This is a genomic window from Leucobacter edaphi, assembly GCF_016522535.1.
In the GTDB taxonomy this organism is placed as follows: Bacteria; Actinomycetota; Actinomycetes; order Actinomycetales; family Microbacteriaceae; genus Leucobacter; species Leucobacter edaphi.
Genome location: NZ_JAEHOI010000006.1, coordinates 170,034 through 226,288, shown reverse-complemented (window position 1 = coordinate 226,288; position 56,255 = coordinate 170,034). Strand labels below are relative to the sequence as shown.

Below are 56,255 nucleotides of genomic sequence, written 5' to 3'. Positions count from 1 at the left end.
CGTCGGCCGCGATCGGGAGGATCCGGTCGGCGTGCTCGCCGGCGGCGTCGACGGTCGCCTGGAGGCGGTCGAGCGAGCGGCCGATGATCGCGACGCCTGTCGCGCCCTCCTCGAGGAAGCGCAGCGCGACGGCCTGGCCGATCCCGGATCCGCCGCCCGTGATGAGTGCGACGTCGCCCTCGAGCCAGCCCGCCATCACTCCGACCCGTCCGTGAGGAAGTCCGCGACGAGCCGCTCGAACTCGGCCTTCCGCTCGACCTGCACCCAGTGCCCGCAGTTCCCGAACACGTGCAACTGCACGCGGCGGATCTGCTTCAGCATGAGGCCGGCGCCGTCGAGCGTGATCGTGCGGTCGTCGCGACCCCAGAGCAGGAGGGTGTCTGCGCGGATCCTGCCGAGGTCGCGCCACAGCGGGTCCATGCCGCCGCGCTTCGCGAACGCCGCGTTGTACCGGTGGTAGAACTCGATGTGGCTCTCGTCGAGCGAGGCCTCGTAGCGCGCTTCGACCTCGGCCTCGTCGAACAGCTTCGGGTTCGCGACCATGACGCGGATGAAGTTGCGCATCTTCTTCACGGTCGGGCCCTCGCCGTTGTAGTAGCGGAACATCTCCTTCTGCCCCTCGGTGGGGAGCGGCGTCGTGATCGGCGCCCAGCCGCCGCCAGGGGCCATGAGCACGAGCTTCTTCACGCGCTCCGGCTGCGCGATCGCCATCCCGAGCGCGGCGGCGCCCCCGAGCGAGTTGCCGAGGAGGAAGTAGTCGCCGACGCCGAGGGCGTGAAGGGTCTGGATCATCGCGTCGACCGTGATCTCCGTGATCGAGCGCGCCTCGAGCTCGGCCTCGCTCGGCCGGTAGCTGCCGCCGAAACCGGGCTGATCCGGAAGAATCACCCGGAAGCCCGCGAACGCCTCGAGGTTGGCACGGTAGTTGGCGAGCGCGCTCGCACCCGGGCCGCCACCGTGCATGAGCACGAGCGGGGTGCCCTCCCCCACCTCGGTGACGTGGATCGCGCCGAGCGTCGTCTCGACGACGCGCTCGCGCAGTTCGCTGCTGGTCATGCGTTTCGCTCCTGACGCTCGGTTTAGAAGAAGGTGCTGATGTTCTTCATCAGCAGGACGTTTTGTTCGAACAGCAGGGTCCGTTTCACGACCTCGAAGCCGTGGGGGCCGCCGCGCCTGATGACGTCGTTGCGCCCGCCCGCGTAGATGTCCACCTCGGTCTGCAACCGGTTGCGGTAGACGATGAAGGCGCTGCGCACCTGCAGCAGCCCGTCGGGGCGTTCGCGCGCGGAGATGTTCGACACGAGATGCCGCGTGCGGCTCGGGGGATCCTCAGCCCAGGCCATGCCGGAGTCGAAGCGGCGGATCCGCCAGGCGAGCGATTCCTTGGTCTCGTCGTAGAACGCGGCCTCGCCCGGCGCCGCGATCGAGAGCGCCTGCTGGCGCCGCACGCGGTTCGAGCGCGTCGGCGCCCAGTAGTGGAGGTCGTCGGCGAGCATCTCGAGCCAGTCCGCGAAACGGCCGTCATCGAGGAATTCCGCCTCGAGGAAGTAGAACTGGTTGAGCTCGAAGTGGGTCTGCGGGTCGGCGAGCTTCATTCCGTCGACCTCGTCCTCGAGAATCGAGGTCGAGACCGAGGTTGCGCCGTTCAGGGTGTACGGGTTCAGCGTGTCTTCCGTCATGATCTCATTCCTGTCTCTTGTCCAAATGGCCGATCAGCGCTTCGCTTTCAGCAGTGACCGGAGTTGCACGTTCGAGTCGGCGAGTTCGGCGGCGGCGACCGGGATCCGCTGATCGATGATGCGCCGCGCCGCCCGCACGAGCTGGGTGTCATCGATCGCGGCCGCGCCGCGGAGCAGCCCGTCTTCGATCAGGAAGACGGCGGGATGCTCGCCACCGTGGCGCACGACGATCTCGCCGGTCCCGCTCAGCCGTCCGGTCGCCTCGAGGTGGATCCCGTGGCGATCGGACCAGAACCACGAGGCACCGCGCTCCGGCAGTTCCTCGCCGAGTATCGCGGCCGCGACGCGTTTCCCGCTCACCTGCGCGGCGTCCCAGTGCTCCTCGCGTCGCTCGAGTTCGCCGTCGGCGCTTCGCGTCCGCGCGACGTCTCCTGCGGCGTAGACGCGCGCGGCGCTCGTGCGGTAGCGCTCGTCGACGATGATCCCGTTGTCGACCTCGAGGCCGGCGGCCTCGGCGAGGCCGGTGTTCGGGATGATCCCGACCCCGACGACGATGACGTCGGCCGGGATCGGCGCGATCGGTGCTCCCTCTGCGCCGTCTACCTCGACGGCGAGCGCACCGTTCGCTTCCACGAAAGCCCTAGTCATGCCGGTAACGACGCGAATTCCCCTGGGCGCGTGCATCTCGTGCAGGCGGGCGGCCAGGAGCTCACCGATCGCGGGCACCAGCGGCACAGGGACAGGGTCGACGAGGGTGACCTCGGCTCCGGCGTCGCGGAGCGAGGACGCGAGCTCCGCGCCGATCAGTCCCGCCCCGACAACCGCGACCCGCGATCCGGGCTGGACGGCGCTGCGAAGCCCGACGGCATCGTCCCAGGTGCGCAGGACGTGCACGCCGGGGAGATCGGCTCCCGGAATCGGGAGCCGTCGCGCGCGCCCGCCGGTCGCGAGGAGGATGGTGTCGGCCCGCAGCATGGTGCCGTCGTCGAGACCCACCTCGCCGGTGGCCGGGTCGAGCGTCATCGCCGCCGCGCCGAAGCGGGGAACGATGCGCTTCTCCGCCAGCTCCTCCGCCGTCGCGAAGGCGAGGCGGTCGAGGGAGAAGTCCTCGGTGAAGAGCTTCTTGCTCAGGGGCGGGCGATCGTAGCTGCCCGCCTCCGAGTCGACGATCATGATCGGCGCTTCGTGGCCGAGGGCCCTGAGCTGCGTCGCCGCGCTGAAGCCGGCGAGCCCTGCCCCGATGATGAGAACGGATCCTGCGTCGCGTGCCATGATCAGCTCGCCAGCCGTTCCGGGTTCGGGATGACGCGGATCTCGTCGCCCTCGACGACCACGCGGTGCGGGGCAACGTCGACGGTCGCCGGCATCGACTCGACCTTCCCGGTGCCGAGGCAGAACTTCGCCGCGTGCAGCGGGCACTCGATGCAGCCGTCCTCGACCCAGCCGTCGGCGAGCGACGCCGTCTCGTGGGTGCACGTGTCGTCGAGCGCGAAATACTCGCCGTCGTCGTTGAACACGGCGACGCTGTCGACGGTGCCGAGCACGGAGGCGTCGATCTGGATGCCCTCGCCCTCGGGGATGTCGCCGATTCTGGCGACGGCGATTCCCTCGCTCATTGCTCTGCTTCCTTCTCGTGCCAGGCTGGCGTGTTCATGAGCTCGGCCCAGCGGGCGTAGAACTTGCGGCCGGCCGCGTCGCTGTAGAGTTCGCTCGTCTCGCCCGGGTACACCCCGTCTTCGCGCTCGGATCCGAGCCCCATCTGGTAGTTCAGCGGCACCGTGTTGGTGCGCCAGCCGTGGGAGATGGCCTGGACCTCGCTCCAGTTCTCGCCGTCGTCCTGCTCGAAGATGCCCGAGGGCCCGAAGGTGCGGAGGTTGTAGAGGCGCTGCGCCTCGCGGACCTCCTCCGGCATGCCCTTGTCGAGCACGGTCCAGGACCAGATCTCCATCTCCTCGGTCCCCTTGGGGTGCCAGACGCGGATCGAACCGTTGACGGGCAGGTAGGAGAAGTTCGGGAACACGGTCGCGTGACCGGTGGTCATGGGCCCCTCGACCGCGGCCTGCCCGAGGCGCTCGCGCAGTTCGTCGTAGTCGTAGTACTCGTGGACGGGCTGGGCGTCGAAGCGGCTCTTCGGGTGCGTGGGGAAGCCGGTCCCGTTGCCGCGCTCGTCGGAGTACTGGCGGCCGGGGGTGTTCGCGATCTCGGCTTTCGGTCCCTTGCCCGTGGGCGAGAGCACCATGAGCGCCGAGGCGTGCGACATGTTGACGTGGTACCAGTCGGTGCCGAACTGCTCGGCAGCGAGCTTCCAGTTGCCCTTCAGCACCCACTTCGTGATGCCGCCCACCACGGTCGTGCCCTCGGGGTCGCGGCCCAGGAAGGCCCGCATGTAGTACTTCATGTCGCCGAGCTGCTCGTCGAGCGGCGGCGCCTCCGGGTTCCAGGTCGCGAAGATGAGGCCGTAGACCGTGTCGAGCTGGGCGACCTCGACGAGGCCCCATTTGTCCCGATCCCAGTCGATCTTCGCGTAGCCCTCCTCGTTCGGCACGCTGATGAGCTTGCCCTCGAGGTCGTAGGACCAGCCGTGGTAGGTGCAGGTGAACGCGCGCGTCGCGCCGTAGTCCGCCCGCAGCACGCGGGCGCCGCGGTGCCTGCAGGAGTTGAGGTAGGCGCGGATCCGGCCCGACTTGTCCTTCGTGACGATCACCGGGTCCTCGCCCATGAAGGTCGTGAAGAAGTCGCCGGGCTTCTTGAGCTGTTCGATGTGGCCGAGGAACAGCCAGCTCGTTGCGAAGACCCGGGCGAGCTCCTGCTCGTAGAGCTTCCGGTCGGTGAAGATGGCGCGGTCGACGAGGCCGTTCTTGCGGTCGACGAGGCCCGAAACGTCGACGCTGCGCGCGAGGTCCTGCGGACGGCAGAGATCGCCGCATTCGACGTCGTCGGGACGTTCTCCCTCGTGCGTACTCGGCAACTGGGTGATGGTCATGAGTGTGTTCCGCCCTTCTTTTCCCGTTCGGTTGAGGAGGTTGAGGTCAGGCTGATCCCCGGGAGGCCGTCGGCCTCGGCCGTCCAGCGCGCACCGGGCACGAAGTCCGTTGCGGCGGCGACGGCTCCCGCGAGCACGCGGTCGCCCGCCAAGAAGCGGTCGCCCTGCGCGCCGAGCGCTTCGCCGAGCCAGTGCAGGGACGTCAGCGGGTGCCCGAGAACCGCCGATCCCGGACCGGACGAGACGATCTCACCGTCGCGCAGGAGCGTGGCGACCGCAGCGGGAAGCGCGTCGAGCAGCTCGGGCGTCGCCGGGACGAATTCGCCCCACACGACCCGCGCCATCGAGGCGTTGTCCGCGACGGTGTCGAGCAGCGTGATGCGCCAGTCGGCGACGCGCGAGTCGATGATCTCGATGCCGAGAGCCACGCCGCTCACCGCGGCGACCAGCTCGTCGTACGTCGGTGACGATGGCAGGTCCGCGCCGAGCTCGAAGGCGAACTCGACCTCGAGGCGAGGCTTCAGGAGCCGCCCGGGATCGAACTCGCCGCCGTTCGCGACCTCCATCGCGTCGGTGATAGCCCCGAAGTCGGGCTGGTCGACGCCGAGCTGGCGCTGCATCGCGAGCGAGGTCAGGCCGATCTTCCGCCCGGTGAGGCGTTCGCCCTGGGCGAGGCGGCGATCAATGTTCGCGCGCTGAATCGCGTACGCCTCTGCAAGAGTGAGCCCGGGGAAGCGCTCGGTGAGCGGCCTGACGCCGACGAGCGCTGCTTCCGCCCGCCTGAGCTCCTGCGCCGCGGCATCGATGTCGAGCGCCTCCGAGATCACTTCGTTGTTCATGCTGGCTATCGTGCGCCGAATCCGCGCGGCCCGCAGGCCGCTGTGCCGAACCTCGGAACGCGCGCATCTGTCAAGTCACTTCGGCCGCGACAATGGGCGGCACTTCGATCCCGCACCCGAGTAGTCAGGAGCACCATGCGCGCCGCCGTCGCCGTCACGCAGAATTTCGACGATCCCCTCTCCGGCCTGGAACTCACGGACCGGCCGGTGCCGGAGCCTCGCGAGGGCTGGACTCGAGTCCGCCTGCGGGCCGCCTCGCTCAACCCGCACGACTGGTGGACCCTCAAGGGTGTCGGGCATCCCGCCGAGCGGATCCCGATCGTCCTCGGCTGCGACGGCGCCGGCGTCACCGACGACGGGCGCGAGGTCGTGCTGCACCCCGTGATCGGTGACGCGAACCGCGGCGGGGGCGACCTTACCCTGGACCCGCAGCGTGCGCTCATGTCGGAAACCATCGACGGAACGCTGGCCGAGTACGTGCTCGTCCCCGACCGCCTGCTCGTCGACAAACCTCCTGCGCTGAGCTTCGCCGAGGCCGCCTGCCTCGGCGTGGCCTGGGGAACCGCCTTCCGCATGCTGTTCACGCGCGCCAGGGTGCGGGCGGGGACCCGCGTGCTCGTCCAGGGCGGCAACGGCGGGGTCGCGAGCGCCGCCATCGAGCTCGCCCGCGCGGCCGGCGCCAGGGTGTACGCGACCGCCCGGACCGCGGAGAAACGGGCCTTCGCGGCGGAGCGCGGGGCGGCGGCCGTGTTCGACGCCGGCGAGCGCCTCCCCGAGCGGGTCGACGTCGTGGTCGAGACGATCGGCGAGGCGAGCTGGGCGCACTCGCTCAGGTCCCTGCGCCCCGGCGGCACGATCGTGATCGCGGGAGCCACGAGCGGATCGATGCCGCCGGCCGATCTCACCCGGGTTTTCTATCAGCAGCTGAGCATCGTCGGTTCGACCGGCTGCACGCTCGCCGAGTTCGAGGCCCTGCTCCGCACGCTCGTCGAGACCGGCGTGCGTCCCGCGCTCGAAACGATCCGCTTCGACGAGATTCCCGAGGGCTTCGCCCGAATGCTGAGCGGAGATGTCAGCGGAAAGCTCGTGGTCGAGTTCTAGCGCGCTAGAAGGAACTCGCCGCGCTGCGGGTGGAGGCCTGCGGCGTGGTCGTCACCACGAAGACGAGCGCCTGGGGCGTGATCGCGCGGAAGAGGTGCGCGCCCTCACCGGGGAAACGCACGAAGTCCCGTTCACCGGCCTCGATCGTGCGCCCCTCCGGGCCGAGCTCGACTCTGCCCTCGAGCACGTAGCAGTGCCTGAGCACTCCGCGGGCCCCGGAGCGGGGGCGCGCGGCCCCGCGAGCCGCCTCGAGTCTGAGCACCGCGTTGTAGACGTAACCGGAGCCGTAGACCTGGTCGAGGCTGCGGACCGCGGCGTACCCCAGCTCCTGCCAGTGCACGAGTTCCCCGGACTGGAACATCACCTCGTTCCCCATCTCGGAAACGAGGGCGCGCACGCTCACTCCCAGCCCCTCGGAAAGCGTCTCGAGCGTTTCGATGGTCGGGTTCGCGCGACCGGCCTCGATGTCGACGATGGTCTGCTTCGATAGACCGCTGCGCTCGGCCAACGCGGCCTGTGACAGCCCTCGATCCTGACGAAACTTCCGAGAATTCCTGGTCAGAATAGATGAGATCGACATCGCCCCGTCCTTTCCTTCAGCGGTTTGACTCTCACCATAATGGACTCTTTCCCGTTGTTGCCGGGTGTCCTCGTGACGAAACTTGAGTCACCGCCGTCGATTCGCGGCGGCCCAGCCTCTCACGTCTCAAAGACGAGATCACCCCCGGAGGGCACCATGGAGTTCACCGAGCTCAGACTCGAATCCCAGCCGCGACGCCTCTCGAGCGACGCCGCTGGCAAGGACCGACGGACGTCGGTGGACAAGGCCGTCTGCGTGCTCAAAGCGTTCGGCGACGACGCCAACGTCGGCGTTGGCGTGAGCGAGCTCAGCCGCAGGGCCGATCTCAGCAAGTCGACCACCTTCCGGCTGCTCGCCATGCTCGAGAAGAGCGAGATGGTGGAGCGCATCGGCACCGCCTATCGCTTCGGTCCCGCGATCCAGAGCCTCGGCGGCCAGGACGAGTCCTCCCGCCGCCACGACCAGGCCAGGGATCTCCTCACCCCGTTCCTCGCCGACCTGTTCGTCGCCACCCGGCTGACCGTGCAGCTCGCGGTCCTCGAGGGGCAGCACGTCATCTACCTCAACAAGCTCGAGGGGCACCAGCGCCTGCGGACGCCGAGCCGCATCGGCGGCCACATGCCCGCGTACTGCACGGGGGTCGGCAAGGTGTTCATGGCCTTCGATCCGGCGGCGGAGGCTGACGGGCTCCGCGCGGAGCGCCACCGCTGGACCCCGAACACGATCGTCGACGAGCAGGCACTGCGCGTTGAGCTGGCCAGGGTTCGCGTGGAGGGCATCGCTCACGATCGGGGCGAGTCGCTCGAGACGCTGAACTGCATCGCGGCCCCCGTGATGAGCCGACGGGGTGTCCCGCTCGCGGCCCTGTCGGTGTCCGGGCGCGCCGACGCCTTCCGCCCGCAGGAGCACGAGCACACGCTGCGCCAGGTCGCCCTCGCGGCCTCGCGCGCGGTGGCGCGCTTCGAGGCTCGGCTCGCAGCGGCATAGCGCGGCCTCGGACGGCCCCCTCGCGCACGCGGGCCGGTTTCTGTCAGCATGGTTTTCGGGAGTTCGGCTCCGAACCGGCGACCCCGAGGCGCACGCGTCGTTTCCTTGCGGCGTTTCACCTGATCGTGCCATGCAATACGGCCCGGTGTGCCAAGCCTCGGAACGCCCGGCTGCAAACCGGGCGAATTCCCTGCAAGCTCATGAAGCGGACGAAGACGTCTCCGGAAAGGAGCCATGCAACATGAATGTGGATATCAGCCCGATCAAGCAGCTCGCCCGCCATGCGTCCGAGCACGGCGACATGGTCGTGGCCGTCTACGAGGACCGCAGGGTCAGCTACGCCGAGTTTCACCGCGAGGTCGGACTCCTCGCCGCCGCGCTCAAGGACGACGGCATCGGACGCGGTGACCGTGTCGCCTACGCCGGCCACAACAGCCTGAATTTCGTCATCACCTATTTCGCGGCGGCGTGGGTGGGGGCGGTGTTTCTCCCGCTCAACTTCAGGCTCGCCGGACCGGAGATCCGGACGGTGCTCGAAGACGCCCGCCCCGATGTGCTCATCGCCGAGCCGGAGCAGGCGTCCAAGATCGGCGCCTTCCTCGAGCTCCTCTCCGTGCGCCAGCCACTGCTCATCGACGACGATCCGAACATTCTCGATCCGGCGCCTGAATTCGGCGATTGGGCCTCTTATCGGGAGTTCCGCACCGCTCATACGGCGCTGGAGCCCCACGTTCCCCAGCACGAGGAGGATCTCGCCGCGCTGCTCTACACCTCCGGCACGACCGGCAGGTCCAAGGGCGTCATGCTCACGCACGGCAATCTGTGGTGGGGACAGGCGAACGTCGATTCCGTGCTCGACACCCGCTTCGGCGACGTGTCGCTCGCGGTCGCGCCGCTCTTCCACATCGGCGGTTTCAACGCCTTCACCCTCCGGACCGTGACGCGCGGCGGCACCCTCGTGATCCGGCGCCAGTTCGATCCGGCGCAGGCGCTCGCCGACCTCGAGGAGTTCCGCGTCAACAGCATGTTCCTCGTCCCGGCGATGCTCTCCGCGATCTCCAGGCAGGAGGGCTTCGAGGACGCCGACCTGAGCGAGCTCCGCGCGGCCACCGTGGCGGGCGCACCGGTTCCGCCCGCGCTGATCGAGCAGTACGCGCAGAAGAACGTGCTGCTCCTGCAGGCCTGGGGCCTCACGGAGACGGCGCCCTTCTCGACGCAGCTCGAGGCCGCGATGACCGCGGAGAAACTCGGATCGTGCGGGGTTCCCATGCCCTACAGCGAGGTGAAGATCGTCGACCCGGAGTCGCTCGCCGACGTCGCAGAGCCCTGCGTGACGGGTGAGATGTGGGTGCGCGGGCCGAACGTGTCGGCCGGCTACTGGAACAACCCGGAGGCCACAGCGGCCGCGTTCACCCCGGACGGCTGGTTCCGGACGGGCGACCTCGGGTACTTCGACGAGGACGGTTACTTCTTCATCGTCGACCGGCTCAAGGACATGATCATCTCCGGCGGCGAGAACATCTACCCCGCCGAGATCGAAATCGCACTCAACGCGCACCCCGCGGTCACCGACGTCGCCGTCATCGGCACGCCGCACGAGAAATGGGGCGAGACCGTCTGCGCCGTGGTCGCCTTCGCCCCCGGTGAGGAACTCGATCTCGAAGCGCTCCGCGACTTCCTGACGAAGCGCATCGCCCGCTACAAGCTGCCGTCTCGCCTCGTCACGGTCGACGCCGTCCCGCGCAACGGCGCGGGAAAGCTCGACAAGGTGCTGATCCGCGAACAGGTCGCGGCGTCCGACAACGCCCAGACGGCCCCCGCGGTGCCGCCGTACACGGAGGCCGTCCGCATCCCGCGTTAGCGCGTGCACCGCGGCCCCGCACGATCCCTCGGACGCGAAGATCCCCCGCTTCGCCTCCGCCCGCCTCACGAAAGGACACACCCCCAATGGCACGTCTCCTCGACAACTACGATCCCGGCCCCTCCGTCGCGCAGTGCGGCGCGATCAACGTCGGCACGAAGGACCTGGAGAAGTCGCTCCACTTCTTCCGCGACCTGCTCGGCATGGAAGAGGTCGCCCGCGTCGGCGACACCTCCTATCTCCGCGGCTACATGGAGCTCACCCACCACTCGCTCGTCCTCACCCAGCAGGACGAGAACATCGTCAACTCCTACAGCTTCCGCATGCGCCGTCCCGAGGACGTCGAGATCATGTACGGCGAGCTGGAGAAGCAGGAGATCGAGGCCATCGAGGTCCCAGCGGGGACCGAGCTCGGCCGCGGCACCGCGGTGCGCTTCCTGGTTCCCGGCAGCGAGCACCCGTTCGAGCTCTACTACGACATCGACAAGCCGCTCGCGCCCGAAGAGCTGCGGTCCCGCCTCCCGAGCAACAGCTCGAAGCGTCGCGGACTCGGCGTCAGGCGCGTCGACCACTTCAACGTCCAGACCTCGCGCGAGACGATCAACCAGGCCGAGCAGTGGGTGCGCGACAACCTCGGCTTCAACCGCCGCGAGTACCAGCTCCACCGCGATGACGAGACCGTGCTCGCCTCCTGGATGTCGGTCACCCCGCAGGTGCACGATCTCGCCATGGTCGCGAACTCGGAGGGGAAGCGGGCGCAGCTCCACCACATGGCCTTCAACCTGGAGAACATGTCGGACGTCCTGACCGCCGCCGATATTCTCTCCGACTTCGATGTCCACTTCGATCTCGGTCCGGGCAAGCACGGCATCGGCCAGGCCATGTATCTCTACGTGATGGATCCGGGATCCGGCCACCGCGTCGAGATCTACGCCGGCGGCTACCTCATCTTCGATCCCGACTGGGTGCCGATCAAGTGGGAGCGCGAGCAGTTCAAGGACGGGCTCACCTGGTACGGAGACCCGTTCGTGATCGAGGGAGCCATGCGCAGCCTCGCGACCACGCCGTCGGCGGGTCTCGAGCTCGCTCGCTGACGACGCCCGCGCGGCGAGCTGGAGGCAAACGCATCGCGTTTGCCGCTCGCCGCGGCGGCACCACCGCGCCGCTGAACCCCGGGGTTCAAGTCCCCGAAACGCAGGAAGCTCCGACCTCAAAGATCGGAGCTTCCGCGATTCCTACGTGCGCGAGGGGGGACTTGAACCCCCACGCCCTTGCGGGCACTGGCACCTGAAGCCAGCGCGTCTGCCAATTCCGCCACTCGCGCGTGTTCGTTGTGTTCGGGCACAGGCCCGGACAACTCCACAAGCTTAGCAGGCCCGGGGGCTTCTCACCAAAGCGGGCTACACTGATCAACGCGTGTGGCCGCGTGGCGGCGTGCGTCGGTCCCACGAGCGTGGCACCGTTAACTTGATCGGTTGTACCTCCGCTGTCGCGCGGAGGTACCGGATAGAACAGTAAGCGAGGTGGTCACGTGGGGATTCTGGATAGCGTCGAGCGCGGCCTCGAGCGTGCTGTGAATGGGGCGTTCGCGAAGACGTTCCGCTCCGGTGTGCAGCCGGTTGAGATCGCTTCGGCGTTGAAGCGCGAGCTCGATATTGGCGCGGTCGTCGTCGATCGTGATCGGGTGCTCGCACCGAATCGCTTCGTGGTGCGCGTGTCCGAGAAGGATGCGGACCGCCTGCGGGCGCTGGGGGCGACGCTCGAGAACGAGCTGCGCGCCGTCGTCGTCAAGCACGCGAAGCGTCAGAGCTACCAGTTGATGGGCGAGCCGGATGTCGAGGTGCGCGCGGATTCGTCGGTCACGACGGGCGTCCTCGAGGTCGATTCCTCGCGGGTCGAGGGCTCGGTCGAGTGGGTTGCCGCGATCGATGTCGATGGCGTGCGTCACGAACTGAAGCGCGGCACCACCACCGTTGGCCGCGGCAGCGACTGCGGGATCCGGATCTCTGACAGCGCGGCGTCGCGCCGTCATCTTGACCTGATCTGGGACGGCAGCGCCGGCATTGCCCGCGATCTCGGGTCGACGAACGGTTCGAAGATCAACGGCGAACGGTTCCGCGAGGCGGCGCTCGTCGCGGGCACGGTCATTACGATCGGGCAGACGTCGCTCGTCTTCCAGCTGGTCCCGGGACGTCAGGCGCGCGCGTCAGCGCCGCAGCAGCCGCGCCGGCAGCCGGCGGCGCCTCAGGCACCGGCTCCTCAGGCTCAGGCGGCCCCCGCCGCCCCCGCGAACTCCCGGATTGCGCGCGCCACGCGCCCGCCGTCCGAGCCCCAACCTCCTGCCGCGCCCCGCGGCAACTCCGAGCCGGGTGGGGCACCCGGCATCGACCAGGACTTCTGGAGGGGGCTGTGAGCGAACTCACCCTGCTCATCCTGCGCATCGGGTTCCTCCTGCTGCTGTGGTTCTTCATCTTCACGATCGTGTACGCGCTGCGGAGCGACCTGTTCGGCGCCCCGGTGCGCCGGCTGAAGTCCGAGAACGGGCGATCGTCGGGATCCGGATCGGCGTCGCCCGTCGTCGCCGCGGCCGCCCCGGTCTCCGCTCCCCCGGTCGCCGCGGCCGCACCGGCCCCGAGCGCCCCGAGCGCCCCCACCGAGGCCGTGCAGTCGGCGGGCGGACGCCCCGCCGACTCGGGTCCGGCGATCACCCCGTCGGCAGGCCTACTGCCTTCTGCCGGACCGGAGCCCACCGCCTCCGGGGCCGCCCCCGCGGCTGGAACCCCCGGTCACGGCGCTGCAGGCACGCTCGTCATCACCTCGGGCGTCGCCACGGGCACCGCGATCCCCCTCGATGAGGACTTCGTGTCGATCGGCCGCAGCGGCGATTCGACGCTCGTCATCGTCGACGAGTACACCTCGACCTACCACGCGCGCCTGGCCCGCCAGGGCGATCAGTGGATCCTCACGGACCTCGACTCCACGAACGGCACTCGCCTCAACGGGGAGCGCGTCAAACGCCCCGTCGTTGTTCCGCTCAACACCCCGGTCACGATCGGCACGACGACGTTCGAGCTGAGGCCCTAACCGTGACGGTCGGGTATCAGAGCGCCGTCGGTTCCCATGTGGGGATGGTGCGGGCGAACAACCAGGACTCCGGCTACGCCGGCGACTATCTGTTCCTCGTCGCGGACGGCATGGGCGGCCACGCGGGCGGCGACGTCGCCTCGGCGATTGCCACGAAGGCCATGGCCGAGCTGGACGAGAAGCCCGAGTGCTCCGCCGAGGCCACCACGAACACCCTCCGCTCTGCGGTGCTCGAGGCCAACTCGAAGCTGCGCTCGACCGTGCGCGAGCGCCCGGAGCTCGCGGGCATGGGGACCACGTTCACGGGTTTCATGACCGTCGGCGACCAGCTCGCCCTCGCCCACATCGGCGACTCCCGCCTCTACCTGCTCCGCGACAACGAGCTGCGCCAGATCACGAAGGATCACACCTTCGTGCAGCGCCTCGTCGACAGCGGCAAGATCACCGAGGAGGAGGCGAAGACGCACCCTCGCCGTTCGGTGCTCATGCGCGTGCTCGGCGACGTCGACTCGTCGCCGCAGGTCGACACCGAAGTCATCTCGACGCGGCCGGGCGACGTCTGGCTCCTCTGCTCGGACGGCCTGTGCGGCTACGTCGACGACCCCGATATCGAGAAGATCCTGCGCCGCCGCTCGAGCCTGCAGGGCGCGGTCGACTCGCTCATCGACAAGAGCCTCGCTCACGGAGCCCCCGACAACGTCACCGTGGTGCTCGTCGAAACCACTGATGAGCCCCAGGAAATCACGGAGCCGAATCCGCGTTTCGTCGGTTCGGCCGCGACCTCCCCTGCTCCCCGCGACGGATCGGTGTCGACCGCTCGCACTCGGATCCTGCGCCGTCGCCCGGTGCGCCGCCCGCCGCAGATCGAGGAGAGCCACTTCGAGGCCCGCGTCGACGAGTACCTCGCCGAGCTCATCGCCGAGACCCGCCGACGCAATCGTCGCCGCCGCATCCTGTGGGCGTTCGGCGTGGTCGCGATCCTCGCGTCGATCGCCGGTGCCCTGTTCCTCGGGTACGAGTGGACGCAGTCCCGCTACTACGTGGGAACTGACGGCGACACGGTCATCATCTACCGCGGCGTGCAGCAGTCGATCGGCTCGTTCTCGCTGAGCTCCGTTGCCGAGGACACCGAGATCCCGCTCTCCGAGCTCGACGGCCTCGAGCAGCGCCAGCTGAAGCGCACGCTCGCCGCGGGGTCCCTCGAGGAGGCCAGAGACATCGTGCTGCGATTGGGGGTGCCCGGTGAGTGACACCGCCGCCAAGGAGCCCCGCAGCTTCGAGAAGACCCGCACGAGCGAGACGGTGCTGCAGCGCATCACCGCGCTCCGCGCTCCGCGCAAGCTCATGGGACTCGAGCTGTCGCTCCTCATCTTCGCGCTCGCGATCGGCATCGCCGCGGTCGTGATCATCGACCTCACGGTGCAGGGCCGGGTCACGACGACGCTCGTGCCCGGCGGCGTGCTGTTCGCGATCTGCCTGTTCGCGCTGCACTTCGCGATTCGCAGGATCGCGCCGGACGCCGATCCCCTGATCCTGCCGATCGCCGCGTTCCTGAACAGCGTCGGCATCGCGATGATCTACCGCATCGACCTCGGACTCGGGCTCTCCGGCTGGGCGTCGACCTCGATCCGGCAGCTCGTCTGGTCTTCGGTCGCGCTCATCGTTGCGATCGTCGTACTCGCGGTCGTCCGCAACCACATGGTGCTGTTCCGCTACACCTACCTGTCGGGGCTCGCGGCAGTGATTCTCCTGCTGCTCCCGATGCTGCCCGTCATCGGCCAGGAGATCAATGGCGCCCGGGTGTGGATCCACATCGGCTCGTTCTCGTTCCAGCCGGGCGAGATCGCGAAGATCCTGCTCGCGATCTTCTTCGCCGGCTACCTCGTGCAGGCGCGCGACTCACTCGCGATGACGGGGAAGAAGATCCTCGGCATCCGCTTCCCGCGCGCCCGCGATCTCGGCCCCCTGTTCGTGTTCTGGCTCGCCGCGATGTCGGTGCTCGTGTTCCAGCGCGACCTCGGCACCTCGCTCCTCTACTTCGGCCTGTTCCTGTCGATGCTGTACATCGCGACGGCGCGGATCGGCTGGGTCATCCTCGGCGTCGGCCTGTTCCTCGTCGGCGGCATCGTCGCGAGCCAGACCCTGTCGTACGTGCACACCCGGTTCGCGAACTGGCTCGACCCGTTCCGCGATGCGCAGGGCGGCAGCTACCAGATGGTGCAGGGGCTGTTCGGAATGGCGAACGGCGGCATGACGGGCACGGGCCTCGGGCAGGGCTACCCGGAGATCACCCCGCTCGCGCAGAGCGACTACATCATCCCGAGCCTCGGTGAGGAAGTGGGCCTGATCGGCCTGTTCGTCGTGCTCGCCGCGTATCTGCTGCTCGTCGGCCGCGGCCTCCGCATCGGCTTCGCCGGCCAGGACGACTTCGGCAAGCTGCTCGCCTCTGGCCTCGCGTTCGCGATCGCGCTTCAGGTGTTCATCGTCGTTGGCGGTGTCACCCGGGTGATCCCGCTCACGGGGCTCACCGCCCCGTTCCTCGCTGCGGGCGGATCCTCGCTCGTCTCGAACTGGATCATCATCGCGCTCCTCGTGCTGCTGTCGAACTCCGTCCGCAACCGTCCGAAGCTGGTGATCCGCGCATGAACAAGCAGCTGAAGTTCATCACCCGGACCGTGTTCGGCATGTTCATCCTTCTGTTCTTCGCGGTCACGATGATCCAGTTCGTGAACGCCGACGAGCTGCAGGCGAACAGCCTGAACACGCGCACGATCAAGAACAGCTACAAGATCGAGCGCGGGTCGATCCTCGTCGACGGCGACCCGATCGCGTACTCCACCCCCACGGGCGACGAGTACCGCTTCGTCCGCCAGTACAAGGACGGCTCGATCTACGCCCCGATCACGGGCTACTTCTCGCACTCCCAGGGCAAGACGGGCCTCGAGTCGGCGATGAATCAGGAGCTCTCGGGCAGCGGCAACGCCCAGTTCTTCACCCGCCTCGAACGCACCCTCAACGGCACCTCGCCGCAGGGCAGCTCCGTGCAGACGACGATCGACCCGAAGGCGCAGAAGGCCGCCGTCGAGGCACTCACCTCGCAGAACTTCGAGGGCGCGGTCGTCGCGCTCGAACCGAAGACGGGCAAGATCCTCGCACTGGCCTCGACGCCCAGCTACGATCCGGCAGTGCTCGCCTCGAACGACGACGCCGAGATCATCAAGAACTATCGCAAGCTCGACGCCGATCCCGGCAAGCCGATGACGAACCGCGCGATCGCGGGCGACCTGTACCACCCTGGGTCGGTCTACAAGCTCGTCGTCGCAGCGGCCGCGATCGAGGACGGCAAGGCGAAGCCGTCGAGCTCCTTCGCGAACCCGGCCCAGCTCAAGCTTCCCCAGTCCTCGTCGGTCATGCAGAACGCGTCGCGCACCACCTGCGGCTCCGGCTCGAAGGCCACGCTCGAGCAGGCGATCGTGATGTCGTGCAACATTCCCATCGCCGAGCTCGCGATGAGCATGGACAAGAACAAGGTTCCCGAGATGGCCCGCGCCTTCGGCTACGGCCAGGACCTGAGCATCCCGATTCCGGTCACGCCGAGCGTTTCCCCGGAGCCGGAGGATCAGGCGCAGACGGCGCTCGCGTCGATCGGCCAGCTCGACGTGCGCGCCACGCCGCTGCAGGTCGCCATGGTTTCCGCCGGCATCGCGAACGAGGGTACGGTGATGAAGCCGCATCTCGTAGACAGCGTCATCACCCCGGATCTCCGCGTCGAGAGCCAGTACAAGCCCGAGGAGTTCAGCAAGCCGATCTCCAAGGAGACGGCGTCAGCGGTTGCCGGGATGATGGAGCACGGCGTGAACACCCAGGAGGGCCTCGCCCAGAAAGCGGGGATCCCGGGGGTTCGCGTCGCGGGCAAGACCGGCACCGCGGAGAATGGAACCAGTGCGGACGGCGCCGAGCTGCCCTACACGATCTGGTTCACCGGTTTCGCGCCGGTGGACGACCCCAAGGTTGCGGTCGCGGTCGTGATTGCGAACGGCGGCGGCGAAGCGTATGGATATGAAGGGGGATCTTTCGATCTCCCCACGGCTGTTGGAAAACAAGTTATGGAAGCGGTGTTGAGCGAATGAGGCCAGCTGCAGGTATCACGTTCGGTGGACGCTACGAGCTGAGCTCGCGAATTGCCGTCGGCGGCATGGGCGAGGTCTGGCAGGCGACCGACAGCATCATCGGCCGTACCGTTGCGATCAAGATCCTGAAGGACGAGTACATGGGGGACCCCGGGTTCCTCGAGCGGTTCCGCGCAGAGGCGCGCCACGCAGCACTCGTCAACCACGAGGGCATCGCGAACGTCTTCGATTACGGCGAGGAGCAGGGCTCGGCGTACATCGTGATGGAGCTCGTCCCCGGCGAGCCGCTCTCCACGATCATCGACCGCGAGGGCCGGCTCCCGGCGAACCGCGTACTCGGCATCGTCGCGCAGACGGCCACCTCGCTGCAGGCGGCTCACGACGCTGGCCTCGTCCACCGCGATATCAAGCCCGGAAACCTCTTGATCACGCCCGAGGGCCGCGTCAAGATCACCGATTTCGGGATCGCGCGCATCGCCGACCAGGTGCCGCTCACCGCGACCGGGCAGGTCATGGGCACCGTGCAGTATCTGGCGCCCGAGCAGGCGAGCGGCCACACCGCGACGCCCGCGACCGACATCTACTCGCTCGGTGTCGTCGCCTACGAGTGCCTCGCAGGCAAGCGTCCCTTCACGGGCGAATCGCAGGTCGCGATCGCGATGGCACAGATCAACGACACCCCGCCGGATCTGCCGGACGACGTTCCCGAGCCCGTTCGCAACCTCGTCTTCGCCTGCCTCGCGAAGGACGCGGCGGGCCGGCCCGAGACCGCGGCGAAGCTCGCGCAGGCCGCAACGGCGCTGCATCGGGGCGACGTCCGCCTCGCCGCTACGTACGTGCCGCAGGTGCTCGGGGACGAGCAGCCGGCCACGACCGTGATGCCGCAGCAGACCGACTCGATGGACGCCGCGACGACGGCGCTGCCCAAGACGACGGCGCTCGCTGGCGCCGCCGGGGCGGGTGGCGCAGCGGCCCTCGGCCTTGAGGACGGCGCGGAGGCCACGGAGCTCGATGGCGAAGCCGACGCCGAGAAGAAGAAAAAGAAGAAGAGCCCGTGGACGTGGCCCCTGATCACGCTCCTCGCGCTGCTCCTCATCGTGGGCATCGGTACCGCCTTCGCGCTCATGAACAACGGCGACGAGAAGAAGCCGACCACCACGTCGAAGACGACCACGTCCAAGACCACCTCGTCGACCCCTCCTCCCACGTCTGAGGCCCCGACGACCGGCGTCGTCGACGAGAACTCCCTGATCGGCATGAAGTACAAGGAAGCCGAGGCGGCTCTGCAGGCTGCCGGGTTCACGAACATCGCGCTCAAGCCCGGAAGCCAGGCCGCAGACGATCAGGTCGATCTCGTGACGGCCGTGACCCCGTCCGGCGGCCAGGTGCCGTTCGACGAGCGCATCACGCTCACCTACAACGTTCCGTTCGGCCAGGTGACTGCGCCCGGGACCCCCACCGCGAGCCCGAGCACGGTCGACGCGGGCGGCACCGTGAACGTGAGCTGGCCCGTTGCGAGCTGCCCCACGGGCCTCACGCTGCAGGCATACAACGTTTCGATCTCGGGCGACGGATCGGGTCCCGGCTCGACCCAGACCCCCGGCGTCGCCGTGAAGGCGAACGCGCTCGAGCCGGGTACGAGCGACGGCAAGATCACCGTCACCTACACCTACACCTGCGGCAACGGTTCGTCCGTGACGCGCAATTCCGACCCGTCGGGCGCGGCGACGATCACGGTGAAGGCGCCCGCGAAGCCTGAGCCCAACCCCAATCCCGGCACCGGGAATGGCAACGGGAACAGCAATCAATAACGATTGAAAGTCCAGATGAGGACAGTTTCGAGTGTCCTCGGGGCATTCGGAACCTGTCCGCAGTAAACTGGGATCTGTTCGATGACCATGGAAGAGGTGGAGATGCCGGAGACCGCCGACGTTGGCGAGCAGCGAATTCTGGCCGGCCGCTACGCCATTGGTGATTTCATCGGGCAGGGTGGGATGGCAACGGTGTATCGCGGCACCGATACCAAACTGGGTCGTCAGGTCGCGATCAAGGTCATGAAAGCCGACCTCGCGGGTGACGAGCAGTTCCGCGAGCGCTTCCGGCAGGAGGCCCACTCGGCCTCGCGCATGGCGCACCCGACCGTGGTGCGCGTGTTCGACGCCGGAGACGACCTGATCCAGACCGCTGACGGGGCCAAGCGTCTCCCGTTCATCGTGATGGAGTACGTCGAGGGCACGAACCTCCGGCAGCTCGTCACGCAGGGCGCGCTGTCCCAGTCCGAGGCGTGCCGCGTCGTCGATTCGGTGCTCACCGCGCTCGAGTATTCGCACCGCGCCGGTATCGTGCACCGCGACATCAAGCCCGCGAACATCATGATCACCTCGACCGGCCAGGTCAAGGTCATGGATTTCGGCATCGCGCGCGCGGTGTCGGAGACCTCGTCAACGCTGCAGCAGACCACGGCGATCCTCGGCACCGCCGCCTACTTCTCGCCGGAACAGGCGAAGGGCGAGTCGATCGACGCGCGCACCGACCTCTACTCCACGGGCGTGCTCCTGTACGAACTCCTGACGGGCGACGTCCCGTTCCGCGGCGACACCGCCGTCGCTGTGGCCTATCAGCACGTGAGCGAGCGGCCGAAGCCGCCGAGCGAGCGGCAGCCCGAGGTCACGCCCGAGCTCGACCGTGTCGTGCTCTACAGCCTCGCGAAGGATCGCGCGAAGCGCTTCCAGTCCGCGGCTGAGTTCCGCGAGGCGCTCCGCGAGGCTGCGGAGGGCCGGATGCCGAAGCTCGAGGTGCAGCAGCAGGACGCGGTCCTGTTCTCGGGCGGCGAAGAGGTTTCCGAGTCCGATCTCGCACTGCGCCAGCTGTCCGAGGGCGGCGGCGGCACCCGGACCCAGAGCCGGCCCCCGGTCATGTGGACCTGGGCGGCGATTCTGACGGTCGGCGCGGTGATCATCGCGGTCGTCTTCTGGCTCGTCACGCTCGCGCCGCAGCAGTTCCAGCCGTCGACATCGCGCGAGGTTCCCGATCTCGTGAACGTTGCGACGAGCGATGCGATCAAGCAGTTGCGCGATGCCGATCTCGTGGCCGTGCAGGTCGAGCAGACGAACGACAAGGTCGCCGCTGGCCACATTATCTCCACGGATCCCGAGGCCGGCAGCATGCTGAGCGTCGGCGACGAGGTGAAGATTTTCATCTCCACGGGCCCCGAGTCCGCTCAGGTCCCCGACTTCGCCCGGATGTCGATCAAGGACTACACCAAGCGGGTCGAGGATCTCGGTCTCTCGGTCAGCCTGGTGAAGTCCGTCGACGATCCGCTCGAGACGGAGGGCCGCGTGCTCGACGTCACGCCGAAGCCCGGAACGAAGCTCGAATCGGGCGGCGGTGTCGAGGTGAAGGTGTCGAGCGGCAAGATGCAGGTGCCCAACGTGACGGGTCAGCCGCTTGAGGTGTCGCGCTCCATGGTCGACAATCTCGGCCTGCAGGTGCAGTACACGGCGGATACGAGCTGCAAGTCCAAGGCCGGTTTCCCGGTCGAGTGGCAGTCCATCGTCGGCGATCAGCCGCAGGGCAGCAAGCTCGAAGTGAAGTACTGCTCGGGCTAGTCCGCGTCCACGCCGCGTCGCGCCCAGCACACCAGCGTCAGGGTCGCCGATCGCCGCCGCGCGCCGGTAGGATCTCTGCCGGCACCGCGTGCGCCGCGCGGCGGTCCGAGGGCGCCGGCCGACTCGGCAGCCCGCGGCCACTCGGCAGCCCGCCGCGATTCAGCGGCTGAGCAGGGGCGAGAGAGCGCGGGCGATCTCGGGCGCGTTCTGGAGGCCGGCGACCGCGAGCCAGTTGCCGAGCTGCTGGTAGCCGCCCTCCGTGAGTACGGACTCCGGGTGGTACTGCACGCCGTAGATGGGCAGCTCGCGATGGCGCAGCGCCATGACGATCCCGCTCGCCGTTTCCGCGGTGATCTCGAGCACCTCGGGGACCGTGGAGCGGACGACCGCGAGCGAGTGATAGCGGGTCGCGTCGAACTCGCCAGCGACGCCGGCGAAGAAGGGGTCCTCGGCGTGACGCACGCGCGACACCTTGCCGTGCATGAGCTCCTCGGCGTGGGTGACCGTTGCGCCGAGCGCTTCCGCGATGGCCTGGTGGCCGAGGCAGACCCCCAGGAGCGGCACGCCGGTGCGGAGCGCGATCCCGACCATCGCGATCGAGACGCCCGCGTCCGTCGGGGTGCCAGGGCCGGGAGAGATGAGCACGCCGTCGAACTCGGTGACGAGCTGCTCGAGCTCGCCCGTGGACACCTCGTCGTTGCGGATCACGCGCGTCGTCGCGCCGAGCTGCTGGAGGTACCCGTTGAGGGTGTAGACGAAGCTGTCGTAGTTGTCGATGACCAGGATGTTTGTCACGAGTTCACCGTCACTTCCTGTTCGGGGATCTGCAGGGCCACCCACGGGTAGACGTAGGTGATGAGCGCGTAGACGATCGCGGCCGCGACGAGCAGCAGGACGATCACGCGGAGCCAGGCCGGCCCGGGGAAGAATCGCCAGATCATTGAGAACATCAGCTCTTGGCTCCCTTCAGCGACGGGTTCAGTTTGAGGAGTTCGTCGGGGATTCCCTCGCTGCGCGGCTGGAAGCCCTCGAACACGGAGTAGGCGATCGCGCGCTCGTCGCTGCCAGCGAGCTTCGGGTGGCAGGTGGTGAAGGTCATGATGCGATCCTTGCCGGGCTCGCCCTCGAGGCGCGGGAACGGGTTGAGCACGTCGGTCTCGTTCGGGAGGACGTACTCGATGTCGCGGAAGCGGTAGATGTACCAGCCGTCCTTCGTCTCGATGAAGAGCGGGTCGCCGACCCGCAGGTTCATGACCTCGCGGAACGAGTTGATGAGGGGCCCGGAACGGTGGCCGGCGAGGGCGAAGTTGCCGAACTCGCCGGGCAGCTGGGTCTGCTCGTAGTGACCGATGCCCTTCTCGTCCAGGTTGAGGACGGTCCACCAGTCGGTCGTCTCGCCGATGGCGTTCGCGTAGGTGGTGCCGAAGGCGGGCGAGTAGAGCGTTGCGAAGGTTTCTGCGGCCGCCGGCTTCTTGGGGACGGGAACGCCGTCGACCATGAGCGGCTTCGGATCCGCGCCCTCCTGGGCCCAGCGCGCGGAATTCGCCGCGGAGAGTTCGGTCTGCTTCGCGGTCACGCCGACACCCGTGTGCCAGGGCTGCCACACGATGTACCCGAGCACACCGAGGCCGCCCAGCAGCAGCAGCTCGCCGATCACGGTGAGCGGGCTGAGGCGGGCTCTGCGCTTCTTCTCGCGCCGTGCGCGATGCTCGCCTGCATGAGTCACCCCACCATTCTAGGTCGCCTCACCGGTGAGGCGCCCGTGTACCAGGTAGACTCTGAGCCATGGCAGCAGCGGGTAAGAACGTAAGCAAGCGCACCTCCACCGAGCTCGATCGCGAGCGGCAGGAGGCGGCATCCGTCCGGAAGCAAGCACCGAATCCGGTGTGGTTCAAGCCGGTCATGTTCGGCTTCATGCTGCTCGGTCTTGCCTGGATCGTGCTCTATTACGTCACGAGCTCCAATCTGCAGCTCCCGATCCCCACGCTGGGCCAGGCCAACATCTTCATCGGCTTCGGTCTCGTCCTGGTCGGGTTCCTCATGACTCCCTGGTGGAAGTAGCGGCCTGAGCTGCTGAATCACACCGGTGTAATTCTCCCCAGATGGGGAGAAACCTGTGGATAACTCGAAGGCCCCCGGCGCAGTGCCGGGGGCCTTCGAGTGTTCAGGGAGTCGTCGCCAGCGCCGATCAGCCCATCAGCTGAGCGAGATCCGGGAGCGCGACGAAGAACGCGCCGGAGAGCGCGATGAGCACCAGCGAGAACGCGCCCAGCGCGATGATCCGTCGGACGCGGAATCGCGGCCCGCGGGTGATCAGGAGAAGCCACATCGCGATCGCGCCGGCGATCATGCCGCCGAGATGCGCCTGCCACGCGATCGAGGTGCCCGGGATGAACCCGATCCCCAGGTTGATCGCGAGCAGCACCGCGAGCGAGGTCACGTTCACCCGCGCCGCGCGATAGGCGACGAGGGTGGCGGCGAGGACGCCGAAGATCGCACCGGAAGCACCCACCGTGGGCACGAGCACCGCGTGCGGATCGACGTACGACCACAGCATCACGCCGAGCGAACCGCCGAACCCGGCGATGAGGTAGAGGCTCAGGTAGGCCCAGCGCCCGATCATCTGCTCGAGATTGCGACCGAACAGCCACAGCGCATACAGGTTGAACAGGATGTGCAGCAGGAACGACGGCGAGTGCGTGAACATCGCCGTCACCATCCGCCACGGCTCGAAGCTCTCGGGCAGCGAGTAGAGCGGCGCGTACCAGAGGGCGCGCGTCACCCCGTCACCGCCGAAGTAGTACCCGAGCAGCTGCAGCACGAACACGACCGCGCACGCGGCCATGATCGCGTAGGTGATCGGAGCGTCGGAGCCCATCCAGCGACGGGTGGCCACCCGCGCCCCTCGCGATGCCCTCTGGCTCGCCGGCCGGGCCGTCTGCTTCACGCACTCCGGGCAGAGCACGCCGACGGGCGACACGTTCTGGCATTTCGCGCAGATCGTGCGCCCGCAGCGCTGGCACAGCGTGAAGCTGTGCTCGTTCGGGTGGCGGTAGCAGACGTCCTCGGGACCGTATTCCGCGCGCTCGCCGAACTGAGGGCCCGAGCCGGACGTGCTCACGTGTTAGGCCGCGGCGACGTCGACGCCGGTGATCACGACGTCCTCGACCGGACGATCCATCGCGCCGGTCTGCACGGCGGAGATGGCGTCGACGACGGCCTTCGACTCGTCGTTCGCGACCTCGCCGAAGATCGAGTGCTTGCCGTTCAGCCAGTCGGGAGCGATCGTCGTGATGAAGAACTGCGAGCCATTCGTTCCCGCGAGACGGCCCGTCATATCGGGGCGCTTGCCCGCGTTCGCCATGGCGAGCTGGTAGGGGCGATCGAAGCTGAGCTCCGGGTGGATCTCGTCGTCGAAGACGTAGCCGGGGCCGCCGGTGCCGGTGCCGGTGGGGTCGCCGCCCTGGATCATGAAGTTCGGGATGATGCGGTGGAAGATGACTCCGTCGTAGAAGCCCTTCTCCGCCAGGTCGACGAAGTTCTTGACCGTCTTGGGGGCCTGATCGCCGAAGAGATTGACGACGATGTCGCCGTGGTTCGTGTGGATGGTCGCTACTGCGCTGTGAATGGTCATGCACTCAGTCTAGGCGGGCCTTTCCCGCGGATCGTGGGAATGCGCAGCGCGTTGCAATGCCCCGATCAAGTCGGCGATTCCCACCATGCGGTTTCGCTACGAGCGTGCAGACGCGGTGAATCTCCGACAAGATCTGGGAAGCTCCCACGTTGGGCCGCCCGTTCGGTGTAGCGTTGAAGTTACGAGCGAACCAGCGCAGGCATCGCCCGCGCATAGCTAGGAGGACCGGATGAAACTCTCACGCAAGCGCCGCCGCGAGATCCGCCGTCTGCGCAACGAGGCCCAGGACCTGCTGAATCAGCAGCGCGTCGTCCTCGGTCACGCAGGCGACGTGATTCAGGCCGCGGGCCGTCAGGCCAAGCACCTCAGCGATGAGCACCTCGCTCCGCGCGTGGACGAGCAGCTGGAGGCGATCCGGCCGGTGGTCGACCGCGGCGTCGCATCGGCTCGCCGCGCCGCCGACAACGTGCGCCGCTTCACGACGCCGTTCGTCGCGAGCGCCCTGGCGCGCACCGTGCAGACGCTCGATCAGCTCGAGAACCCGAAGGCCGCCAAGCAGGTGCGTCGCTTCGGTGAGCGCTCGGGGTACCTTAAGCCGAAGAAGGCCAAGGTCGGAGGGATCATTGCTCTGACGCTCGGTGTCGCGGCCGCAGCAGGCGTGGGCTACGCCCTGTGGCAGGCCTTCCGCACCGACGACGAGCTCTGGGTCGCGCCCGAGAGCAACTAGTCGCAGCTTCGCCGAACGGCGTCGATCCCTCGGGGTCGGCGCCGTTCGCGTTTCACGTGGAACATGTGCGGCGGAGGGTCCGGATTCCGGCCTTCCCGCTCCCCCGTGCTACTTCTTGGGCTTGGCGTTCGCTCGGCCGCCGCCGTTCCGGCCGCTGCCCCCGCTACGACCGCCGCCACCGTTCTGGTTTCGGCGCGTGCTGATCCCGGCCATTCGCAGACCGGTCTGCACGAGCGAGAGCGTCCGCAGGCCGCGCACCTCCCGCAGTGGCACCCAGCGGGCCTCATCGGAGGAGCCGCCGATCTCATGCACGAGCGGGCCATCCTTCACCGTTGCCCGGTAGACGATCCGGATCGTGTGCAGTTCCGGGTTGTCGCCCTCAGGAACCTCCTCGCGCACCATCACGCGCGAATCGACGCCGATGAGCTTGCCCACCCTGGCCTCGAGCCCCGTCTCCTCCATGACCTCGCGGACGACGGCGTCACGCGGATCCTCGCCGGCGTCGATCCCGCCCCCCGGAAGCGTCCACCCGTGCAGGTGGCCGCGGCGCCAGTGCGTCAGCAGGATCTTGCCGCGCCGCTCGACGACGGCGTACGCGGCGACTCTGAGATCCATGCTCTGAGCCTAGTGCTTTCCGTTCCCCGGCAGCGCTGGACGCACAGGCGGGGCGAAACCGGCCCCGTCAGCGGCCGCGAGAAGCCGCTGACGCGTGGGCCGCATCCACGGCGCGCCAGCCGACAAGCCACTCTTCGAGGCGCCGATACGCCTCCGCCCTCGGCTCGTCAGCGGAGAGGAACACGTCGTGCAGCGCACCGTCGATCCGCCCGATCGACACCACGGCACCCAGCTTCAGTGACGCCCGCGCAACGGCGTCGACGTCGAGGACCGTGTCGACCCGGGTGAGGCTCTCCGACCAGCGCGTGCGGAAGGAGTAGCGCTTCGACAGCAGCATCCCCACGGGCGCCTGGATGTCGAGCCCGCTCGCCACCCTCGCGTGCCCCACGAGAATCGCGCGCATCCAGCCCGAGAGCACGGGGTGGGTGCGATCCGGGCGCCACTCCGTGTTGACGCCGTCGAGATCCGCGCGCGGCCCGACCTCGGCCTGGGCCCGAGAGTAGAAGCCGAAGTCGAGCTGCGGACCCGCCTCGCGCGGGTTGAGCCGGACCGAAAGGTTGACGATCGGTGCGATCCACTGCCGGCCCGCCTCCGCGATCTGGAGCTCCAGCCACGGGCTGTTGAGCAGCACGCCGGCGGCCACGCCCGGGTGCCGATCCGCCCACAGGCTCAGGATCAATCCCCCCGTCGAGTGGCCGAACAGGAGCGTCCTGCGGGGCGACTCCCCCGGTGCAGCGCTGCCGCGCATCTCGTCAAGTGCGAGCCCGATCTCCTCGTCGTACTCCTCGAGATCATCGATGTAGCCGAACGTCTGCCCCGGCCGGAGGCTGCGCCCGTACTTTCGCAGATCGAGCGCGAAGAAACGAGCGCCCCGATCCGTGAAGAATCGCGCGAGGGTGCGCTGGAAAAAGTAGTCGGACCAGCCGTGCACATACAGGATGTCGATGTCCTCGAGCAGGCGTGCTTTCCCGAAGTGCCGCTCCCAGAAGCCGCGAGGAGCGGGGAGAGAACGCACGAGCGTCGCCACGAGCGGCCCCTCGGCGTCCTCCCCGAGGTCGAGATCCATGCACTCGAACCCCGGCCCGAGAATGTCCTCTTTCCAGCCGGTCATGAGTCGATTCTATGGCGGAGAGGAGGCGCCCCGTGGGCCTCAGTGCGCGTGCAGCACGGCCCAGGCGATGAGGCTATCAATGCGTCGAACGTCGGCCCCGCGGCCGAGCTTCACCTTGATGTGGCCGGCCCTCGTCCACAGTTCGATCTCGCTGTCGCGATCGAGGATTCCGCCGGCGTTCTCAGAAGACCACATGTTGATCGCGCTGTAGGGCAGGGAGTACACCTCGACCTTCCGGCCCGTGATGCCCTGCGCATCCCGCACGATCAGCCGCTTCGTGGTGAAGGTCGCGGAATCACGGAACGTCTGGAACGCCGCGACCGCCTGCTCCCCCTCGACGAGGAGCGGCAAAATGTCGTTCGGGATCGCAATCTCGTTGCGCAGCGTCCAGGCCAGGATCGGGGCGGTTTCCATGTGAGCTCCTCTGAGGCAAACGCGTGCCGAACGGCACGACGAGGTTCAGCGTAGCGGTGACCACGGACACTCATGGAGCGGCCAGCTCAACTCGCTCGGGCCGATCCCTCTGTGGCTGAGGCCAGGCGCCGGATCGCGGCCGGCGCGACGATCGAGACGCCCGCGATGGTGATCAGCGCGCCGAGCAGCAACGCCGATCCCTCCCCCGGCGCGAACAGCGCAGCCTGGGTCCCGAGGGCGACCGCGCCAACGGGAACGCCGAGCTGCGCCGCCGTCAGCGCGGCGAAGGACAGCGGCTGCTTCGTGACGGCTCCGACGAGCACGTGCACCGCGAGCGCGGCGACCCCGAGCGCCACGCCAAGGACGATCGCGCTCGGGTGCTCCACCAGATGCCGCAGATTGAGCGAGGCGCCGAGCCACACGAAGAACAGGGGCGCGAAGAAACCCTCGCTCAGGGCGAAGATCTGGTTCTGGACGCGGCGATGCTCACCGACCGCGGAGACCACGAGTCCGGCGACGAATCCCGCGAGCATCACGGAGACCTTTGATACGGAGGCGACCATCGCGAGCGAGAACAACAGCAGCAGGGTGATCCGCAGTTCCATGGCGAGCGCCCGGCGTTCGCTGTACTGGTGGAGCCGCTCGGCTCTCCCCCGCCGTGCCAGGACGGTGAGTACGAGGAACAGGAGCGCGCCCGCCGCGAGCACCGCGAGCGCGCCGAGGGCGGCAGTTCCCGCGTGCGCCGGATCGATCGCGAGCGGGAGCAGCACGATGCAGGCGGCGTCAGCGATCGCGAGCTGGGCGAGAAGTTGCAACGCCGGAACGCTCGTCAGGGGGACGCCCTCGAGCGCCGGCAGCACGAGCGAGGCCGAACTCGATGCGAGCAGGACCGCGTACAGCGGCCCGTGCCCCGTGTCGAACAGGGCCGCGATCCCGAAGCCGGCGGGTACGGACATCACTCCGACGAGCGCCGCGCGTCCCGCGGCGCGACCCAGCCCCTGGCGGAGCGCGGCGTTGCGGATCGGCACGTGACTGCCCGCGATGAACATCACGAGCGCGAAGCCGATCTGCCCCATGAACGCGAACGTGGGATTCGTCGCGTCGATCCAGCGCAGGCCGGTCGCGCCGAGCAGGATCCCGACGCCCAGCTCGCCGATCACGACCGGGAGCCGCACCCGGCGGGTCGAGGCCAGCAGCGGACCCACCAGTGCCACCGCGCACACGAGCGCCAGCAGCGCGAAACTCATGGCAGGTCGACCAGCACCGCCGGGATGTCGGTGTTCCCGTCGATGTGGTAGCTCGCGCACACCCGGTGATACCCGTCGGCGATCTGCAGCGGGTGTCCCTTCGCCGCGTCGCCGCGCACGAGCAGCACCGGAGAGAGTTTCTCGCCCCGGGCAACCTTGGCGAGGTCACCCGCCACGTGCGGGTCCGTCGCCCCGAGCAGCTGCAGCCCGGACGCCCGCAGCAGATCCTTAGCTTTGTGCCGGGTCAGGGGGCCTCGTTCGAGCGCTGCAACGACCCGCGCGACCGTCTCCTCCGCGAGCACCAGAGACAGGTAGGCCGCCGCCGCGGGGTAATCATGCGGCTCGGGCGAATCCTGCCACAGCACCGCGGCGACCCTCTCGTGATTCTGCTTGCTCATCAGGCCCTCCGACCCCTCGTAAGCAGCAACGTAGTGCACGGTGGAACGGAATACCAGGGGGACCCCGGTCCTACAGGCCGGCCGCCCAGAGCGAGAACGAAACAACCCCGATCCGTGAGGACCGGGGTTGTAGTGGTGGACGCCATCGACCACTATGGGAACAGGCGACAGCGGGTCGAGTGGCTGATCTCCGAGTGGAATCAAGGGCCTGGCGTTCCTGCTGAACCCGTTGGCGAACCTGATGATCCACTGATCAAGGCGTCGGCAGAGCCAAGGAGACGCACTCGAACACGGCTCACGACGGAGGAAGTGGACGCTATGCGAACAGCCCGCGCCAACGGCGTCAGCGTGAATGCGCTCGCAGAGCAGTTTGGCGTGCATCGCGGCACAGTGTGGGCGAAGACTGGTCTGGCGTGAAACCTACCGGTAGTCGGCGGCGGGTCGCAAAGCCGTCGGGACCATGGCGGTCTGACGAAAGTAGGCGGCCCCGTTCAGGCGTCCCCAGACTGTGCCGTCAGATCAAAGTGTGTGCCGTTCACGACCGATATCGTTGACCTCATGAACGGTGTTGACCAAACGCTTAGCCACAAGACCCGTGCGAACCACTTCAAGAACGGTATCGCGTTGGGTGGGCACCTCTGGCTTCAGGAAGGACCCCAGCCGGAGCTGGTCTTCCGTGCGCACGGACTCTTCCAGCGTAGATACGAGTTGCGCCTCTCGCTCTCGGAAGTCGTTTCCTTCGTTGGCGGCTCGGGAGGTGCGGTGGCCGGTTCGCGCTGGACTCTGACACTGGTTGATGGGACTGTCGAGGAGTTCATTGTGGCGGGGCGAACCGGGCTCCGAGAGGCACTACTGTCTGTCCACACCAACGCTAGGAACAACGCGATTCCTGCTGGAGACCCGTCGGACTCTCCTCACGCCCGCCCTGACCAATCCGCCAGGCCTCCGGCGGGGACTGCCAACAGTCGGGTCCAGCCGGTTGAGACTGCGCCGGTGCCATCTCAAGAGGATTCCGAACTGCGCTTGAGAACTACGATCACCGCAACCCCACAGCTCCCGGGCTTCAAGCATCTGGGCGTAATCGGGTTCTCCACGGCACTCAAGAGGTTTGCCCAGGCTGTGCCTCGTAGTGAATGGGGTTACGGACTCGACGTCGAAGGCAATGTGATCAGTTGGGAGTCGCGCACGGCTCTTGTCAGCAAGTCGCAGGGAGAGGTGTACGAACCCGTGCGCCTGCCCGCGCGTCGCCTGGTGATTCCGGCCAAGGTCGTTCAGATCGCTGGCTCGCAGAACGAGATACTCGCACTCACCGAGCACGGCGATGTTTGGGCCTGGGGAGAGAACTACTTCGATGAGATCGGTCAGGAGGGGCGAGACAAAGAGTCGCCGCTGCAAGTCACCAGTCTTGTCGGAATCAACGCGTTGGCTTCAACCGGCAGTACCCACTTCGCAATCGGCGCGAGTGGAGATGTCTGGTCCTGGGGATCGCAACATGGTGGGCGCCTAGGCGACGGTTCGGAAGCAAGACGCAGCGCGCCCGCTTTGCTCCCGCACTTGAAGGGCGTCAGCGAAATCCGGTGCTCGGAGCAGCAAGATGGCGTTGTGGCACTGACGAACACGGGTGCGGTCCTGGTTTGGGGTTACGGGTGGTCGTTTGACGGAGACAAGGTCGCGCGTAGCGTTCCAACTCAATTGGTCGGCCTTCCACCCATTCGAGCCTTGGGCGAGGGCCAGACGGCGATCGATGACGATGGGCGGGTTTGGAGTTGGGGCGAAGACCTCGCGGTAAAGCAAGTCCCTGATCTGACAGGCATCGTCGCCGTCGTCCACCGACGGGACTGGATCAACAATGAGAGTACCTGGCACGCTCTCAAGAGCGACGGGCGCGCCTACGGTTGGGGGTGCAACAATTTCGGCCAGATCGGAGACGGAACGACGATCGACCGTGATCACCCCGTCCCGGTAACCGGGCTCGATGACATTGTTGCGCTTGTCGTTCACGGTGCCGAGGTCTATGCGCTCACGTCAACCGGAACCGTGTATGGCTGGGGCGGTTTCCCGAGCGAACGCGTCGTTGAGAATCACGGGAACATGGAAGCCACCCACGGTCCGATTCCGCGGAGACTCCCCCTGCCGCATTTCACCGAGCCGAGAATGCAGCGCTGGGCCACCCTGGACCTCGTGAGTCTTGGAACGAACGAGCTGCGTCAGTCCTTCTTCGACCTCCGAGACGGACGCACCCCCCTCATGCAGTGTGCTGCAGCAGGCCTAGACGACGAAGTAGCTATCATGCTCACGCAGAGCGGAAGCGTCGACGCGGTGGACTCAGATGGGGACTCAGCGCTCTTCTACGCCGCGAGCAGAGGCCGGATGCGCAATGTCCAACTGCTTCTCCAGGCGGGTGCCAATCCGAACATTCATCGACGCACTGGCGGAAACTCCGCGCTAGCCCAAGCCGCAGAGATGAGTGTGCCGTCCGGCGGCAGCAGCGACCACTGGCAGGTGGCCCTCCTCCTCCTTAGGAGTGGGGCCGATCCATCAGACATGTACTCTCGTGGCATCGTGCCTGCAAGGCATACAGACCGAGGCATGCTGATGATCCGCCAGGAGCATCTCCGTAGCTACCTGGCGTACGACGACATCTTTCCGATTCGAGATCTTCGTGGAGGCCTGGTGTAGGCCCGCACCACATGGGTTTCGATCGCTACGCGTCACGGCGATCAGTTGGCTGCACGTCTGAGAACGGCCAGGGGCATCTCAAGCGTTGTCCGAGGACGAAACCCCATCCGGAGTGAACTGTCGTCGGTTCCACAAGCACGATCGAGCCGAGATCGTGGCTGGGATTCTCAACGAGTACCAGAATGTGGATGAGACCGCTGATGGCCTCGCAGACATCCTCAGGAAGTTCCTCGCCGTCGCGGATAGCCATAAGCACCAAACGAATTGACTCAGCTTCTTCAGTTATCGGAATCTCGCGAAGCCAGATGCAGGCCGCCAGGTAGGCGTACTTGAGAATCGCTATTCCGGAGGGGAACGGGTCGAACAGGCGGTAGCGAACAGCGAGCGGCTCGCCGGAGGAAATAGCGGCAAGAAGTTCGTTATCACCACTTGTCACGTGCATTTCCGGTATCGCTGAGGGAGCCTGACGTAGCGCTACAGTTGCCTTGCGGAATCCTCGAAAACCATCAGCGCCCTGTCTTGCTGCTTCAACAATGACCTCGCCTGCGACAACTGAACGCAAAGCAGCCTCGGACACCGAACCCAGCCTGTTGTTGCAGTCGCTGCACGTCCGTGTCATGACCTTCCCACCGAGCGATTTCATGGGTACATGCTCGTCGGTGAGATCGTCTGGCCTGAGGCAGATCGGGCACCTCTCAAAGTCAAACCTTGGGACTGTGTACGCGCCAGCGGTGAATCGCCCGTCACGTACGAAGCCTGGGTGACGGGCTTCCGCAGCTTCGCGGCGCCCCACCTGAGGTGGAACGCCAAGCGGCGGCGCGGGCACCTTGCGCCCCTTGCGCGGCACGTCTGTGGGCAGAACGAAGCTGACGTCCTCAAGCTGGTGGCATCTACTGCCGTTCTTCTTCACTCTACCCACAGAACCATTGTCCACTTGGAGTCAGCACCAGTCCACGACCCGCGACGGCCCGCTTGATTCGCCTCAGAACACGTTGACACTCACTCAGGGCTATCACGCGTCTTGCAGGTCAAGGTCCATACGACTCTGTATGGAATTGATCCGTGCGGCCATAGGCCACTCGGCGGCGAGGAGCGTGGTGAGGATGGTGGAGAAGTGGCGGGGTCCGGGGCGTCCGGCGTATGACTCGAAGCAGAAGCTGGTGGCTGCGACATGCAAGTTGCTGTCGGAGCGTGGTTTCGAGGCGACGAGCCCGGTGATGATCCAGAAACGGTCCGGTGTCGGGCAGGGCAGTATGTACCACCATTTCCCCGGCAAGGGGAAGGAGGGGCTGGCGCTGGATGCGATCAGCCACATGCGGGCGAGCACGCTCGCGTTCCTCGACGGCACCCCCACACCTCAAGGTGCCGAGGTTGAGGCGGTGCGTGCGCATATCGTCGCCGCGCTCGATCGCCTGTTCGACCGTCGCGAAGGTCAGGCGCTGATCCGGCTTATGGCTGACGGTGTGGCCGGTGCGATCAAGCCGCTTGCTCAGGCGACCCAGGATTGGTGTGACGACATCCGCGGCGCGGTCGTGGTGATGCTTCGCGCCGACGACCCCGACGAAGACCCTGAGGTGGCTGATGCGGCGGCCAGCTTCCTCGCTCCCGAGCTCAAGCATCTCGCCGAGGAGCTGTTCACGGCGGCGCTCGGGCGCGGGCTGGTCAGGCTGCCGAAGATCGCGTTCTACCTGTTCCCAGATCGTGAAGAGGCGTAGTCTGATCGCATCACAATTCCATACGGAGTAGTACGGTCCTTGATCTGCAAGAGGCGTGTCCCTCCGGAAGTGGGTCGTACGGCGGGCGGTAATTCGTCTGGGTGCTCTCGGTTTGGGAAGTGCTGCGCACCTACCTGGCATGAACTCTGATGCGAGGAACCTACAGCTGCGGGTGACGCGGCGTGACGAGCCCGACATGAGAAGGCTCGTCGCGTGGGTGCTCGGCATCGCCGCGGCACGGCACCGCGCCTGGATCAACGGCGAGCCAGACCCCTACGGGCTGGCACTTCCTGACGGCGTCGGGCTTGAAGTATCGGGACGCCTGGACGGTTCCGGAAATTTTCCGGGACCGTCAGCCCACGAATGCCGCTCCATACGGCATCACGGTGGTGGACATTTTCCACCACGGTCACCAAGTAGCTCTTCAACCCGTTGACGACCCTTCGAGGCGAAGTAGGCCACCATGAGCAGCACAGTCACCACCGACACCGCCGTCGAGGTGGGCGCCGCGGTGCTGCTCGCGGTGTCTTACCTGCGTGTCTCCACGCGCGAGCAGGCGGAGCGTGGCGGCGCCGAGGAAGGCTTCTCGATCCCTGCGCAGCGCGAGGCCAACGCGCGGAAGGCCGCAGAGTTGGGTGCGCGGGTCGTGCGGGAGTTCGTCGATGCTGGGGAGTCGGCCAGGTCGGCGGATCGTGACGGGTTGCAGGACATGCTCGCGTTCATCGCCGCATCCCGGGTGACCTTCTGTATCGTGGACAAGCTCGACTGGCTCGCCCGCAACCGTGCCGACGACGTGAAGATTCACGAAGCCCTCCTCGCCGCGGGCGTGACGCTCGTGTCGGCGACCGAGTCGATCGATCAAACGCCGTCGGGGGTGCTCGTCCACGGCATCATTTCGAGCATTGCGGAGTTCTACTCCCGCAACCTCGCCACCGAGGTCACGAAGGGCTTGACGCAGAAGCTTGCGCAGGGCGGCACACCCATGCGCGCACCGGTCGGGTATCTCAACGTCCGCCGCACCGACGAGGCTGGCCGCGAAGTCAGGACGGTCGAGGTCGATCCCGAGCGAGCACCGCTCGTTCGGTGGGCACTCGAGACCTACGCCAAGGGCGAGACCTCCGTCACCGGTTTGTTGCGTGACCTCACCGCTCGCGGCCTGACGACCGTGCCGTCGCCGAAGCGTCCGTCGAAGCCGCTGGGGAAGAACACGCTCTACAAGCTGCTCACGAACCCGTACTACGCCGGTGTGATCCGCTACAAGGGCGCCCTGCATCCCGGCGCGCACGAACCGCTCATCGAGCCCGCACTCTTTGATCAGGTGCAATCGCTGCTGAAGGCGCGCAACGCGAGGATGACGCGGCACGTGCAACATGCTCACCACCTGAAAGGACTGCTTCACTGCGGCTCGTGCGGGTCGCGGATGCTGCTCGACTTCGCCACCAACCCGAGAGGCACCACCTACGCCTACTTCATCTGCTCGGGCCGCGCCGCGAAGAAGACGACCTGCACCCGGCGGGCCGTGCCCGTCCAGGTCGCCGAACGGTTGGTCGAGGACTCCTACAGGGACATCACGATCAGCGAGGCCGACTACTGGCACCTCGCCGCCGAAGTCGACGCCGCGTTCGATGAGCAGAGCGCCGGGCGAGATCAGGAGTTCGCCGACCTCACCGCCAACCGGGCGAGGCTCGAGGCTGAGAGCGACAAACTTCTCGCGGCGCACTTCGCCGACGCCATCGACCTGACCACGTTGAAGCGGCACCAAGACCGCATCCGCGCGGGGCTCGCCGACATCGAGCAACGCCTCGCCCAGCACGACGAACACCACACCGGGGCGCGGGCGTTCCTCCACGACTCCCTGCGGCTCCTCACCGACGCGCACCGCGCCTACGCGCACTCCGACGACGGCAACCGCCGACTCGCGAACCAGGCGTTCTACACACGGCTGGAGATCACCGACGACGAACAACTCCGCCCACGCCTCGCCGAACCGTTCAAGACGATCATCAACGAGGCCGCCGGAGGCAAGAACGCGAAACGGGAACACCCAACATCTTCCGATGTCGCGTGTTCCCGTAGGACACTTTTGGTGGATCCTGGGAGAATCGAACTCCCGACATCCTGCTTGCAAAGCAGGCACTCTACCAACTGAGTTAAGGACCCGTAGAGAACAACATACATTGAACTCGGTGGGGCTACCAGGACTTGAACCTGGGACCTCTTCATTATCAGTGAAGCGCTCTAACCGCCTGAGCTATAGCCCCTTGACCAAGCAATGACTCTACCGGATTCGTCGGCAAATCTGAAATCGAAATCGCGGATCGGGCGATTCATCGTTTCGAACAGGAGTTTTCTGCTTTCCCCTCGGTGCGGTGCACGGCGCGGTGCGCGCCACGTTGGCCGTGGCACCGGTCCCCTCTACGGTCCGGCATTTCCCGATGGTGCGGCCCTCCCCCCGTTCACGAACTCCCAGGCCGGGCTCAGCGCGCATTTTTTCCCACCGAACGACCTCGGGTCGCCGTGCGGCCCGTTTCTGCCGCGAGATCGGATCCTCCGTGCACGTACCCGCACCGGGCAGGTCGCTCCCGAGTGCGATCCGATCTGATCCGCGAACCGTTCGAGCCCGCCACCTCCGATCGGCCCCCGCGCCTGCCGCCCCGATCAGCGCTCGATCCAGCTGCGACCCAGCTGCGATCCGTCCGCGCGGCATCCGCACCTCGTCGCACGCCGGGACTCGATGCCGGGCGCACCCCCACACGCAGCGAGGGCGCGGCCCGCCGAAGCGATGCCGCGCCCTCGTGAGCAGCGTGTGCGAAAACTAGTTGCTGGTGAATCCGAGCTGGAAGCCGCCGAGCACGCGCACGAGCAGGTTGTAGACGAGCGCGCCCACGGCGCCGAGCGCGGTGCCGACGATCGTGTTGAGGATCCCGACCACGACGGAGAAACCGAGGACCTGCGGGAAGCCGATGAACTTCATCAGGCTGTTCTCCTCGCCGACGATGTCCATGAACAGCGAGTCCACCTGGCCGAAGACGCCGGTCTGCATGAGGACCGTGTAGATCAGAATCGTCGCCACGATGCCGACAACCGCCATGCAGATGGAGACCAGGAAGGAGAACTTCACGGCCGACCAGAAGTCGACGTAGACGAGCTTCAGGCGGACCTGCTTGGACGGCGCCTTCTTGCGGGTTTTCTTGGCCAGCTTGTCGGCAACAGTGTTAGTCATTCAGGTCTTCCCCGTTCTCAGGCTGCTCGGTCTCCGGAACCTCGGTCTCATCCTCGTCGAGTCCGCGTTCCGAGTTTCGCGCGATGCCAATAATACGGTCACCCTCTGGGAACCGCGCAAACACGACCCCCATCGTATTACGTCCCTTCGCGGGAACCTCCGCGACGTCTGAACGCACGACCTTGCCGCTCGCGAGCACGGCGAGCACCTCATCGGCCTCCTCCACGATCAGCGCGCCGACCAGGTTGCCGCGGTTCTCGTCCAGCTTCGCCACCTTGATGCCGTAGCCCCCGCGCTGCTGCACGCGGTACTCGCTCACCGCGGTCCGCTTCGCGTAGCCACCCTCCGTCACCACGAAGACGAAGCCACCGGTCTCGTCGATGCGGGAGGCGGAGAGGAGTGAGTCGCCCTCGCGGAAGTTCATTCCGCGAACGCCGCTCGTCGACCGGCCCATCGGACGAAGTGCCTGATCAGATGCGGTAAATCGGACAGACATTCCGTGGCGAGAGACGAGCAGCACATCGTTCTCGGCCTCGGCGACGAGTGCGGAGACGAGCTCGTCGCCCTCGCGGAGCTTGATCGCGATGATGCCGCCAGTGCGGTTCGTGTCGTACTCGGACAGCGCCGTCTTCTTGACGAGTCCGTCGCGGGTCGCGAGCACGAGGTAGCCGGCCGCCTCGAAGTCCCTGATGTCCAGGATCTGGGTGACCGCCTCGTCGGGTGCGAGCGCGAGCAGGTTTGCGAGATGCTGGCCCTTCGAGTCGCGACCGCCCTCGGGGATCTCGTAGGTCTTCGCGCGGTACACGCGGCCCGTGTTCGTGAAGAACAGGAGCCAGTGGTGCGTCGTCGTGACGAAGAAGTGCTCGACGATGTCGTCCGCGCGGAGCTGTGCGCCTTTGACGCCCTTGCCACCGCGGTGCTGCGAACGGTAGTTGTCGATGCGCGTGCGCTTCACGTACCCGCCGCGCGTGACGGTGACGACCATCTCCTCTTCGGGGATCAGGTCTTCCATCGACATGTCGCCGTCGAATCCGTGCAGGATGTTCGTCCGGCGATCATCGCCGAACTTGTGCACGAGCTCGGTGAGCTCGGTCACGACGATCCCGCGCTGCTCCGTGGGCGAAGCAAGAACGCCCTCGTACTCCTTGATCTGGGCTTCCAGCTTCGCGGCGAGCTCGAGGATCTTCTGTCGTTCGAGCGCTGCGAGGCGTCGAAGCTGCAGGCCCAGGATCGCGTCGGCCTGGATCTGATCGACGTCGAGCAGCGACATGAGGCCCGTGCGGGCCTCCTCCACGGTGGGCGAGCGACGGATCAGGGCGATGACCTCATCAAGCGCGTCAAGCGCCTTGAGGTAGCCCCGCTGGATGTGCGCCTCGGCCTCGGCCTTCCGGAGGCGGAACTCCGTGCGGCGGACGATGACCTCGATCTGGTGCTTCGTCCACGCGGTGATGAAACCGTCGAGCGCGAGCGTGCGCGGCACGCCGTCGACGATCGCGAGCATGTTCGCGCCGAAGTTCTCCTGCAGCTGCGTGTGCTTGTACAGGTTGTTGAGCACGACCTTCGCGATCGCGTCGCGCTTGAGCACGATGACGAGGCGCTGGCCGGTGCGGCCGCTTGTCTCGTCGCGGATGTCCGCGATCCCCTGGACCTTGTTCTCCTTGACGAGGTCGGCGATCTTCACGGCGAGGTTGTCCGGATTGACCTGGTACGGGAGCTCCGTCACGACGAGGCAGGTGCGGCCCTGGATCTCCTCGATGTTGACAACGGCGCGCATCGTGATCGAGCCACGGCCGGTGCGGTAGGTCTCGCGAATGCCCTTCGTGCCCAGGATCTGGGCGCCCGTCGGGAAGTCCGGGCCCTTTACGCGCTCGATCAGCGCCTCGAGGAGCTCCTCGCGGCTCGCCTCGGGGTGCTCGAGGTGCCAGATCGCAGCCTCGGACACCTCTCGGAGGTTGTGCGGGGGGATGTTCGTGGCCATGCCGACCGCGATGCCGACCGAGCCGTTGACGAGCAGGTTCGGGAATCGCGCGGTGAGTACCGTGGGCTCCTGCGTGCGGCCGTCGTAGTTGTCCTTGAAGTCGACGGTGTCCTCGTCGATATCGCGCACCATCTCCATGGCGAGCGGGGACATCTTGGTCTCCGTGTACCGGTGCGCGGCGGCGCCGTCGTTACCGGGCGAGCCGAAGTTGCCCTGCCCGAGCGCGAGCGGGTAGCGCATGGCCCACGGCTGCACGAGACGGACGAGGGAGTCGTACACGGCGGTGTCGCCGTGGGGGTGGAACTGGCCCATGACGTCGCCGATGACACGGGTGCACTTGGAGAACGCCTTGTCGGGGCGGTAGCCGCCGTCGTACATCGTGTAGATGACGCGGCGGTGCACGGGCTTGAGTCCGTCACGGACATCGGGAAGCGCGCGTCCCACGATGACGCTCATCGCGTAGTCGAGGTAGGAGCGCTGCATCTCCTCCCGAAGTTCGACCTGATCGATCCGGCCGTGGTGATGATCCGCAAGCTCCGCGCTGGGGACGCCGTCCACGGCGACTCCGAACTCGGTCTCGGATTCCGGGGTCTGGTTCTCAGATGTCAAGGAAGCGCACGTCCTTCGCGTTCTGCTGGATGAAGCTGCGTCGCGCCTCGACGTCCTCGCCCATCAGGGTCGAGAAGATCTCGTCGGCGGTCGCCGCGTCGTCCATGTTGACCTGGAGCAGGGTCCGGGTCTTGGGGTTCATCGTGGTCTCCCACAGTTCTTCGTGGTTCATCTCGCCGAGGCCCTTGTAGCGCTGCACGCCACTCTCCTTGACGAGCCGGCGGCCGGCCTCGGCGCCGGCGGCGAGCTGCTGATCGCGCTCAGCGTCGCTGAAGACGTACTCGTCCTCGGCGTTCGCCCACTTGATGCGGTACAGCGGCGGCTGCGCGAGATAGACGTAGCCGAGGTCGATGAGCGGTCGCATGTAGCGGAACAGCAGTGTGAGGAGCAGCGTGGTGATGTGCTGCCCGTCGACATCGGCATCGGCCATGAGCACGATCTTGTGGTAGCGCGCCTTCTCGGGGTCGAAGTCCTCGCCGATACCGGCACCGAACGCGGTGATCATGGCCTGGACCTCGGCGTTGTTCAGCGCGCGATCGAGTCGCGCCTTCTCCACGTTGAGGATTTTGCCGCGCAGCGGAAGGATCGCCTGCGTGTGGGGATCGCGTCCCGTCTTCGCGGAACCACCCGCGGAGTCGCCCTCCACGATGAAGATCTCGGAGATCGTCGGGTCCTTGCTCGTGCAGTCCGAGAGCTTGCCCGGCATCCCGCCGGACTCGAGCAGGCCCTTGCGTCGGGCCGTTTCGCGCGCCTTGCGGGCGGCGAGACGGGCCGTGGCGGCCTGGATCGCCTTCCGGATGATGTCCTTCGCCGGCCCGGGGTTGCGCTCGAGCCAGTCGCCGAGCTGATCGCCGACAACCTTCTGCACGAACGCCTTCGCCTCGGTGTTGCCGAGCTTGGTCTTGGTCTGGCCCTCGAACTGGGGCTCCCCCAGCTTCACCGAGATGACCGCGGTGAGTCCCTCGCGAACGTCGTCGCCCGAGAGGTTGTCGTCCTTCTCGCGGAGGATGTTCTTTTCGCGCGCGTAGCGGTTGACCAGCGTCGTGAGCGCGGCGCGGAAGCCCTCTTCGTGCGTGCCACCCTCGTGGGTATTGATCGTGTTCGCGTAGGTGTGGACGCTCTCCGTGTACGCCGTGGTCCACTGCATGGAGATCTCCGCGGAGATCTTGCGCTCGGTGTCCTCGGACTCAAAGGAGATGATCTCCTCGTTCACGAGGTCGGCCCGCTTTGCCGCGTTCAGGTGGCGAACGTAATCCTCGATCCCCTTCTCGTACAGGAAGGTGTCACTCGGCGCGGCGGGCGTGACGAGTTCGCCCTCCTCGTTCTCGACCGGCTCCTGGGGTCGCTCGTCGGTGAGGATGATCTTGAGTCCCTTATTGAGGAACGCCATCTGCTGGAAGCGGGTGCGCAGCGTCTGATAGTCGAAGTCGACGGTCTCAAAGATCTCAGCGCTCGGCCAGAAGGTGATCGTGGTGCCCGTCTCCTCCGTGGGCTCCCCCTTCGCCAGCGGCGCGTCCGGGACGCTCCCCGTGAACGACATGTTCCACGTGAAACCTTGACGCTTCACCGACACCTCGAAGCGGGAGGAGAGCGCGTTCACCACGGAGGAACCGACGCCGTGCAGGCCGCCCGAAACCGCGTACCCACCGCCGCCGAACTTGCCGCCAGCGTGGAGCACCGTCAGCACAACCTCGACCGTCGAGCGCCCCTCAGTGGGGTGCATATCGACCGGGATTCCACGGCCATTGTCAATGACGCGCACCCCGCCATCAGCGAGAATGGTGATGTCGATCGTGTCGCAGTATCCCGCGAGCGCCTCATCCACCGAGTTATCGACGATCTCGTAGACCAGGTGATGCAGGCCGCGCGGGCCGGTCGAGCCGATGTACATGCCCGGACGCTTGCGAACAGCTTCCAGACCCTCGAGTACCTGGATTGCTCCGGCGCCGTATTCTTCCGCGGCCGAAGCCTGTTCTGAACTCATGCCTGTGATTAATCCTTCTCTGGCCCCTCAGCGCACGTTCAGCACGCCGGACGTTTCCGCATCCCAGTCTATCAAGTTTGGGTTGCCGAATCGCCTGTAACGGGCCGGAGAATAGCGGATTTTCAAAGGGATCGATCCCCCACAACGACATTTCTGTGTCAGAACGCCGAATTGACCAGCTCTCAGACAGGCTCCGTGCGGGTCGAGAGCAGGACCGTACGGGTCAATTGGCCGTCGCTGCGACAGGCCGCCCGACGGTGCAACGGACTACCCATAGGTGTCCCGCGGCCCCCTCCCCTGCACCGTGCGTGGTCCGTGACGCCAGCTTGGCGCACCGGGGGCAAGAAAACGCAGGTCCCGGATCTCGCTCTCGGGATACTCAGTGAGGAGACGCGTGAGCATCTCCGCGCGAAGACGTCGGAGTTCCGTGGCCCAGGTGGTGGAATCACACTGCACCTGGAGCACCCCATTCGAGATTCCCACCACGCTCGTGTGCTCTGCCGTCGCCTCGCCGGCGAACTCCGGCCACTCGGTGATCACACGGGCCTGTTCGAGCTCGACGCTCCAGCCCATCTCACTCGCCATCACCACGAGCACGTCTCCCAGCGCTCGAGGATCACGACCACCGCCAAATGGCTTCCCCCCGGGAGAGTCGTCCGCGAACTTCCGACGGCGCCGAACCGGACGGCCACGCCAGACCGACTTTGCGCGGAGGTAGCTCTCCGTCGCAAAGCCTGGCTCGCCCGCCGGTCTCATTGCCGCCCCTCCTCCTGTTCCGGGGACGGCGCGGATCCGGCCTCAGCGGCGTCCGACTCGGAGGCGTGATCTCCCGCATCTACAGCTGTCGCGTCGCGAAGCATCGTTTCACGTGAAACGTGCTCGGAGTGAGTATTGCTGGGAATCGGCGACATCCCCAACTTCTCTCCCGGGCCCGGCCGTACACCAGCAACCCCCAACGATGAGGAGTCCGGGTCCACGTCGGGAGATAGGGATTCGTCACCCTCGGTGGAAGCTGCGACATCGGCGTCACCGAGACCCGACTCCCCCGAGTGGTCTTCCTCCCGGCCGGCCTGCGTTTCACGTGAAACACCGTCCGAGCGCTCACCGTCCCCCTCCGCCGCACGAGCACCCGGGCTCTGCGAGCTTGTCGCCATGTCGCTCTGGCCAGGACGAGCTTCGACCAGGGTGTCTCCCTGTGGTGCCTCGGCCTGGGCCGCGCGGGTTGGCTGAGAATCCCAGGTCAGAGCATCATTCGAGGGGCCGGAATCGGAGACGATCTCGCCGGCCGCAATGGCGATCCGCCGCCAGCTGGGTCCCTCGGGGATGTCCTCTTCAACGGCGGCCGTCACGATGACCTGTTCATAGCCGCTCACCGCACTCATGAGCCGACCGCGCCTGCCGAGATCCAGCTCAGCAAACACGTCGTCGAGAATAATCACCGGATCGCCCGCCGGCGACTCCTCACTCAAGAGCGCCGCGAGCGCCATCTTCAAGGAGAGCGCAAAGGACCAGGACTCCCCATGACTCGCGTATCCCTTTACCGGCAGGGCGTTCAGCGTCAACTCAAGATCATCACGGTGCGGGCCGACGAGCGTGACACCACGCTCCAGCTCCCGTCCGCGAACTTCCGCGAGCGCGGCCCGGAAGTCATGCGCGAGCGTTTCACGTGAAACACTCGCAAGATCCTCGAGTGTCAGGGTTTCACGTGAAACATCCGCATCGAGTGCCGTGCAGACGGACTCGCTGAGCGAGAGACCCGGAAGATGATCCGCGTCGACGAGCGCACGGTAACCGTCCCGAAGCGGACCGGACAGATCTCGAATCAGCTCCCGACGCGCGAGCATGATCTGGGTGCCAGTCTCAATGAGCTGCTCGTCCCACACCGGAAGGGTGGCCTCTACGGCCCGAGCGCTCCCCGATCGGGCGGATTTCAGAAGCGAAGTGCGCTGTCGTACCACTCGTTCGTAGTCCGAGAGCACGCCTGAGGCGATGGGATGGCGTGAGACGAGTGCCTCATCAAGAAAGCGACGCCGTCCTGAGGGCTCTCCACGAACGATTGTTAAGTCTTCCGGGACGAACGACACCGAGGAAAACCATCTGGTGACCTCTCGTGGACGCACAGAATTGCGATTGACCTGCGCCTTGTTCGCACCCTCTCGATTGATCTGCAACTCGAGCAGCACATCTCGACCGGCCGCCTCGAGCCGCATCCGCGCGATTGCCGCGCTGGCCCCGGCGCGCACGAGCGGTGCGTCGCTGCTCACTCGGTGAGAGCGCAATCCCGAAAAATAGGCGATGGCCTCGATCAGGTTCGTCTTCCCCTGACCATTGGGGCCGATGATCAGGTTCGGCCCCGCAGAGAATTCGACCTCGGCGGTGGGGTAGTTCCTGAAGTCGCGAAGCGAAAGGCGAGCGACTCGCATGAGCTACCTATCGCAGCAGCAGGTTCGGCTGCAGCAGGTTCGGCTGCAGCAGGTAGCGGAAGCTCTCCTCGTCGGCCTCGTCCTTGCTGCGCTGGCTGGTGATGAGCACCGGGCCCGGCTTGCCGGGGTTGTCGGTGCGGGTAAACGCAATGCGCGCGAACTCGGAGTGCGTGGAGCGGAGCCCGTCGAGCAGGAACTGCGGCTTCAGGGAAACCACCATGTCCTCGCCGACCAGGTGTGCGTCAACGGTCTCGACGGCCTGGGCCGATTCGGTGCCGGCGGCCTCGAGGGTCACGGTGCCCTCCGCGAAGGAGAACCGGAGCGCGGCTTCGCGCTCGAGAACGAGGCCGACGCGGCCCACGGCCTCAACGAGCTCTGCGGTGTTCACGACGGCGTAATTATCGACGCTATCAGGGAAAAGTCTGCCAACGGGCGGGTAGTTGCCCTTGATCAGGAGGGAGGTAACGGTCTTCGTCCCGCCCGTGAACGCGATGAGCTCGCGCTCCGAATCCTTGACGATCGAAACCTGCACCTGACCATCGCCGGAGAAAGTCTTCCCCACCTCGGTGACGATCTTCGAGGGCACGAGAGCGCTGAGCTTCTCACCGCCGCCCTCGTTCTCCCAGTCGATTCCACGGGTCGCCACGCGGTAGCGATCGGTCGCGGTCATGGTGAGCGAGTTCTCGTCGATCTCGAACTGAACGCCCGTGATCACCGGCGTCACATCGTCCTTCGAGGCCGCGAGAGACACCTGACCGATCGCGTCGCCGAACAGATCCGCCGGAACCGACCCCGACACCGTGTCAACACGGGGAATCTGGGGGTACTCCTCGACCGGCATCGCCGGAAGACTGAACGAGGCGGTCCCGCAGCGGACCTCGACGCGGGTGTCGAGCAGCGAAACCTCGACGTCGGAGTGCGGAAGACGCGAGGCGATCTCACCGAGCAGCCGACCGGAAACCAGGGCTCGACCCGGCTCGGTCACCACAGCGGTGATCGAGGTGCGCGCGGAGACCTCGTAGTCGAATGACGACACCGTGAGGGACTCGCCCTCGGCTTCGATCAGAGCGCCGCTCAACAGCGGCTGCGTGGGGCGCTGGGGAAGGAGCTTCACTGCGAACGAGACGGCCTCGCTGAACACGTCACGATTGACGGTGAATCGCATCTGGCTTCCCTCCCGAATCCGCTCCGCGAAGGCGCGGAGCTAGCTGGCCTCACAATCTTTGCATATTCGGAGGAGCGCGGCATCCGGGCGCGGTGAAGCTGTGGTTCTCGGACCACTTGAAAAGTGACAAGAAACGTCCCGGACGAGGTTCACGCAGTGCGTGATCGAGTGCCCCGTGAAAAGACATTGATGTGTTAACAGTGTTAACAGCTGTGGATACTGTGGATAACTCGGTGGATCACTGTTCCCGACTGGGAACTACAAACTTGTGAGTTGTTGACGGGCCGTGGACGAATCCCGATCCGCGGAATGGCGGGCGAGAATGCCCGACGCGGAGATTCCACAGGGGTCCCGAAACCATCCACAATTTTGTCCGAGTTGTCCCCAACTATCCACAGGTCTCTCGAATTCTGTGGATAAGAACCTAGCGAGAACCCTGCTTGATGCGTGTCGTGAGCTCGGTCACCTGGTTGTAAATCGAGCGACGCTCCGCGATCAACTGGGAAATCTTCTTGTGGGCATACATCACCGTCGTGTGATCCCGGCCCCCGAAGAGCTGCCCGATCTTGGGAAGGGAGAGCGGCGTCAGCTCGCGGCAGAGATACATCGCGATCTGGCGCGCCGTCGCGATCTGCTGCGCGCGTGTCGGCCCGTAGAGATCGTCGACCGAGAGATCGAAGTACTCGGCCGTGCTGCTGATGATGTCGGCCGGCTGCACCTCGTTGTCCGCGTCGAGCGTGATGAAGTCCTTCAGCACCGTGTGCACGAGATTCATGTCGATGCGCTGCTGATTCAGGCTCGCGTAGGCGGTCACGCGGATGAGGGTGCCCTCGAGCTCACGGATGTTCGAGGTGAACTTGCTCGCGATGAACTCAAGAATCGAATCATCGATCTCGAGGTGCTCGCGCTGGGCCTTCTTCCGGAGGATCGCGATCCGGGTTTCGAGGTCGGGCACCTGAATGTCGGTGAGCAGTCCCCACTCGAAGCGGGAGAGCATCCGCTCTTCGAAGCCGAGAAGCTGCTTCGGCTGCACGTCGCTCGTGATCACCACCTGCTTGTTGTGATCGTGCAGCGTGTTGAAGGTGTGGAAGAACGCCTCCTGGGTCTCCACCTTGTCCGCGAGGAACTGGATGTCGTCGACCAGCAGGATGTCGACGCTGCGATAGCGGGCGTGGAACGCGGCGCCCTGGTTGTTCGCGATCGAGTTGATGAAGTCGTTCGTGAAGTCCTCGGAGCTCACGTAGCGGACGCGGACGTCGGGGAACAGCTCTCGGGCGTAGTGACCGATGGCGTGGAGAAGGTGCGTCTTGCCGAGGCCCGAATCGCCGTAGATGAAGAGCGGATTGTAGGCGCGTGCCGGTGCCTCGGCGACCGCGACGGCGGCAGCGTGCGCGAAGCGATTCGACTGACCGATCACGAAGCTGTCGAAACGGTACTTCTCGTTCAGCCGGCTATCAACGGGTTCCTCGACGCCGTGCCGCCGACGGGGCTCGTCGACCGGGCGAGCGGTGGACTCGTGATGGCGTCCCGGCGCGACGCCTCCGCTGCCGGAGCCCATTCCCTCGGCACCGCCCGCGGGAGTGAACGGGGTCGCGGGGGGACCCGTGCGCTCGATCTCCGGCTCGGGATCCAGCGGCGGATGCGCCTCCTCATCGACGAGAACGACAAAGTTCACGATCTCCGAGGCCTCGGGGATCTGGGCGATCGCCGTCATGATGGCCGGACGCAGGCGGTTCTCGAGCAGCTTCAGCGTGAACTCGAGCTGCACTGCGAGGTAGAGGGTGCCGGCCGCGATTCCCCGCGGAACGGCAAGCGCGAGCTGCGCGCCCACGGCGGGGCCAACTGATGGGTCGGCCATGACCGCCTGGGTCACCCGACCCCAGACTTCCTGAACTTCGTCCTCAGTCACGTGGCACCTGGCTCGTTCTCATATCGTGGTATCAACAGCGTTTCTCACAACTTTATCCACAGGAAACGGGAGGAAAAACCCTGAGATTATGCGGATCAGGCGTTAAATGAGAAGGTATGCGCCAACGGTAGTCAGAGATTTGTCCACAGGCAAGTTGATTTCACACGGCGCTGCGTCGGGCCCCCGCCGTGGCGCCCCGAGCTCGTGACAGCGAACTGCTGCTTTGACGATGCGGGATTATGGGCGTAGACTGACTTCCTTGTATGGGCGGCAGCCCGCTGTTGCCCTGCCCAGATCCGACTTCCTCGACGGCCACAGAGCCCCGGGGATATGTTCCAAAAGTCACGGAGTCTTCATTATGAGCAAGCGTACCTTCCAGCCCAACAACCGCCGCCGCGCCAAGGTGCACGGCTTCCGCGCCCGCATGCGCACCCGCGCCGGCCGCGCCATCGTCGCAGCGCGCCGCGGCAAGGGCCGCGCGAAGCTCACGGCCTAATTCTCTTCTGCCCCGGATCGGCATGCCTGCGAAACGGCATCGCATCACGCGGGGCGATGACTACCGGCGCGTCGTGCGCTCGGGTCGCCGCGTGGGTGGTGCGTACTGCATCACCCACGCGGTTTTGCGTACACCCGGTGAGCCCGCGCGCTTCGGTTACATCGTCTCCAAAGCCGTCGGCAACGCCGTCACCAGGAACCTGGTCCGGCGCAGGCTCAAAGCGATCAGCGAGCGCAGGCTCCAGGAGGGCTTCGCCGGCTACGACATCGTGTTCCGCGTGCTCCCGGCCGCCGCCGATGCGCCGTTCGCGGAACTCGAGGCCGAGACCCATCGCTCGCTCGCGCGAGTGCTCCGGGGCACGGCGCCGCGGGACCAGCAATGATCCGCGTCGCGCAGGAGCTCTGGCTCCTCCCCCGCAACGCAGCGCTCGCCTTCATGCATCTGTACCGGAAGCTGATTTCCCCGCTCTACGGGCAGGTCTGCAGGTACTATCCATCGTGTTCCCGATACGCTGTTGAGGCACTGCAACTTCGCGGATTCGTCCTCGGCGTCGTGCTCACCACGTGGCGACTCCTGCGCTGCAACCCTTTCAGTCCCGGCGGCGTCGATGACGTGCCACCGCGGGCTCAACCGAACTTCGTGATCAACAACCGCGGCTTCGTCCGCCCCAAAGAGCGAAAGGTCTGACCCCGGTGGACTTCTTCGAAACCATACTCTGGCCCCTGCGCTGGCTCGTCGAGCTCGTGCTTGCGGTCTGGCATCAGGCATTCTCCTGGCTCGGGCTCGACCCGGCCGCGGGCCTCACCTGGGTCCTCGCGATCATCGGCCTGGTGGTGGTGGTTCGTTCGGCGCTCATCCCGGTGACGGTGCGTCAGATCCGCTCGCAGCGTCGCATGATGGATCTCGCTCCCGAGATGAAGAAGATCCAGGACAAGTACAAGGGCAAGAAGGATCAGTTCTCGCGCGAGGCCATGAGCCGCGAGACCATGGCGCTGTACAAGAAGCACGGCACGAATCCCTTCTCCTCGTGCCTGCCGATCCTGATCCAGATGCCGATCTTCTTCTCGCTGTTCTACGTGCTCCGCCACGCGGCCGAGAACAAGACCGGTATCGGCTTCATGACCGAGGAGCTCACGAAGAGCTTCAACAGCGCCAGCATGTTCGGCGCGCCGCTGAAGATGACCTTCACGCAGGGCTGGGAGTCCGGCAACTGGGTTGTCGTGGTGCTCCTCGGACTCATCATGATCCTCATGATCGCGTCGCAGTTCTTCACGCAGCTGCAGATCATGTCGAAGAACGTCTCGGATGAGACGAAGAATTCGCCGATGTACCGCCAGCAGCGGATCCTGCTCTACATCATCCCGTTCGCGTTCCTGTTCTCGGGCGTCGCGTTCCCGCTCGCGCTCAACATCTACTGGTTCTCCTCGAACATCTGGACGATGGCCCAGCAGTTCATCGTGATCCGGAACATGCCGACCCCGGGCAGCGAGGCCTACCGTGCGCGCCAGGCGCGTCTCAAGGCGAAGGGCAAGAAGACCGACGACGAGAAGCGCGCAGAGGCTCGTGGCGAGGTCCTTCCCGACCCGCAGCAGGGCCAGCGCGTCCAGCCGATGAGCGCCAAGCGCGCCAAGAAGAAGGGCAAGTGATCACGCGATGAGCACTGACCGAGGAACTGAAGAGCTGACGCTCGAGGAGCTCGAGGCCGACGGCGATCTCGCCGCGGACTACATCGAGGGCCTGCTGGACATCGCCGATCTTGACGGAGACATCGACATCGAGGTGGCGAACGGCCGCGTCTACGTGTCCGTCACGGGCGGCGACGAGAATCTGGACCGCCTCGCCTCGAGCGACTCGGTGCAGGCCCTGCAGGATCTGTCCCGGCTCGCCGTGCAGGCGAAGACCGGACGCTTCTCCCGCCTGATCGTGGATATCGGCGGCTCGCGGGACGCGCGCGCCACGGAGCTCAAGCGCACCGTCGACGCCGCGATCGCGCAGATCGCTGCCGGCCGCGAGGAGATCGCGCTCGAGCCCATGTCCTCCTACGAGCGGAAGCTCGTCCATGACGACGTTGCGGAACGCGGCTACCACTCGGAGTCGCGTGGCGAGGGCCGGGATCGCCGCCTCGTCATCAGCAAGGCCTGAGGGCCCCAACGTTTCACGTGAAACCCATCGGCCCGCCTGCGCGCGGGCCGATGGTCTTCCAGGGCAGAAGAGCGGAGAGAGAGTGACCGAGATCGAGCAGGAGCCGGCCGCGGCCGTCGAACTCGCGGGTGACCGCATTGAGGTGCTGCGCGCCTTCGCCGCGGATCTGGGCGAGCGCGGTGAGCCGCTCGGCCTGATCGGTCCGCTCGAGCCGCCGCGCCTCTGGACGCGCCACGTGCTCAACAGCGCGCTCCTCGCTCCCCTGATCGCCGAGGGCGCACGGGTCGCCGACATCGGCACGGGCGGCGGAATGCCTGGACTGGTGCTCGCGATCGTCCGGCCCGACGCGCAGTTCAAGCTCATCGAGCCGATGGAGCGCCGCTGCGCCTGGCTCGCCGAGCAGGTGGAGCGCCTCGGGCTCGACAACGTCGAGATCAAGCGAGGCAGGGCCGAGGAGTACCACGACGCATTCGAGGTCGACCAGGTCACGGCCCGCGCGGTCACAGCGCTGCGGAAGCTCGTCCCGATCACCGCGCCCCTCCTCCGCGACGGCGGCGAGATGCTGTTCCTCAAGGGGACATCCGTGCAAGACGAGATCGACGCGGCGGCGAAGGTGCTCCGCAAGCACCGCCTGAGCGAAATCGCGGTCGAAGAGCTCGGTGTCGGACAACTGGAGGAGAGCACGCGCGTCTTTCGGGCTAAAATCGATAGACATGGCTGAGACCGAGAATTCCCTCGTCGGCGATCACCTCGTTGACAAGGTCAGGCGACGCCGGAAGCTGGCCGAAACCGTTTCGCCATTGCCCGCGAAAACACGCGTGATCACGGTTTCGAATCAGAAGGGCGGCGTCGGCAAGACGACGACGACCGTCAACCTCGCGGCCGCACTCGCCCGCCGCGGCGCGCGCGTCCTCGTGATCGATCTCGATCCGCAGGGGAACGCATCGACGGCGCTCGGGGTGCCGCATCGCCCCGAGGTCACGAGCATCTACGACGTTCTGCTCGGTGAGCTCGGGCTCGAGGACGCCATGCAGCCCACCACGGATCACGAGAACCTCGTCTGCGTCCCATCGACGATCAACCTCGCCGGCGCCGAAATCGAGCTCGTTTCCCTCGTGGCCCGGGAGCAGCGCCTCCGCACGGCTCTGCAGACCTTCCTCGACGCGGCCGAGGAGCGCTACGACTACGTCTTCATCGACTGCCCGCCGTCGCTCGGGCTCCTCACCGTCAACGCCTTCGTCGCCGCAGACGAGGTGCTGATCCCGATCCAGTGCGAGTACTACGCGCTCGAGGGGCTCAGCCAGTTGCTCGGCAACATCCAGCTCATCCAGAAGCACCTCAACCCCGGTTTGCGCGTGTCAACGATCATGCTCACGATGTACGACGCCCGCACCAACCTGGCCCACGAGGTGGCGACGGAGGTGCGCGCGCACTTCCCCGAGCAGGTGCTCGACGCCGTGATCCCGCGCTCGGTCCGAATCTCGGAGGCGCCCAGCTACGGCCAGACCGTGCACGCCTACGACGGGGCCTCGATCGGCGCCCTCGCCTACCTCGAATCCGCCGCCGAGATCGCGGAGCGCGGCGCCAAGGCGGAGCGCGCGGCCAAGAAGCAGGCGAAGAAGAACCGGCAGAACCAGCAGAACCAGCAGTCCACGGACTCACACTCACAGAACAACGGGAAGGCGTAGCGGATGGCGACGAAGAAGCGTGGCGGGCTCGGCCGCGGGATCGGGGCCCTCATCCCCCAGTCACCCGCGAGCGGTGAGCGCCCGGTCGACGTGTTCTTCCCCGCCGCGGTCGCGCCGGTCGAGGGCGATGACACGGTCGTGGAGACGGCCGAGGCAGCAACCGGGTCAGCGGCTCCGGTCGACGCTGCGGACACCGCGGCGAACGACGAGGCGCTCCAGGAGGTGCCCGGCGCCCGCCTGACGCGCCTCGCGGTCGAGGACATCGTCCCCAACCGCGTGCAGCCGCGCACCGAGTTCGATGAGGAAGCGCTCGACGAGCTCACGCACAGCGTCAAGGAGTTCGGCGTCTTCCAGCCCATCGTCGTCCGGAAGATCGATCCGGCGCCGAAGACCGGCCCGAAGTACGAGCTCATCATGGGCGAGCGCCGACTCCGCGCGTCCAAGCGCGCCGGCCTCGACACGATCCCCGCGATCGTGCGGCTCACGGCGGACGAGCACATGCTCCGCGATGCGCTCCTCGAGAACCTGCATCGCGCCCAGCTCAACCCGCTCGAGGAGGCCTCGGCGTATCAGCAGTTGCTCGCCGATTTCGGGATCACGCAGGAGCAGCTCGCGACGCGCATCGGCCGCTCGCGCCCGCAGATCTCCAACACGATCCGGCTCCTGCGCCTCCCCGAGCCCGTGCAGGCGCGGGTTGCGGCCGGTGTCCTCACCGCGGGCCATGCGCGCGCCATCCTCTCGCTCGACGGCGACGCCGAGGCCATGCAGCGCCTCGCTGACAAGATCGTCAACGAGGGGCTCTCGGTGCGAGCCGCGGAATCCGCGGCGGGCGAGGAACCGCAGCGGAAGGCCCCGCGCCCTCGCGCCGGCGGCGTGCAGGCCCAGCTCGGCGAGATCGCCGAACGCCTCGGCGATCGCTTCGACACGCGCGTCGCCGTGAAGCTCGGGGCGAAGAAGGGGCAGATCGTCATTGATTTCGCGACGATCGCGGACCTGAAGCGGATCCTCAGCGAGCTCGGCGACCCCGGGTTCGGCAAGAACTAGCCAGCTCAGCGAGGATTTCTGTGTCGCGCATCACAGGCGCGCGTGCTTGACTAGCGGCATGACCGAGGAAACCAAGATCGTATCCGTCGAACGTGTCGTCGCGGCCCCCGCCGAGGCGATCTTTGAGCTCATCGCCGACCCCGCGCAGCAGCCGCGCTGGGACGGCAACGACAACCTGGCAGAGGCGGCCCCGGGGCAGCGGGTGCGCGCCGTCGGTGACGTGTTCGTGATGACCAACACGGGCGACCGCGTGCGAGAGAACCGGATCGTGGAGTTCGAGGAGGGGCGACGCATCGCCTGGATGCCGAACCCGCCGGGAGAACCGGCGCCCGGCCACCTGTGGCGGTGGGAACTCGAGCCGCAGGAGGGCGGCACGCTCGTGCGCCACACCTATGACTGGAGCGGCCTCACTGACGAGTCTCGTTTTGATCGCGCCAGGCAGTTCACGGCTGATGCCCTGCGGGCTTCCGTGGACCGGCTGGCCGAGCTCGCGGAGCGCGAAGCGGCGTAGTCCGGGCCGGAGGCGCGGCGCAGCAGAAGGGCGGGGCCGCGCCCCCGAAGGGAGGGGGCCCCCCCGGGGGGGGGGCGGGCGGGGGCCCCCGGGGGCTGGGCGCCCCCATCCTCCTACGCCCCCCCCCCCGCCCGTGTTTGCGCGTGCGCGGCTCAGATGATGCCGTTGAGGTGCTCCTCGATCATGGGCTTCGGCATGGCCCCGATGATCTCGCGCACCTCCTCGCCGCTCTTGAACACCTTCATCGCGGGAATGGAGGTGATCTTGTACTTCGCCGCGAGGTTCGGGTTCTCGTCAACGTTGAGCTTCGCGATGAGGAGCTTGCCCTCCTGCTCGCCGGCGATCTGGTCGAGCACCGGCGCGACCGCGCGGCACGGACCGCACCAGGCGGCCCAGAAGTCCACGAGGACCGGGATCTCGCTCTGCAGGACGACCTTGTCGAAGGTCTGCTCGTCGACGATGATGGGTTCGTTCATGATGACTCCCTGATCAGTAAGTTGCGTGAATTCTTGGTGGGTCGTGCCGGTGCGGCCTAGACGGCCGAGAGCGCCGAGCGCTCCTGCTCGAGCGCCGCGAGGTGATGCTCGGCGTCGAGCGCCGCGACGGTGCCGGAGGCCGCGGCGGTGATCGCCTGGCGGTAGGTCGGATCGACGACGTCGCCGGCCGCGAAGACACCCGGGACCGAGGTGCGCGAGGTGCGCCCGTCGACCGCGATCGTGCCCTCGGCGGTGAGCTCGAGCTTGCCGTGGACGAGGTGCGTGCGCGGATCGTTGCCGATCGCCACGAACAGGCCGGTGACCGGGAGTTCGCGCTCGGATCCGTCCGCGGTGCTGCGTAGCGTGAGGCCGGTGACCTCGTTCTCGCCGTGGATCGCGGCGACCTCGGAATCCCAGATGAACTCGATCTTCTCGTTCTGGAAGGCGCGCTCCTGCATGATCTTCGACGCCTTCAGCTCGCTGCGGCGGTGGATCACGTAGACCTTGTCGGCGAAGCGGGTGAGGAACGTGGCCTCCTCCATCGCGGAGTCGCCGCCCCCGACGACCGCGATCGTCTTCTCGCGGAAGAAGAAGCCGTCGCACGTGGCGCACCAGGAAACGCCGTGGCCGGAGAGGCGGTCCTCGTCGGCGATCCCGAGCTTGCGATTGGCCGAGCCGGTCGCGTAGATGACGGTCTCGGCCTCGTGGACCGTGCCGTCCCCAGCGGTGACGCGTTTCACGTCGCCGGAGAAATCGACCTCGGTGATGTCGTCGTACACCACCTGCGTCCCGAACTTCTCGGCCTGCTCCTGCATGCGCTGCATGAGCTCAGGGCCCTGGATGCCCTCGGGGAACCCGGGGAAGTTCTCGACCTCGGTGGTGTTCATCAGTTCGCCGCCGACCGCCACGGAACTCGCGAAGAGCAGGGGCTTCAGGCCGGCGCGCGCGGCGTAGATCGCCGCGGTGAAACCGGCGGGGCCGGAACCGATAATGATGATCTGGTGCATGGTGCTCCTCGCGCGCAACGCAATCGGATGCGCGACCCGTCTGGGCCGCTGCAGTGGGTACAACCCATCCTAGGCGCGGGCTATTCCGTGTCGCCTGAGGCGGGCTTTCGCTTCCGCCTGATGCTGCGCCAGATTCCGAACCCGAGGAGCAGCACGGCGAGCGTGAGCACGACGACGAGCCCCACCGTTTCGACCACGGTGCTGATCGAGATCTGCAGGGTGCCGGTGAACACGGTGGGTTTCCCGCCCTGCGCGGTGATGCTGACCACGAGGCCGGATTCGCCCGACGAGACGCGGCTCTGGACGGGCACGAGCACGCGAACGTTCGAGCCGGCGGGGACGACGACGCCGGGGAAACGGCTCTCATCGACGGACAGCGCGGCGGACGAGGGCACGGCCTCGACGTCGACGATCGCATCGAAGGGCAGAGAATTGCGCACCTGAACGGGGACGCGTGTGGAGGCACCGACCAACTGCGTGTGCTCGGTACTGATCGCCTGCACCCCGCGGAGCAGTTCGGCGTCGCGGGAGCGATAGCGCGCGGCGACCTCCGCAAACCCGGAGTCGGCGGACGCGTACCGCGTTGCGAAGAAGTTGAGCAGGCGAGCCCGCTGATACCCGACGAGGTACTCGGGATTCTTGAGCAGCGTCTGGTGCTCCACGATTCCCGCCTCGCGGGAGAGCGCGGAGCGCAGCAGCTCGCGGCGCTCCTCGAGCGGCTCCGCGGCCACGAGAGTCGCGGTTCCTGCCCGCTGATCGGCAACGGCGGTGCGTTTCACCCAGGGAAGGTCGCCCACGCGGCCCAGCAGCTCGCTCGCGCCGGCGCCGTTCTCCGCGGTCGAGCCGCGGTCGAGGCCGAGGACGACCCCGGCGGAGCGGCCCTGGGCCGCGAGGGCGAGCTCGGAGATGAGTCGGGCCTCGCCCGCGCGGCGGCCGGCGTCCGTGGTGCTTGCGAGCGCGTCGCGGCCGGCGAGGCGGATCTCGCGGTCGATGATCACGGTGGGCGCGCCGTCGAGCGTCGCGCGGGGTCCGCCCGTTGCGCGCACGTTGCCGGAGTCGAGGACCACCGTGCCCGCGTCGGAGTTCTTGAGGAGCTCGAGCGTGCCGGCGCTGACCTCCCCCTCAGCTGGCCACGCGGTCGGGGTGCCGGCCGGCCAGTCGAGCAGGGATTCGAGCGAGGGAAGCGGCGCAGCGCCCGGCTCGGCCCCGTCTGCGCCCTCGGAGTTCTCGCCGGCCTTGGCATCGGCGGCGTCCTGCCCGTTCGTACCGGCGGCGGGCTCGCTCGGCGTCGGCGAGGGCGATGCCGTCGGGCCGGGCGTCTCTCCCGCGCCCGGATCCTGCGGATCGGCCGCGGGAAACGTGCCGTTCCGGGAGGCGAAATCGAGGGTTTTCGGGGCGAGAAGCTCTTTCATTCCGAGCGACGCCTGCGCAGCGGGATCGGCGTCGGCGAACTGGAGGAGGAAGGTGCTGTGGGGGTAGGCCTCGAGCTCGCTGAGGAACGCGAGCGCGGACTCCGGGGCGTCGTCCCCGAGGGCGCGGATCCCCGCAATGACGCGGGGATCGATGGCGAGGGTCGCGCGCTCATCCCTCGCCTCAGCGAGCAGCGGCGTCCAGGTCTCGGTGGCGCTGCTGAGCTGGGCCTTGGTGGGCATGGTGCGCACCTCCGCCGGAAGCACGATCGGCAGGATCGCCGACAGCTGCACCGTGTCCGCGCTCCCGCCCGGGCTGCGCCACAGCACGGACGTCGATCCCGTAGCGTCCGGCTCGGCGGCGGCTGAGCGGTCACGGCTCGTGTTCGCGTAGTGGGCGACGCCGACGCGGTAGACGCCCGGCGTCGAGGCCGCGGACAGCGGGAACTCGGAAATCGGTACGGTGATCGCGAGCTGCTGCTGTTCTCCCCGCGCCGTTGCTCCCACGGTGGCCTCGCCGAGGAGGGCGCCAGTGCCGGGCTTCGGGGCGGTGTCGTCGCCGAGGCCCACGGCGGCGTCGACCCGTGCGGCGTCGAGTCGCAGCTCGACGCGACCGGCGGGAAGCTCCTGCTCGCTCGGATTCGAGAGGACGACGTCGAAGACGACCTCGCGCGTGCCGGCGAGCAGAATCGAGTCGCGTGCGCCCGCCAGGATCGTCGGGACCGCGGCGTCCGGTTGCCCCGATTCCTCGGCTGCGACGGGCGTCTCGGCCCGCACCGGAGCGCCGGCGAGCACCGTG

Annotated in this window: 53 protein-coding genes, 3 tRNA genes and 1 pseudogene (2 of these 57 cut by a window edge); 25 read left to right on the top strand and 32 right to left on the bottom strand. The window is 66.9% G+C overall.

Going from position 1 to position 56,255, the window contains the following annotated elements; genetic code table 11:
• The 7 genes in view from JD292_RS08055 to JD292_RS08025 are tightly spaced (at most 33 nt apart) and all read right to left on the bottom strand, a layout consistent with a single transcriptional unit that may run on beyond the window.
• Positions 1-196: the 5' portion of an SDR family NAD(P)-dependent oxidoreductase gene (locus tag JD292_RS08055; RefSeq protein WP_200132216.1), read on the bottom strand. It extends 656 nt beyond the left edge of the window; 196 of the gene's 852 nt are visible here — the first part of the coding sequence; it begins with the start codon at positions 194-196; its stop codon lies beyond the left edge, outside the window.
• Entirely contained in the window at positions 196-1,056 is an 861-nt protein-coding gene (locus JD292_RS08050) for an alpha/beta fold hydrolase (RefSeq protein ID WP_200132215.1), read from the bottom strand. The genes JD292_RS08055 and JD292_RS08050 overlap by 1 nt, the downstream gene beginning before the upstream one ends.
• Before the next feature lie 23 nt (positions 1,057-1,079).
• Entirely contained in the window at positions 1,080-1,679 is a 600-nt protein-coding gene (locus JD292_RS08045) for an aromatic-ring-hydroxylating dioxygenase subunit beta (RefSeq protein ID WP_233613817.1), read from the bottom strand.
• Positions 1,680-1,712: 33 nt separating this feature from the next.
• Positions 1,713-2,951: an NAD(P)/FAD-dependent oxidoreductase gene (locus JD292_RS08040; RefSeq protein WP_200132214.1), complete on the bottom strand. Its 1,239-nt coding sequence runs from the start codon at positions 2,949-2,951 to the stop codon at positions 1,713-1,715.
• 2 nt (positions 2,952-2,953) lie between these two features.
• Positions 2,954-3,295: a bifunctional 3-phenylpropionate/cinnamic acid dioxygenase ferredoxin subunit gene (locus JD292_RS08035; RefSeq protein ID WP_200132213.1), complete on the bottom strand. Its 342-nt coding sequence runs from the start codon at positions 3,293-3,295 to the stop codon at positions 2,954-2,956.
• Positions 3,292-4,662 carry an aromatic ring-hydroxylating oxygenase subunit alpha gene (locus JD292_RS08030; protein ID WP_200132212.1) on the bottom strand — a complete coding sequence of 457 codons (1,371 nt, stop codon included), beginning with the start codon at positions 4,660-4,662 and terminating at the stop codon, positions 3,292-3,294. The genes JD292_RS08035 and JD292_RS08030 overlap by 4 nt, the downstream gene beginning before the upstream one ends.
• Positions 4,659-5,501 (bottom strand): 2-keto-4-pentenoate hydratase, encoded by an 843-nt coding sequence (locus tag JD292_RS08025; RefSeq protein ID WP_200132211.1) that lies wholly within the window; start codon positions 5,499-5,501, stop codon positions 4,659-4,661. The genes JD292_RS08030 and JD292_RS08025 overlap by 4 nt, the downstream gene beginning before the upstream one ends.
• A gap of 135 nt (positions 5,502-5,636) precedes the next feature.
• On the opposite strand from JD292_RS08025, the gene JD292_RS08020 reads away from it, so the two are divergent.
• Positions 5,637-6,602, top strand: a complete 966-nt coding sequence (locus JD292_RS08020; protein ID WP_200132210.1) for a zinc-binding dehydrogenase — start codon at positions 5,637-5,639, stop codon at positions 6,600-6,602.
• A gap of 4 nt (positions 6,603-6,606) precedes the next feature.
• Here the strand turns inward: JD292_RS08020 and JD292_RS08015 are convergent, their stop codons facing one another.
• Positions 6,607-7,110, bottom strand: a complete 504-nt coding sequence (locus tag JD292_RS08015; RefSeq protein WP_200132209.1) for a helix-turn-helix domain-containing protein — start codon at positions 7,108-7,110, stop codon at positions 6,607-6,609.
• Between the two features lie 228 nt (positions 7,111-7,338).
• Here JD292_RS08015 and JD292_RS08010 point away from each other — a divergent pair, with 228 nt between their 5' ends.
• The 3 genes from JD292_RS08010 to JD292_RS08000 all read left to right on the top strand — a co-directional run bounded on the left by JD292_RS08010 (position 7,339) and on the right by JD292_RS08000 (position 11,124).
• Positions 7,339-8,169 (top strand): IclR family transcriptional regulator, encoded by an 831-nt coding sequence (locus JD292_RS08010; protein ID WP_200132208.1) that lies wholly within the window; start codon positions 7,339-7,341, stop codon positions 8,167-8,169.
• A gap of 241 nt (positions 8,170-8,410) precedes the next feature.
• A complete protein-coding gene (locus JD292_RS08005) occupies positions 8,411-10,030 on the top strand; it encodes an acyl-CoA synthetase (RefSeq protein WP_200132207.1) in 1,620 nt (539 codons plus the stop codon).
• Positions 10,031-10,116: 86 nt separating this feature from the next.
• Entirely contained in the window at positions 10,117-11,124 is a 1,008-nt protein-coding gene (locus JD292_RS08000) for a VOC family protein (protein ID WP_200132206.1), read from the top strand.
• A gap of 146 nt (positions 11,125-11,270) precedes the next feature.
• On the opposite strand, the gene JD292_RS07995 is transcribed toward JD292_RS08000, so the two are convergent.
• Positions 11,271-11,354: transfer RNA gene (locus JD292_RS07995), tRNA-Leu, on the bottom strand.
• 207 nt (positions 11,355-11,561) lie between these two features.
• Here JD292_RS07995 and JD292_RS07990 point away from each other — a divergent pair.
• The 7 genes from JD292_RS07990 (at position 11,562) to pknB (ending at position 20,852) form a co-directional block, all read left to right on the top strand.
• Positions 11,562-12,443, top strand: coding sequence for an FHA domain-containing protein (locus JD292_RS07990; RefSeq protein WP_200132205.1), 882 nt, complete (start codon positions 11,562-11,564; stop codon positions 12,441-12,443).
• Positions 12,440-13,114, top strand: coding sequence for an FHA domain-containing protein FhaB/FipA (locus tag JD292_RS07985; RefSeq protein WP_200132204.1), 675 nt, complete (start codon positions 12,440-12,442; stop codon positions 13,112-13,114). The genes JD292_RS07990 and JD292_RS07985 overlap by 4 nt, the downstream gene beginning before the upstream one ends.
• Before the next feature lie 2 nt (positions 13,115-13,116).
• Entirely contained in the window at positions 13,117-14,364 is a 1,248-nt protein-coding gene (locus JD292_RS07980; protein WP_200132203.1) for a Stp1/IreP family PP2C-type Ser/Thr phosphatase, read from the top strand.
• Positions 14,357-15,760: an FtsW/RodA/SpoVE family cell cycle protein gene (locus tag JD292_RS07975; RefSeq protein WP_200132202.1), complete on the top strand. Its 1,404-nt coding sequence runs from the start codon at positions 14,357-14,359 to the stop codon at positions 15,758-15,760. The genes JD292_RS07980 and JD292_RS07975 overlap by 8 nt, the downstream gene beginning before the upstream one ends.
• On the top strand, positions 15,757-17,244 hold the full coding sequence (locus JD292_RS07970; RefSeq protein ID WP_200132201.1) for a peptidoglycan D,D-transpeptidase FtsI family protein: 1,488 nt from the start codon (positions 15,757-15,759) through the stop codon (positions 17,242-17,244). The genes JD292_RS07975 and JD292_RS07970 overlap by 4 nt, the downstream gene beginning before the upstream one ends.
• Complete coding sequence (locus JD292_RS07965; RefSeq protein WP_200132200.1) at positions 17,241-19,055, top strand: serine/threonine-protein kinase; 1,815 nt, start codon at positions 17,241-17,243, stop codon at positions 19,053-19,055. The genes JD292_RS07970 and JD292_RS07965 overlap by 4 nt, the downstream gene beginning before the upstream one ends.
• An 81-nt stretch (positions 19,056-19,136) precedes the next feature.
• A complete protein-coding gene (pknB, locus tag JD292_RS07960) occupies positions 19,137-20,852 on the top strand; it encodes a Stk1 family PASTA domain-containing Ser/Thr kinase (RefSeq protein ID WP_200132199.1) in 1,716 nt (571 codons plus the stop codon).
• Between the two features lie 159 nt (positions 20,853-21,011).
• On the opposite strand, the gene JD292_RS07955 is transcribed toward pknB, so the two are convergent.
• The 3 genes from JD292_RS07955 to JD292_RS07945 are packed head-to-tail and all read right to left on the bottom strand — an operon-like array spanning position 21,012 to position 22,578.
• Positions 21,012-21,647 (bottom strand): anthranilate synthase component II, encoded by a 636-nt coding sequence (locus JD292_RS07955; RefSeq protein WP_200132198.1) that lies wholly within the window; start codon positions 21,645-21,647, stop codon positions 21,012-21,014.
• The gene (locus JD292_RS07950; RefSeq protein WP_200132197.1) at positions 21,644-21,802 is read right to left on the bottom strand and encodes a hypothetical protein; all 159 of its coding nucleotides are present in this window, start codon (positions 21,800-21,802) and stop codon (positions 21,644-21,646) included. Before JD292_RS07950 ends, JD292_RS07955 begins: the two co-directional genes overlap by 4 nt.
• A complete protein-coding gene (locus JD292_RS07945; protein WP_369411194.1) occupies positions 21,802-22,578 on the bottom strand; it encodes a class E sortase in 777 nt (258 codons plus the stop codon). Before JD292_RS07945 ends, JD292_RS07950 begins: the two co-directional genes overlap by 1 nt.
• A 59-nt stretch (positions 22,579-22,637) precedes the next feature.
• Between JD292_RS07945 and JD292_RS07940 the strand changes: the two genes are divergently transcribed.
• Positions 22,638-22,913 (top strand): cell division protein CrgA, encoded by a 276-nt coding sequence (locus JD292_RS07940; protein ID WP_200132196.1) that lies wholly within the window; start codon positions 22,638-22,640, stop codon positions 22,911-22,913.
• A gap of 127 nt (positions 22,914-23,040) precedes the next feature.
• Here JD292_RS07940 and JD292_RS07935 read toward each other — a convergent pair whose 3' ends face one another.
• Both JD292_RS07935 and JD292_RS07930 read right to left on the bottom strand, forming a co-directional pair.
• Positions 23,041-23,973: a rhomboid family intramembrane serine protease gene (locus JD292_RS07935; protein ID WP_200132195.1), complete on the bottom strand. Its 933-nt coding sequence runs from the start codon at positions 23,971-23,973 to the stop codon at positions 23,041-23,043.
• Between the two features lie 3 nt (positions 23,974-23,976).
• A complete protein-coding gene (locus JD292_RS07930) occupies positions 23,977-24,486 on the bottom strand; it encodes a peptidylprolyl isomerase (RefSeq protein ID WP_200132194.1) in 510 nt (169 codons plus the stop codon).
• A 229-nt stretch (positions 24,487-24,715) separates the two neighbouring features.
• Between JD292_RS07930 and JD292_RS07925 the strand changes: the two genes are divergently transcribed.
• The gene (locus JD292_RS07925) at positions 24,716-25,213 is read left to right on the top strand and encodes a DNA/RNA helicase (RefSeq protein ID WP_200132193.1); all 498 of its coding nucleotides are present in this window, start codon (positions 24,716-24,718) and stop codon (positions 25,211-25,213) included.
• 108 nt (positions 25,214-25,321) lie between these two features.
• Here the strand turns inward: JD292_RS07925 and JD292_RS07920 are convergent, their stop codons facing one another.
• The 5 genes from JD292_RS07920 to JD292_RS07900 form a co-directional block, all read right to left on the bottom strand.
• Positions 25,322-25,828, bottom strand: a complete 507-nt coding sequence (locus JD292_RS07920; RefSeq protein ID WP_200132192.1) for an NUDIX hydrolase — start codon at positions 25,826-25,828, stop codon at positions 25,322-25,324.
• A gap of 67 nt (positions 25,829-25,895) precedes the next feature.
• On the bottom strand, positions 25,896-26,939 hold the full coding sequence (locus tag JD292_RS07915; RefSeq protein ID WP_200132191.1) for an alpha/beta hydrolase: 1,044 nt from the start codon (positions 26,937-26,939) through the stop codon (positions 25,896-25,898).
• Between the two features lie 39 nt (positions 26,940-26,978).
• Entirely contained in the window at positions 26,979-27,353 is a 375-nt protein-coding gene (locus tag JD292_RS07910; protein ID WP_200132190.1) for a PH domain-containing protein, read from the bottom strand.
• Between the two features lie 86 nt (positions 27,354-27,439).
• Complete coding sequence (locus JD292_RS07905) at positions 27,440-28,600, bottom strand: cation:proton antiporter (protein WP_200132189.1); 1,161 nt, start codon at positions 28,598-28,600, stop codon at positions 27,440-27,442.
• Positions 28,597-28,998 (bottom strand): hypothetical protein, encoded by a 402-nt coding sequence (locus JD292_RS07900; RefSeq protein WP_200132188.1) that lies wholly within the window; start codon positions 28,996-28,998, stop codon positions 28,597-28,599. Before JD292_RS07900 ends, JD292_RS07905 begins: the two co-directional genes overlap by 4 nt.
• 528 nt (positions 28,999-29,526) lie before the next feature.
• On the opposite strand from JD292_RS07900, the gene JD292_RS07895 reads away from it, so the two are divergent.
• Positions 29,527-31,677 carry an ankyrin repeat domain-containing protein gene (locus JD292_RS07895; RefSeq protein ID WP_200132187.1) on the top strand — a complete coding sequence of 717 codons (2,151 nt, stop codon included), beginning with the start codon at positions 29,527-29,529 and terminating at the stop codon, positions 31,675-31,677.
• A 25-nt stretch (positions 31,678-31,702) separates the two neighbouring features.
• On the opposite strand, the gene JD292_RS07890 is transcribed toward JD292_RS07895, so the two are convergent.
• A complete protein-coding gene (locus tag JD292_RS07890; protein WP_233613815.1) occupies positions 31,703-32,320 on the bottom strand; it encodes a hypothetical protein in 618 nt (205 codons plus the stop codon).
• A gap of 460 nt (positions 32,321-32,780) precedes the next feature.
• Between JD292_RS07890 and JD292_RS07885 the strand changes: the two genes are divergently transcribed.
• The gene (locus tag JD292_RS07885) at positions 32,781-33,392 is read left to right on the top strand and encodes a TetR/AcrR family transcriptional regulator (RefSeq protein ID WP_200132185.1); all 612 of its coding nucleotides are present in this window, start codon (positions 32,781-32,783) and stop codon (positions 33,390-33,392) included.
• 463 nt (positions 33,393-33,855) lie between these two features.
• Positions 33,856-34,893: pseudogene (locus JD292_RS12165) on the top strand (recombinase family protein); the annotation flags it as partial.
• Positions 34,894-35,476: 583 nt separating this feature from the next.
• On the opposite strand, the gene JD292_RS07875 reads toward JD292_RS12165, so the two are convergent.
• The 9 genes from JD292_RS07875 to dnaA all read right to left on the bottom strand — a co-directional run bounded on the left by JD292_RS07875 (position 35,477) and on the right by dnaA (position 46,683).
• Positions 35,477-35,552: transfer RNA gene (locus JD292_RS07875), tRNA-Ala, on the bottom strand.
• A 27-nt stretch (positions 35,553-35,579) separates the two neighbouring features.
• Positions 35,580-35,653, bottom strand: a tRNA-Ile gene (locus tag JD292_RS07870).
• Between the two features lie 554 nt (positions 35,654-36,207).
• Positions 36,208-36,615, bottom strand: coding sequence for a DUF3566 domain-containing protein (locus JD292_RS07865; RefSeq protein ID WP_200132184.1), 408 nt, complete (start codon positions 36,613-36,615; stop codon positions 36,208-36,210).
• A complete protein-coding gene (gene gyrA / locus JD292_RS07860; protein WP_200132261.1) occupies positions 36,608-39,151 on the bottom strand; it encodes a DNA gyrase subunit A in 2,544 nt (847 codons plus the stop codon). The genes JD292_RS07865 and gyrA overlap by 8 nt, the downstream gene beginning before the upstream one ends.
• A gap of 40 nt (positions 39,152-39,191) precedes the next feature.
• On the bottom strand, positions 39,192-41,186 hold the full coding sequence (gyrB, locus tag JD292_RS07855) for a DNA topoisomerase (ATP-hydrolyzing) subunit B (protein WP_200132183.1): 1,995 nt from the start codon (positions 41,184-41,186) through the stop codon (positions 39,192-39,194).
• Between the two features lie 267 nt (positions 41,187-41,453).
• A complete protein-coding gene (locus JD292_RS07850) occupies positions 41,454-41,942 on the bottom strand; it encodes a DciA family protein (protein ID WP_200132182.1) in 489 nt (162 codons plus the stop codon).
• Positions 41,939-43,609, bottom strand: coding sequence for a DNA replication/repair protein RecF (gene recF / locus JD292_RS07845; RefSeq protein ID WP_200132181.1), 1,671 nt, complete (start codon positions 43,607-43,609; stop codon positions 41,939-41,941). Before recF ends, JD292_RS07850 begins: the two co-directional genes overlap by 4 nt.
• A 7-nt stretch (positions 43,610-43,616) precedes the next feature.
• A complete protein-coding gene (gene dnaN / locus JD292_RS07840) occupies positions 43,617-44,774 on the bottom strand; it encodes a DNA polymerase III subunit beta (RefSeq protein ID WP_200132180.1) in 1,158 nt (385 codons plus the stop codon).
• A gap of 424 nt (positions 44,775-45,198) precedes the next feature.
• Positions 45,199-46,683 carry a chromosomal replication initiator protein DnaA gene (gene dnaA, locus JD292_RS07835; protein WP_200132179.1) on the bottom strand — a complete coding sequence of 495 codons (1,485 nt, stop codon included), beginning with the start codon at positions 46,681-46,683 and terminating at the stop codon, positions 45,199-45,201.
• A gap of 358 nt (positions 46,684-47,041) precedes the next feature.
• Here dnaA and rpmH point away from each other — a divergent pair, with 358 nt between their 5' ends.
• From rpmH to JD292_RS07790, 9 genes are all read left to right on the top strand, one after another.
• Positions 47,042-47,179 carry a 50S ribosomal protein L34 gene (gene rpmH, locus JD292_RS07830; RefSeq protein WP_187554654.1) on the top strand — a complete coding sequence of 46 codons (138 nt, stop codon included), beginning with the start codon at positions 47,042-47,044 and terminating at the stop codon, positions 47,177-47,179.
• 22 nt (positions 47,180-47,201) lie between these two features.
• The gene (gene rnpA / locus JD292_RS07825; protein ID WP_200132178.1) at positions 47,202-47,561 is read left to right on the top strand and encodes a ribonuclease P protein component; all 360 of its coding nucleotides are present in this window, start codon (positions 47,202-47,204) and stop codon (positions 47,559-47,561) included.
• Positions 47,558-47,866 carry a membrane protein insertion efficiency factor YidD gene (gene yidD, locus JD292_RS07820; RefSeq protein WP_200132177.1) on the top strand — a complete coding sequence of 103 codons (309 nt, stop codon included), beginning with the start codon at positions 47,558-47,560 and terminating at the stop codon, positions 47,864-47,866. Before rnpA ends, yidD begins: the two co-directional genes overlap by 4 nt.
• Before the next feature lie 5 nt (positions 47,867-47,871).
• Positions 47,872-48,825, top strand: a complete 954-nt coding sequence (gene yidC / locus JD292_RS07815) for a membrane protein insertase YidC (protein WP_200132176.1) — start codon at positions 47,872-47,874, stop codon at positions 48,823-48,825.
• Between the two features lie 7 nt (positions 48,826-48,832).
• Complete coding sequence (locus tag JD292_RS07810; RefSeq protein WP_200132175.1) at positions 48,833-49,321, top strand: Jag family protein; 489 nt, start codon at positions 48,833-48,835, stop codon at positions 49,319-49,321.
• 82 nt (positions 49,322-49,403) lie between these two features.
• Entirely contained in the window at positions 49,404-50,042 is a 639-nt protein-coding gene (gene rsmG / locus JD292_RS07805; RefSeq protein WP_369411193.1) for a 16S rRNA (guanine(527)-N(7))-methyltransferase RsmG, read from the top strand.
• On the top strand, positions 50,035-51,009 hold the full coding sequence (locus JD292_RS07800; RefSeq protein ID WP_200132173.1) for a ParA family protein: 975 nt from the start codon (positions 50,035-50,037) through the stop codon (positions 51,007-51,009). The genes rsmG and JD292_RS07800 overlap by 8 nt, the downstream gene beginning before the upstream one ends.
• Before the next feature lie 3 nt (positions 51,010-51,012).
• Positions 51,013-52,053, top strand: coding sequence for a ParB/RepB/Spo0J family partition protein (locus JD292_RS07795; RefSeq protein ID WP_200132172.1), 1,041 nt, complete (start codon positions 51,013-51,015; stop codon positions 52,051-52,053).
• Positions 52,054-52,111: 58 nt separating this feature from the next.
• Positions 52,112-52,564 (top strand): SRPBCC family protein, encoded by a 453-nt coding sequence (locus JD292_RS07790; protein ID WP_200132171.1) that lies wholly within the window; start codon positions 52,112-52,114, stop codon positions 52,562-52,564.
• 152 nt (positions 52,565-52,716) lie between these two features.
• Here JD292_RS07790 and trxA read toward each other — a convergent pair whose 3' ends face one another.
• The 3 genes from trxA to JD292_RS07775 all read right to left on the bottom strand — a co-directional run.
• On the bottom strand, positions 52,717-53,040 hold the full coding sequence (gene trxA, locus JD292_RS07785; protein WP_200132170.1) for a thioredoxin: 324 nt from the start codon (positions 53,038-53,040) through the stop codon (positions 52,717-52,719).
• A gap of 56 nt (positions 53,041-53,096) precedes the next feature.
• Positions 53,097-54,047 carry a thioredoxin-disulfide reductase gene (trxB, locus tag JD292_RS07780; RefSeq protein WP_200132169.1) on the bottom strand — a complete coding sequence of 317 codons (951 nt, stop codon included), beginning with the start codon at positions 54,045-54,047 and terminating at the stop codon, positions 53,097-53,099.
• A gap of 80 nt (positions 54,048-54,127) precedes the next feature.
• Positions 54,128-56,255: the 3' portion of a DUF6049 family protein gene (locus tag JD292_RS07775; RefSeq protein ID WP_200132168.1), read on the bottom strand. The gene runs 92 nt beyond the window's last position; only the last 2,128 of its 2,220 coding nucleotides appear in the window; the start codon falls outside the window, past its right edge; the stop codon is at positions 54,128-54,130.

Bases quoted from the DNA above. Each gene is read 5' to 3' on its own strand.
- JD292_RS08050 (WP_200132215.1), bottom strand. From the start codon at position 1,056: ATGACCAGCAGCGAACTGCGCGAGCGCGTCGTCGAGACGACGCTCGGC.
- JD292_RS08045 (WP_233613817.1), bottom strand. From the start codon at position 1,679: ATGACGGAAGACACGCTGAACCCGTACACCCTGAACGGCGCAACCTCG.
- JD292_RS08040 (WP_200132214.1), bottom strand. From the start codon at position 2,951: ATGGCACGCGACGCAGGATCCGTTCTCATCATCGGGGCAGGGCTCGCC.
- JD292_RS08035 (WP_200132213.1), bottom strand. From the start codon at position 3,295: ATGAGCGAGGGAATCGCCGTCGCCAGAATCGGCGACATCCCCGAGGGC.
- JD292_RS08030 (WP_200132212.1), bottom strand. From the start codon at position 4,662: ATGACCATCACCCAGTTGCCGAGTACGCACGAGGGAGAACGTCCCGAC.
- JD292_RS08025 (WP_200132211.1), bottom strand. From the start codon at position 5,501: ATGAACAACGAAGTGATCTCGGAGGCGCTCGACATCGATGCCGCGGCG.
- JD292_RS08020 (WP_200132210.1), top strand. From the start codon at position 5,637: ATGCGCGCCGCCGTCGCCGTCACGCAGAATTTCGACGATCCCCTCTCC.
- JD292_RS08010 (WP_200132208.1), top strand. From the start codon at position 7,339: ATGGAGTTCACCGAGCTCAGACTCGAATCCCAGCCGCGACGCCTCTCG.
- JD292_RS08005 (WP_200132207.1), top strand. From the start codon at position 8,411: ATGAATGTGGATATCAGCCCGATCAAGCAGCTCGCCCGCCATGCGTCC.
- JD292_RS08000 (WP_200132206.1), top strand. From the start codon at position 10,117: ATGGCACGTCTCCTCGACAACTACGATCCCGGCCCCTCCGTCGCGCAG.
- JD292_RS07970 (WP_200132201.1), top strand. From the start codon at position 15,757: ATGAACAAGCAGCTGAAGTTCATCACCCGGACCGTGTTCGGCATGTTC.
- JD292_RS07965 (WP_200132200.1), top strand. From the start codon at position 17,241: ATGAGGCCAGCTGCAGGTATCACGTTCGGTGGACGCTACGAGCTGAGC.
- pknB (WP_200132199.1), top strand. From the start codon at position 19,137: ATGACCATGGAAGAGGTGGAGATGCCGGAGACCGCCGACGTTGGCGAG.
- JD292_RS07950 (WP_200132197.1), bottom strand. From the start codon at position 21,802: ATGTTCTCAATGATCTGGCGATTCTTCCCCGGGCCGGCCTGGCTCCGC.
- JD292_RS07940 (WP_200132196.1), top strand. From the start codon at position 22,638: ATGGCAGCAGCGGGTAAGAACGTAAGCAAGCGCACCTCCACCGAGCTC.
- JD292_RS07930 (WP_200132194.1), bottom strand. From the start codon at position 24,486: ATGACCATTCACAGCGCAGTAGCGACCATCCACACGAACCACGGCGAC.
- JD292_RS07925 (WP_200132193.1), top strand. From the start codon at position 24,716: ATGAAACTCTCACGCAAGCGCCGCCGCGAGATCCGCCGTCTGCGCAAC.
- JD292_RS07920 (WP_200132192.1), bottom strand. From the start codon at position 25,828: ATGGATCTCAGAGTCGCCGCGTACGCCGTCGTCGAGCGGCGCGGCAAG.
- JD292_RS07915 (WP_200132191.1), bottom strand. From the start codon at position 26,939: ATGACCGGCTGGAAAGAGGACATTCTCGGGCCGGGGTTCGAGTGCATG.
- JD292_RS07910 (WP_200132190.1), bottom strand. From the start codon at position 27,353: ATGGAAACCGCCCCGATCCTGGCCTGGACGCTGCGCAACGAGATTGCG.
- JD292_RS07905 (WP_200132189.1), bottom strand. From the start codon at position 28,600: ATGAGTTTCGCGCTGCTGGCGCTCGTGTGCGCGGTGGCACTGGTGGGT.
- JD292_RS07900 (WP_200132188.1), bottom strand. From the start codon at position 28,998: ATGAGCAAGCAGAATCACGAGAGGGTCGCCGCGGTGCTGTGGCAGGAT.
- JD292_RS07890 (WP_233613815.1), bottom strand. From the start codon at position 32,320: ATGAAATCGCTCGGTGGGAAGGTCATGACACGGACGTGCAGCGACTGC.
- JD292_RS07885 (WP_200132185.1), top strand. From the start codon at position 32,781: ATGGTGGAGAAGTGGCGGGGTCCGGGGCGTCCGGCGTATGACTCGAAG.
- JD292_RS07865 (WP_200132184.1), bottom strand. From the start codon at position 36,615: ATGACTAACACTGTTGCCGACAAGCTGGCCAAGAAAACCCGCAAGAAG.
- gyrB (WP_200132183.1), bottom strand. From the start codon at position 41,186: ATGAGTTCAGAACAGGCTTCGGCCGCGGAAGAATACGGCGCCGGAGCA.
- JD292_RS07850 (WP_200132182.1), bottom strand. From the start codon at position 41,942: ATGAGACCGGCGGGCGAGCCAGGCTTTGCGACGGAGAGCTACCTCCGC.
- recF (WP_200132181.1), bottom strand. From the start codon at position 43,609: ATGCGAGTCGCTCGCCTTTCGCTTCGCGACTTCAGGAACTACCCCACC.
- dnaN (WP_200132180.1), bottom strand. From the start codon at position 44,774: ATGCGATTCACCGTCAATCGTGACGTGTTCAGCGAGGCCGTCTCGTTC.
- rpmH (WP_187554654.1), top strand. From the start codon at position 47,042: ATGAGCAAGCGTACCTTCCAGCCCAACAACCGCCGCCGCGCCAAGGTG.
- rnpA (WP_200132178.1), top strand. From the start codon at position 47,202: ATGCCTGCGAAACGGCATCGCATCACGCGGGGCGATGACTACCGGCGC.
- yidD (WP_200132177.1), top strand. From the start codon at position 47,558: ATGATCCGCGTCGCGCAGGAGCTCTGGCTCCTCCCCCGCAACGCAGCG.
- JD292_RS07810 (WP_200132175.1), top strand. From the start codon at position 48,833: ATGAGCACTGACCGAGGAACTGAAGAGCTGACGCTCGAGGAGCTCGAG.
- JD292_RS07800 (WP_200132173.1), top strand. From the start codon at position 50,035: ATGGCTGAGACCGAGAATTCCCTCGTCGGCGATCACCTCGTTGACAAG.
- JD292_RS07795 (WP_200132172.1), top strand. From the start codon at position 51,013: ATGGCGACGAAGAAGCGTGGCGGGCTCGGCCGCGGGATCGGGGCCCTC.
- JD292_RS07790 (WP_200132171.1), top strand. From the start codon at position 52,112: ATGACCGAGGAAACCAAGATCGTATCCGTCGAACGTGTCGTCGCGGCC.
- trxA (WP_200132170.1), bottom strand. From the start codon at position 53,040: ATGAACGAACCCATCATCGTCGACGAGCAGACCTTCGACAAGGTCGTC.
- trxB (WP_200132169.1), bottom strand. From the start codon at position 54,047: ATGCACCAGATCATCATTATCGGTTCCGGCCCCGCCGGTTTCACCGCG.